Below are 55,815 nucleotides of genomic sequence, written 5' to 3' on the forward strand. Positions count from 1 at the left end.
GCAGCACGGTTTCCGGAAAGATGCGGAAGAAGCCGAGGAACGGCCAGGGAAAGGGAAAGGGCTGCGCCGGCTGCAGGGCGAGGAAGTCCACCTGGATATCGCTGCACGCCTGCAAGGGCGCACATACCGACTGCACCAGCCGATCGAGCTGGCCGGTTTGCGAAAAGTGGACCACCAAAACCTGGCGCATCCTAGGGCCTGCCGATGCTTTTTCGCGAGCCGCGTTGCTGCGACAGATGGCGCCAGGCTAGGCGCGGGACGCAGGCAATGGTCGCCCCCTTGGCAAGTCCCGCAACGACGCATGGCACCATCTGCCGCGCAACCCGGAGGGCCGGGCCGCTGTTTGCGCGAGCCGTCGTTACTCGTCGCTCATTTGGAATCACCAAACCTCTCTCCTCGTGCCTAGCCTCGCGCAAACAGCGGCTCCGGCGCGGCCGTGAAAAAACATCGGCAGGCCCTACCCACTTCCCTGCAAAATGCGTTGGATTATGCCACAGCGAATTCTTCAAACCGTAACCAGAGCCGGCTATCAAAGCCTGTTGGGCCTGCTGTTCGTCTGCTCACCAGCCTGGGCCGGTGACATTCTGGTCAGCCTCGAAGGCAAACAGGCCAATGGCGCCGTGCACCTGGCCCTGGTCTTCGCCGACCGCCCTGCGTGGCAGGAACCGCCGCTGCGCCTGATCCAGGGCGAGGCGCCGGTCTTGCGCCTGCGCAACCTGCCACCCGGGCGCTTCGCCATCCAGCTGTTTCAGGACAGCAACGGCAATGGTCGCCTCGACCTCAGCCCGCGTGGCATACCGCTGGAGCCGGTGGGGTTTTCGAACAACCCCGCTCTGCTCAATGGCAAGCCCAGGCCGCTGGACTGCCTGTTCGTGCATGGAGCGGCGGACAGTCAGCTGACGATTCGTTTGCAGGCGCCGCGAGGCAAGCCTTAGAACCGCTTAGGTCTCGGACTCGATTTCGACGGAAATGGTGGGTAAGCGGAGCGTTATCCACCCGGCCTGATCCTGTAGGAGCCAGCTTGCTGGCGATAGGCAGACAGCGTCCCGCTGATCGCCAGCAAGCTGGCTCCTACAAAAGCATGTGCTGAATAACAGTATCTACAAGGCAGGCACAGAGAAGCGACCTCCCCCTCTCCCCAGCCCTACCCCTTGAACGGGAGAGGGGGCAGAAGCACGGGGTATCTGCTCTATCGCCGCTTGGCTGATGCAAGAAAGATCATTACAAGCCTTGTTACTGGCCGATCTTGGCATCCGCCACACGCCAGATCAGCTCGCTGGTGTCATAGCCGCGCGCCTGGGCCTGCTGCAGCATCTCGGAGCGAGTTTCCAGGGAGATCTGCGCGTCGCGCGTCAACAGCCAGAGGTACTCGCGATTGGGATTGCCGACCAGCGCGGTGCGGTAATCGCTATCCAGGTAGAGCACCCAGTAATCACCTTTGGCCACGCCGGGGAACAGGTTGCTGAACCAGTTATCGAAGCTGACCCACAGTTTGTCCGTCTGCCCGGCCACCTGCGGGGTTGCCTGGCCCTTGGCTTCGATCCACTCGCCGTCGAGGGTGAGGCAGCGGTTGCGCACAGCAACCGCGCCATCGTCCTGCAGCTGGTAGTGCGCCTCGGACTGCGCACAGTTGCGCTGAAAAAACATCGGCAAGCGCGCCTGCTCGTACCAGGTGCCCTGGTAGCGTTGCAGGTCCACCGCGCCGGCAGTCTGCGGCGCCTCGCTGCTGGCACCCGGGCCGGCACAACCGACCAGGCCCAACAGCAAGGCCGGCAGCAGCAGGCGAGACAAAGCGCGCGCGATCACTTCAGGCCCTGGCCGGAAAACATCATGACCTTGTCGCCAGCGTACTGCACGCTGATGAAGACCTTCTCATCGCCCCAGTTGCAACTGGTGATACCGATGGCGCCGGAGCACTCGGTGGGGCTGCCGAGCAGGCTTTCCACTTCGGCCTTGGGCATGCCGGCCTTGAGCTTGGCGTAATTCTCCTGATTGACCTTGCTGCAGGCAGCGAGCAGGACACAGGCGGACAGCACGACGAGGGTACGCAGCGACATGAAGTAACTCCATAAGGGCGAATGACAGGACAAGAGCTTGGCACACACGCGGCTCTTCTGCGGCGGTTGGACGTCAGAAGCGTGAGCCGGGTTCCTGCAGGAAGGCCAGTTCGTCCGGCGTCGATGCGCGGGCGAGGATCGCATTACGATGGGGAAAGCGGCCGAAACGGGCAATCACCTGCTGGTGACGCACGGCATAGTCGAGGTATCCGGCAAACAGCTCGAGCTCGGCGGCCGGTACCTGCTCACGCAGGGCGCGGAAACGTTCGACGGCCAGGTTCTGCGTGGCCAGGTCCTCGGCATGCTCCAGCACCAGATAGATGAATACCTGACGAATCGCCGGCAGCTGCCGCTCCAGGCCTTGCGCCAGCCCCCAACGCACCAGTTGCTGGGCGCGGGCATCGCCGGCAAAGGCCTGGGGCGTCGCACGTTGGATCATCCGTGGCAGCTGGTCGAGCAGCAGGATCAGGGCCAGCCAGCCCTCGGCCTGCTCCGCCCAATCCTGCAGCCCGCCGGCCAACGCCTGGGCACTCAACTCGCCGAAGCGCTCATGCGCCTCGGCATCCTGGCTGGCCTGGTAGCCGAACCACAGCTTGCCGCGCTGGGCCGCCACCGCGCTGGCGGCTTCGGCATCACCGAACCACCAGTCAAGCAGGGGCTGCCAGGCCGCCACGCGTCAGGCCTGGTGGTAGGCCGTGGCGCGCTCGACTTCTTCCTTGGAACCGAGGAAGACCGCCACACGCTGGTGCAGGGACTCCGGCTGGATATCGAGAATGCGCTGGGTGCCGTTGGTGGCGGCGCCGCCAGCCTGCTCGATCAGCATCGACATCGGGTTGGCTTCGTACATCAGACGCAGCTTGCCCGGCTTCTCCGGCTCACGGGCGTCGCGCGGGTACATGAACAGGCCGCCACGGGTGAGGATGCGATGCACGTCGGCCACCATCGAGGCGATCCAGCGCATGTTGTAGTTCTTGCCCAGCGGGCCTTCCTTGCCGGCCAGCAGCTCGGAAACATAGCGCTGCACCGGGGCTTCCCAGTGACGCTGGTTGGACATGTTGATGGCGAACTCGGCGGTGCTTTCCGGCACGCGGATGTTTTCGTGGGTCAGCACGAAACTGCCCATTTCGCGATCCAGGGTGAAGCCCATCACGCCGGCGCCGAGGGTCAGCATCAGCATGGTCTGCGGGCCGTAGATGGCGTAGCCGGCCGCGACCTGCTCGGTACCCGGCTGGAGGAAGGCCTCTTCGCCGAGGTCGCCATTTTCACCATTGCGATCCGGGCAACGCAGTACGGAGAAGATGGTACCGACCGAGACGTTGACGTCGATGTTGCTGGAGCCGTCGAGCGGGTCGAACACAAGCAGGTAGGCGCCTTTCGGGTACTGGCCGGGGATCTGGTAGGCATTGTCCATTTCTTCCGACGCCATGCCGGCCAGGTGGCCGCCCCATTCGTTGGCTTCGAGAAGGATTTCGTTGGAGATCACGTCGAGCTTCTTCTGCACTTCACCCTGCACGTTCTCGGTGCCCATGCTGCCGAGCACGCCACCGAGGGCGCCCTTGGACACGGCGTGGCTGATTTCCTTGCACGCACGTGCGACCACTTCGATGAGGAAACGCAGATCAGCCGGGGTGTTGTGGCTGCGGGTCTGTTCGATCAGATAGCGGCTGAGGGTGACGCGCGACATGGAGGAGCTCCGGAAGGGAAGTCAAAATCGCGCGCAGTTTAACCGTTTGCGGGCGCCAGCGCCTCTGCAGAACCCGACAGCTGATGAGAGGATGGCGACACGGGGACAGTTGAGTAGCACACCGTGACCGCGCCCCACTGTGAGGGCGCGGTCGCAGTGGACGGCTTACAAGTCCCAGGACAGGGAGACGTTGATCCCCTGCTGGTCATCGTCGTCGCTGTTGCGGTAGCTGTAGCTTCCGCGCAGCGACAAGCCTTCGGCCAACTTGTGACTGACACCCAGACTGGCGCGAGTGGTCTTGTCGGTCGGCACATAGCCTTCCAGCGTGTACTCGATACCCGACAGAGCGTTCTGCGACATGCTCACTTCGCTGACGTCATCCTCGTACTCGCGCTCCTGCGCCACTTCGGCGAACAGGCGGGTCTGCGTATTGAGGTCGATGATGCCCTGCAGGCCGACCCCCAGGCGCTTGGAGGTGCGTTCCTGGTCGTCGTAGGTCAGCGCAGTGGAACGCTGGCCATCTTCCGAGTAGCCATCCAGTTCGACACGGGCATAGTCGGCGCTGATGAACGGGCTCAGGTGCCACTGGCTACCCGGCTGGGCAATGTCGTAGCCGAAGCGGCCGCTGAAGGCCCACAGCGAGCCATCGGTGTCGCCTTCCTCGGTGCGGGTGGCAGCCCCAAGCTCGAATTTTCGCTCAAGATTGGCGTAGTCGAGGTGGCCGGCGCTGGCCGCCAACTCGGCCCACCAGCGATTCTCCTGGTACTGGGCAAAGGCGGTGCCGATATAGCTGTTGAGGTCGTAATCGGAGTCAGCATCGCCGGCGTCCAGGCTCTGCTCATAGAAGCCTGCCGCCAAACCGAGGCGCCAAGCCTCGTTGAGACGGTAGCTGCCGCCGAAGTTGAGGTTATAGCCATTGCCATCGGCAGAGCTTTCATAGATGTCGTAGTCGAGACGCTGACCACCAGCATTGACGAACGCACGCCACTGGCCGACCGCCTGCCAGGCTTCCCAGTCGGCCTGCCACTGGGCGCGCAACTGGTCCTGGTGCGAGCGCAGGTTGCCATGCGCCATTTCCGGCAGCAGGCTGATCTCCCAAGGGGCGGAGAGCAACGAGTAGGCATAATCGGAGATCAAGGTTTGCCCGGCGATAGTCGGGTGTACGCTGTCGTTGAACAGCAGCTTGCTCGGATCGGGACTGGTGCCGTTGAGCCCGTAGACCGGGTTCTGGTTGCCGCCGCAGTCGTCAAAGCAGGTGCTCAGCAGGGCCGTGCGGTCAGCCAGCAGTCCGTAGCGCGCCGGGTCGGCCAGGACTTCCGAGAGCATCAGGGGGACGTTAAGGGGAATGACCTCTGCATTGACCTGCGCGAGCTGAGTGACCAACTCGGTATTGAACTCTTGGGCCAGGTCCGAAACGAAACCCTGCAGACCAGAGCCAAAGTAATTCGGCGTCAAGCCCACATCCGGCAGCAACCAGACCATGATGTACTTGCCACCGGCTTGCTGCAGCGCCTCAACGCTATCGACCAAGCGCCCAGCAGAGGCTTGAGCCTGCTCAGGGTTGAGCACCTGAAACTGGAGGAAGTCATTGCCGCCACCGGTCAGGTAGTAAAGAGCATTGGGATCAGCACGGAAGCCGCGCTCAACCAGGTAACCATCACGCGAACGCGAATCCACGATGGAACCGCCCACGCCGGTAATGGAGTCCAAAATCTGATCGGTGCGATAGCCACCCACGGCCCAGTTATCGCCATCCGGCAGGCCCAGCGCCTGGTTCACCGGCGAGGTGGAGCCGCTCATGCTGCCGAGGCCCAGCTTGCCATTCAGAATCTGGGTGGCATTAAGGCCGTACGACTCGCCACTGCCAGGCTGGTAGGTAGGGCCGGTACGGTTGGTGAAACGCTCAGTGGCACCCGCCGGGCCATCGGCGTCGGCGCGCTGCCCGGCATCGGCCAGGCTGTCGCCGAACACCACCATGGTCGAATAGGGGGATGCCTGCAGGGGAAGGGAAGCACTGGCAAGCAGGCAAGCCGCGGCCAGCGGAGTCAGAACGCGCTTCATCGAAATGTCCTTATGATTGTTATTGGACTGGGTGCTACTCGCCGACTCTAGCGTGATTCGTATCGCATTTCATCAAACTCTTGTTTGAACTTAGTGTCGCCCGACGGATCGTCACCGTTACCCGCATGATCGCCGCATCATGCCCCGCTTTGTGGCTTGCGCAGCAGGCTGAAGGCCATTGCGCCGAGCAGCGCCACACCGGCCAGCAGCACCGCCCACAGGCCAATGCGCTTCCAGTCCGCCTGTGACTGTGCCTGTTGCGCAGCCGCCTCGACCGCCGCCGGCACCTGTTGCGGCGCCGTCGCCACGCCCAGGCTGGAAAAACGCTCCGGCTCGTAACCGGGAATCAGCGTACTCATCGGCAAAGCCGCCGACTGCACGGCCGCTTTGCCGATGACGAGCTGATAAGGCGCCGAACCGCGGGCGAGAAACACCACCTGGGTGCTGCGCATCGCCACCTGCAACTGCGGCGCCTGTTTGCCCAGGCCACCACCGCGCTCATCGACCTGCAGGCGCAGTTGCTGCACCGGCGTGCCATACAGCTCGATCTCGTCCTGCCGCACCTCCTTGCCATTCTGCGGCAGGCGATAGAGCAGACCGCGAGCCAGCGGCTGCCACTCCAGCTTGCCATCGCGGCGACTGGACAGGCTTACCGGCGCCAGGGTGTTGGCCTGATCGAGGCTGAACTTGACCCGCTGCAACGGCAGCGACAGCGGCAGCTCCCAGCTGTATTCGCCAGCCTTGCTGCTGCGTGCCGGCAACGGTGCGGACCAGACCAGCGGTGGCGCCGTATCGGCATTGTCGATACTGACCAGCTGCGCGGCCGTCAGGGCCGGCGCCTGCTGCGGAGCCAGCCAGAGCAGGCGCAGATAGCGCGCCTTATACCCCGGCAGCGCGACCTCGCGCTGGTCGATGCGCTCATTGGCGAAGCTCAGGCGGGCGATGCTGCCTTCACCCCAGCTTTCCCAGTGCTGCAGGTCGTCGCTGGCCTCGATGGAAAACCGCTGGAAGCCTTCGCTGTCGGCGCTCCAGTCCAGCAGCAGGCGGTGCAACGGCAGGTCCACGGCACTGGCGTCGAGCAACCAACCGCGCAGGATTTGCTCGGCGGGTGCCGACGCTTCCGGTGCCACTTCGACCAGGGTGCCGCTGGTGCTGCGCTGCACGCGGATGGCCGGCGCGCCCGACGCCGCAGCATCGCCCATCAACGGGAACCATTTGACCGCCACCTGCTGGCGCTGCTCGGCGGCCTGCGCAGCACCGAGGGTCAGGGCATAGGCCAGGGCCTCGCCTTCGCCGTTGAATACGCGCAGGTCACGCAAGTCCGCATGGCGGGCGGCGAAATGCAGGGCCGGCGGCAGCTCCAGGCGATACCAGGGGCCTTCGCCAGCTAGTGTCAGAGGCACGCGGGTAGCGTAGTCCCCAGCCTGCTCACCCGCATTCGCCCAGGGCGCCAGGAGCAGCGCGGCCAGCAGCAACGGACGACACAACCAGACTTTGCTCATGCTTTCACCTGTGTGGATTCACCGTCCGCCTTGCGTGGCGGCAGCGGTGCGAAATAGCCGACGACCAGCAGCAACACGCCGACGCCGATAAAGGACACGATGCGCTCCAGGCCACCGCGGTTGCCCAGCTCGACGAAGAACAGCTTGGCCACCACCACGCCGATCAGCGCGGCCCCCACCAGCCACAGCTCGCGCCGGCCGCGCAGGTGGCCGACGATCATCAGCGGCAGGGCGATCAGGGTCCAGACGATGGACAGGCCGGCCTGCACCAGCATTGAATCGAGCAGCAGATCGAGCTGATAGGGCACGCCGCCCCAGTGATGAGCGGCGCGAAACACCGTGGCGGTGAACAGGGCAAACAGCGAAACACCGGCCAGCAGCTGCGCCACCTGCTCCGTGCGCGCCGCTGCAACGCCCAGCTGCGGCAGCCCGCTACGCAACCACTGATACACCCCGAGCAGGCTGAACAGCAGGCCCAGCTCCAGCGGGTTGAGCAGCGGGATATAAGGCAGCGGCTCGGCGCCACCGTCACTGGCGATATTGGCCAGCCAGAACCAGCCGAGCATCAACGCGGTCAGCGGCGCGGCCGCCCACACCCGATATTCGCGCGTGTAAGCCGCCACCGGCCACGGCCATTGCCGCGGCGCCGCCATCAGCAGGAGGAAGGCGCTCGGCAGCAACGCCCAGCCCAGCCAGCGCCAGGCGTTGTACTGCTCGGACAACAGCATCAGCAGGTAACGCAGCTCCAGCGCCAGTACGCCGAGGATCAACCAGCAACCCAGTACATGGGCGGCACTCAAGGCACCACTCGGCAACAGGCCCGCCAGGCGGCGCAGCGACAGTAGGTGCACGGCGAACAACAGCCCCCAAGCCAGCCAGCCGAACTCCGCCGCTGGGTGATAGTTGCGCTCGCCGACCTGCAGCAGGATCACCGCAGCCACCGGCACCAGCAGCGTGCACAGCAGGGCCAGAGCGCGCCAGCGCAGACGCTCGGCCAGCAGCGCCCACAGCGCCACGCTGCCGGCGATGGCGAACAGCAACAACGTGCCCTGCAGCCCCGGCGCGACAAAGCGCACGATCTCCGCCGCCAGGGCCAGCGCCCACCAGCCCGCACCCCACACCAGCAACAGTTGCGACAAGCGCTGCAGGCTCAGGCTGCCCAGTTCACCGGCCTGCTGGCGCAGCAACACATGACGCAGGCGCCAGGCGCCAATCTGCGCGGCAATGGCCAGTACCAGCGGCGTCCAGAAACCGGCATGGGCCAGCGGACGCAATCCTTCGCTGGGCAGATAGCCGAGCAGCAGCGGGCTGGCCGCGAGGAAGGCAATGCCGCCAACCACCTGCAGCAGCAGGCCGAAGAAGAAACTGACGCGCAGCTGCAGGCGCAGGCTGAGCCAGATGATCAGCAGGCCAGTACCCGCCCACACCGCGCTGGCGCTGTGCCAGGGCAGCACGAACAGCACCGCCAGGTTGATGAACACCAGGCCGACCAGCATCACCAGGGACAACCCGCGCAGCAGGCCGCGATCGCTGCTGACCAACTTGTCGCGTGCCGCAATCAGCATGCCGGCCACCAGCGCCAGGCCGATCAGCGAGCAGACCAGCAGACCGCGCCAGCCGGAGTCGAGTACACCGCCCTGGCCCTGCTCCGCCCCCTGCAGCTTGCTGAGGAAGATCAGGCCACCGAGCAGCTGTACGGCGAAGGCACTGAACAGGAAGGTCCGTGACTGCAGACGCAGGCCGACCCACAAGGTTGCCAGCCCGGCCAGGGCCCAGCTGATCGCGGTGCCCTCGGCGGCGAAACACAGTGGCGCGATCAGATAGAGGAACAGCAACCCGCCCACCGCCAGCAGCGGCAGACCACGGCGCTCCCAGGCCTTGCTGGCATCCAGCGGCGCCTGGCGCAGTTGCCAGAAGCTGAACAGCAGCGCCGCACCGAGCATCAACGCGCCCAATGGCGCACCCTCCAGCACCGTGGCGCTGGGCATGCTGAAGCTGAGCTCACCCAGGAACGCCAGCGCCGCGCCCAGTTGCAGCAGCAGGGCAAAGGCGCGGGCCAACGGCCGGCCTTGGCGCAGGCCGAGCCAGAAGATCCCCGCGCCTTCCACCGCCCAGGCGGCCGATGTCCAGCGTGCATCCAGGCCCAGCGGGATGGCCAGGCTGGCGAAGATCACGCCGAGGGCCAGGCAGGTTTCCACCAGCAACAGCGTCCGCCCCGGCGCGCGGCCACGGAGCACGCGGGCCAGCAGCAGATAGAACAGGCCCAGACCGAGGGCGCTGAAGGCGGCAGCAAACTCGATGTGCTGCACGATCGCGTACTGCAGGCCAAAACCCACCAGCGGCGTGCCGAACAGCACGCTGCCATCCACGTAATCGGCCTTGTCCCGCGCCCAGCGCAGCAGTTCGCCACGTTCCTGCGGCGCCGTCTCGGCCTCGCGCAACTTGCGCCGGGCAAACAGCAGGCCGATGGCCACGTACATCAGGAAGAACAGGATCAGGAACGGCTCGGTGCTCCACAGCAGTTCCGCCGTGTAAGAGCGCAGCCCCCAGGCGAAGCCGATACCAAAGGTGCCGAGGAAACCGACCAGGTTGAGCAGGCGCCAGGCCTTGAACCAGGCGATGGCGAAGATGCCGCTGTTGAGCAGGATGAAGTAGGAAAACAGCGCCACATGGTTGCCGCTGCCGGTGGACGTCAGGATCGGTGCGGCGAAACCGCCCAGCGCCGCGGCCACCGCCAGGCCCAGGGCGTTCTGCGCCACCGCGAGGATCGCCGAAAATACGGTGACCAACACCAGCAGGCCGAGGGCCATCTTCGGATCGAGCAGCGGGTGCAGGCGCATCGCCGCAAAAGTGGTCAGGTACAGCACGGCAACGCCGGTGCCCTGCAGGATCAGGCCATAGCTGCCGACCCGTTCGCGCAGCCACCAGCCCAGCCCGAGCAGGGCGATGGCACTGGCGGCGACGCCGGCATAACGCATCTCGACCGGCACCACCATGCCTTCGGTGGCATAACGCAGAAGGAAGGCCAGGCCGAGAAACAGCAACACCACGCCAACCCGCAGCACGGTATTGCCACCGAACAGCCAGGCCTTGGCCAGACCGATGGCGCGCTCGATGGGCGATGGCTCACGGGGCTTTCGCGGAGCAGGTGGAGCGATGGGCTCTGCAGGGCGCGCCGGCTGGATCGGTGCCGACTGCCAGCTGTCTGGCTGTTCACGGGATAGCGCCGACTCGCTGATCGGCTGCAGCTCCGGCAGCTCGAAGACCAGCTCGCTGTCCGGCTCGACCGGCGCCGGTGCAGACGCCGCCGGCAGCACCAGCTCTGGCACAACGGCAGCCGGTTCGGCAGGCACCGGTTGTTCGGGGGGTTGGCCGCCCTGCTCCAGCTTGAGCAAGCGCTCGTAGAGGGCGGTGGTGCCACGCTCGAAGCGCTCGGCAAAGCCCTTGAGCTCCTGGCGCAACTTGGCGTTCTCGCCTGCCAACTGGTGCAAGCGCAGGGCCTGCCCCAGCCCCAGCCCGATCAGGCCGCCAAGCAAGGCACTGGTAACCGATTCACCGACCAGTGCACCGAGCACCAGGCCGACCAGCATGAAGATCCATTGCATGCATTTGCTTCCCGAGCCGTTGAGGCGAAATCCTTTGCGCGCGGCAGCCAGCGCTGCACGTGCGACCGCGGATGGCCGAGTATATCGGCGCGCTCGCCTGACCATACAGAGACGATTGCCAACTGGGCCACAGGCACACATGCCTGTAGCGCGGGTGAACCCCGGAGACTGGCAACGCGGGTTTCACCCGCCCTACCCGGCGCAATAAGGTAGCTCGAATGAAATCCGGGGGCCGGCGACTTTGCTCCCGGATTTCATCCGTATATGGACTCCTCCCGTTTTGCCAGTGATCTGCCCTGTTTTCGAACCTAGGTACGACTGCTTCCGTATATCCGGCTTCTGATGAGGTGTTGGCCTCGAGCCATGATGATTTCCGCTCATGTGCGCCTGATCGGGCTAACGGCCTTGCGGTGCAGGGGGCCAATGGATGCTGCAGGCTTCACACATGCCGGTGCGACCGGTTCGTCATCAGTTCCTTCACTGTGCAATCGAGTGGATCTTCTACGGTGCTGCTCCAGGTACGGCTCTTTGCTGCTCATCCAGGCTGATACGCTTCACCCTTGCTGAGAATCGCCCAGATGATCCGGGCATTCTTGTTCGCCAAGACAACCGTGGCGATGTTCTTGTTGCGTCGGCACATCAGCGTGTTCAGCGCAGTCGCTGCGCTGATCCGTTTTCTCCTGGCAGTGCTTGAGCACTGAGCGGGCGCCATGGATCAGCAAGGTGCGCAGATAGCTGTCGCCGCGTTTGCTGATCGGCCCCAGGCGCTCCTTGCCGCCACTGGAGTGTTGGCTGGGCACCAACTGTCGGCTGCTGCGAAACTGGCGCGCATCGCCGACGGCACTGACCACCGCCGTGGCGCTGATCGGGCCAAGGCCCTCGACTGCCATCAACCGCTTCACCCGCTCATCCTCGCGCGCCTGACACTGGATCAGTTTCTCCAGGCTCGCCAGTCGCTCGTCATGCCCTTGCCACTCCTCGTTCAAGCCCCTCAGCAGCTCACGCATCGGGCCAGGCAGGCCGTTATCCGGCGTATCGAGCGCTTGGCGCAGCAGCTCGCGGCCAGCGGCGAGGCCTGTACGAGGTTCGACCAGGCCAAACTCGGCCAGCAGCCCACGGACTTCATTGACCAAGGCCGTACGGGAGCGAACCACCCGACTCCTGATCCGGTGCACCGATTGACCGGCTTGTTGCCCAGCACTTTTGACCTCGACATAGCGCATGTTCGGACGGCTTCCGGCCTCGCAAATCGCCTCGGCAGCATTGGCGTCGTTCTTGCCGCTCTTTACATAGGGTTTGACGAACTGCGGGGCGATCAGGCGCACCTCACGCCCCAGCATCCGCAACTCGCGCGCCCAGTAATGGGCACTGCCACACGCCTCCATCACCACCAAGCAAGGTTCCAGCTGGCGGAAGAAATCCAGCATCTGGTGCCGCTTGAGTTGTTTGCGGCATTTCACCTGCTCGTGACTGTCGACCCCATGGACTTGGAAAACCTGCTTTGCCAGGTCAACACCGATTCGGCTAAGTTTCATGGCGACTCCTCCCTTCGTGACTGTTTGTTTTGACAACTTCAGTCTGGCGCCTAGACGCCGTAGGAGGGGGGAGTCCACAGACACAAAAAAGCCCGCGATGCGGGCTTTTTCTTGCGCGGTGGGATCAGATCCCTTCGCGGCGCAGGGCCGACGCGGTGAAGTCGCCCTTGTTCAGCTTGACGTTGAAGTCATACATCGGCTCGTTGTTGTCGAGACCATCGACGAAATAACGGTCACCCTTGAAGTCATAGATGGTTTCCAGGGTGCTGCCGAACATCGGTACGTCGTAGTAGCTGATCGGATGGGCTTCCTGCAGGCCAACCAAGGCGCCGGTCTTGTCGTAGAGGTCGACGGCGAGGATCTGCCAGCTGTCTTCATCCAGGTAGAAGCGACGCTTGGCGTAAGGGTGGCTGTGGCCCTTGCGCAGATCGGCCTCGACCACCCAGACGCGGTGCAGCTCGTAGCGCAGCAGTTCGGGGTTGACGCTCTTGGCCTGGAGAATCTTTTCGTAGGGGATGCCTTTCTGGTGCACGGCATAGCTGTTGTACGGCATCAGCATTTCCTGCTTGCCGACCAGCTTCCACTCGTAGCGATCCGGTGCGCCATTGTAGGCGTCGACCACGTCGGCGGTGGCCATGCCGTTGGTGTCCGGCTGCATGGCCTCATAGGCCAGCATCGGCAGGCGACGTACGCGCCGCTCGCCACGGCTGAAGCGCCAGGCCTTGCGGATCGCCAGCACCTGGTCGAGGGTTTCCTGGACCACCAGCGAAGAGCCGGACAGCTTGCTCGGTGCGGTCACCACGTACTTGTAGAAGAACAGGGTGTTGTCCAGATCGGCTGGGGTGACCCCTTCACGGCCATAGATAAACAGAACGTCGCGGTCGCGCTTGAGCAGGGTGTAGTCACCGTTGGCCAGCACCGCCGCCTGATTGGTGATCATGCGGATCTGGTCACCCCGGTAACGCATGATGTGGTTCCAGATGGCCTCGGTGCCATTCTGCGGGAACGGGAACGGGATGCCGGCAGCGGTGCCTTCGACCCCGTTGCCACCGGAAATCATGCTGGCATTGCTGGCGTTGTAGCGCGTGGCGTCGTAGATGCGCTGGGGCGCGGCGGCGCTGCGATGCGTCGGGTAGATGCTGAGGAAGTAGTCCGGATGCTTTTCCAGCAGCTTTTGGAAGCCCGGGGCCAGCTGGGCCTTGTATTGCGCCTGGTTGTTGGCGTCGACACGATAGAGCGGCTTATCGGCCGCATAAGGATCGGGGTGGTGCATGCCCGGCTGATAGCTGGCCGGCGGAGTGCTCAGACCACCCTCCCAGGATGGGATGGTGCCGGCAGCGTTGCCGGCACGCTCGCCGCCCAACGGCATCAGGTCTTGTCCCAGGCGGGCAGCCTGGGCGGCATCAACGCGCGCCTGGGCAGGCAGCGCGGCGGCTGCCAACAGCAGAATTGCAATGGTTCTCAACACAGCGATCTCCTCGCAGCACGCTACACGCGCTGCTGTTCTTTTTCTAAAGCCAGTGTAGGCCGCACTTGCAGATAGCTATCGGGGTGAGGTGCAACGCCGTCCTGGCGCCGGGTGGACCCGGTCGGTTTTACCCTGCTCCGCAGGGGCTGTTGATTCAGTCTATACGCTGGAACTTGAGATCCCAGACACCATGACCGAGGCGTTCGCCACGGCGTTCGAACTTGGTCACCGGGCGCTCGCTCGGGCGCTCCACGCAGTGCCCATCGGCCGCCAGGTTGCGGTAGCCGGGAGCCACGTTCATTACTTCGAGCATGTGCTCGGCATACTGCTCCCAATCAGTCGCCATGTGCAGCACGCCACCGATCTTCAGTTTCTGCCGCACCAGTTCGGCGAAAGCCGGCTGGACGATGCGGCGCTTGTGATGACGCGATTTGTGCCAAGGGTCTGGAAAGAACAGTAGCAGGCGATCGAGGCTGGCATCGGCTACGCAATCGCGCAGCACTTCCAAAGCATCGCAGCTGTACACGCGAATGTTGCTCAGATTCTGCGTGAGCATGCCGTTGAGCAGCGCGCCAACGCCCGGCTTGTGCACTTCCACGCCGATGAAGTCCTGCTCCGGCGCGGCAGCGGCCATCTCCAGGGTGGCATGGCCCATGCCGAAGCCGATTTCGAAGGTGCGCGGCGCGCTGCGGTCGAATACCTGGTCGAAATCGCGCAGGCCATCTTCCAGTTGCAGGCCGAATTTCGGCCAGCCCAGATCGAGGCCACGTTGCTGGCCTTCGGTCATGCGCCCGGAGCGCATGACGAAACTCTTGATCGCGCGGTGCGGGCGCTCGGCAGCGCCGTCTTCGACCGGCTCGACTACTTCACTCATGGGGTTCTCTTAGCCTGTTTAGGGGGCTTACTTGATCAGGCCATCCAGCGGCGACGACGCGCTGGCATACAGTTTCTTCGGCATGCGCCCGGCCAGGTAGGCCATGCGCCCGGCGATGATCGCGTGCTTCATCGCCTCGCCCATCAGGATCGGGTTCTGCGCGTGGGCGATGGCGCTGTTCATCAGCACCGCCTCGCAACCCAGTTCCATGGCGATGGTGGCGTCGGAAGCGGTGCCCACACCGGCATCCACCAGCACCGGCACCTTGGCCTCTTCGAGGATGATGCGCAGGTTGTAGGGATTGCAGATGCCCAGACCGGTGCCGATCAGGCCGGCCAGCGGCATCACCGCGATGCAGCCCATGTCGGCCAGCTGGCGGGCAATGATCGGGTCGTCACTGGTGTACACCATTACGTCGAAACCTTCCTTGACCAGAACTTCGGCAGCCTTGAGGGTTTCGATCACATTGGGGAACAGGGTCTTCTGGTCGGCCAGCACTTCCAACTTGACCAGCTTGTGGCCGTCGAGCAGTTCGCGGGCCAGACGACAGGTGCGTACCGCCTCAACGGCGTCATAGCAGCCGGCGGTGTTGGGCAGAATGGTGTACTTGTCCGGCGAGATCACATCGAGCAGGTTCGGATCGCCGGGGTTCTGCCCGATATTGGTCCGGCGCACGGCCACGGTGACGATCTCGGCACCCGACGCCTCGATGGCCAGACGGGTTTCTTCGAGGTCCTTGTACTTGCCGGTGCCCACCAGCAGGCGCGACGCATAGGTGCGCCCGGCCAGGGTGAAGGGTTTGTCGATGATGGCGCTCATGGCAACTCCTCGCGGGCGGACTAGCCGCCGCCGATGGCGTGGACAACTTCCAGCTGGTCGCCGTCGCGCAGAACCGTGGTGGCGTGCTGGCTGCGCGGCACGATATCCAGATTGAGCTCGACCGCCACCCGCTTGCCGAGCGCATCCAGGCGTACGAGCAGGTCTGCGACGGTAACGCCGTCCGGCAGCTCGAAGGGTTCGCCGTTCAGTTGGATGTGCATGGCTGGGCAGTCAGAACATGAAAGGGTCGGCATTCTAGCCCGATCACGGGCAGCGACCAAGGTATATGGCCACCATTCATCTGCATGATAGTGGCCCTGAGTCGTAACTGTTCCAGCGCGACTCAGGCCGCGCGCCAGGCCGCCAGCCCCAGACATAGCCAGCCGCCGAGAAAGGCCAACCCGCCCAGCGGCGTGATCATGCCGAGCTTGCCGATGCCGCTGAGGGTCAAGGCATACAGGCTGCCGGAGAACAGCAGGATGCCCAGGGCGAACAGGCTGCCTGCCGCCGTCAGCAGGCGGCCCGGTAGATGCGCGGCGAGCAAGGCCACGCCGAACAGTGCCAGGGCATGCACCAGTTGGTAGTGCACGCCGGTCTGGAACACCGCGAGGTACTCGGCACTCAAGCGCGCCTTGAGCCCGTGGGCGGCAAAAGCGCCCAGGCCAACCCCGGTGAAACCGGCGAAGGCCGCCAGCAACAGAAAGATGCGAAGCATGAATCACTCCCGGACAGAGCCAATGTGGCCGCTATAATGGCCTGCCCCCAGCCTTCGGCCAAGCCAGCTCATGCTCCGTCGCCTATTTCGTCGCCTGTCCAAACTGCTGCTGTGGTTCGTCGTTGGCTCGGCGCTGCTGGTGCTCGCCCTGCGCTGGATCGACCCGCCGGGCACGGCATTGATGGTCGAACGCAAGATCGAGTCCTGGCTGGATGGCAAACCCATCGACCTGCAGCGCAGCTGGCGGGCCTGGCAGGAGCTGCCGGACGACCTGAAGATCGCGGTGATCGCTGCCGAAGACCAGAAGTTCGCCGAGCACTGGGGCTTCGACCTCGCAGCCATTCAGCAAGCCATGGCGCACAACGGCAAAGGTGGCAATCTGCGCGGCGCCAGCACCATCAGCCAGCAGGTGGCGAAGAACCTGTTCCTCTGGTCCGGCCGCAGCTGGCCACGCAAAGCGCTGGAAGCCTGGTTCACCGGCCTGATCGAGCTGTTCTGGCCGAAACAGCGAATTCTCGAGGTGTACCTCAATAGCGTCGAGTGGGGCGACGGCGTGTTCGGCGCGGAAGCCGCGGCGCGCCACCACTTCGGCGTCGGCGCGCCCTACCTGTCGCGCCAGCAGGCCAGCCTGCTGGCCGCCGTACTGCCCAACCCGCGCGCCTGGAACCCCCGTCGACCCGGGCCGCATGTCAGCCGCCGGGCCAACTGGATCCGCAAGCAGAGCTACCAGCTGGGCGGCAGCCACTACCTCAACCAGATCGTCCGACCACTGCCGGATTGGTGGCCACAGTGGTTGCCGCGCCCCTGAGCCGCAGCAGACCCCAGGCGATCAGGGCCTGGCCGGTGAAGTAACAGCTGACGATCACTGCCACCGCATAGGGGAACGGCTGGATGAACTTGTTCACCCCGATCAGCGAATCGGCGATGACGAACAGCATGGCGCCCAGCCACAGCGGCCCCGGCCGTTCCTCGACCCGCGCCGCACTCAATGCCATGGCCAGCAGGCAAGCGAAGTAGAAAGCTACCGGAATCTGCAGCGCGCCAGTTCCGGGCAGCATCCACAGGGTCATGCCGATCGCATAGGCAATCACCGGCAGGCTCCACAACCAACGCCAAGAGCGCCCGCGCCCCAGCAGCAGAAAGCCGCCGACGAAAACCACTTGGTTGACCAAGAAGGCCAGCAGCGCCTGGATAAACAGGCCATCCCGGTTGCCGTAATCGAGAAAAAGTCGCCCAGCGCGGCCGCCACGAAACCCGACCCCAGCCAGCGCCCGGCAGCACCCGGATGAGCCCGCCAGACCAGCCAGGCGAACAACAGCATCGGCAGCGGCTTGAGCAGCCAGCTCAACGGGTAGGGTTGCAACGGGATCAGGGCGATGTACAGATAGCCGAGCAGCAGGGCGAGGAAATACGGCCAGCGAGAAGCGATGGGCATGTCAGGCTCCGGTTTTTGTTATCTGCCGCGATCCTGCACCGCCCCGCCCGCCATCTCCAATCGCGACGCGCCAATCACCCCTGCCGCAGGCGTCAGAAAACCCAGGCAGAAAAAAGCCGCACCTGAGTGCGGCTTTGCGAGCTTTATTAGAACGTGCTCACGAGTTCGTGGACAGGTTTTACGCCTGAATCGAGCCCTTCAGCTTATTCATGGCGTTCTTCTCCAGCTGGCGAATGCGCTCGGCGGAGACGTTGTACTTGGCTGCCAGGTCATGCAGCGTGGACTTCTCCTCGGCAAGCCAGCGCTGGTAGAGAATGTCGCGGCTGCGCTCGTCAAGACCTTCCAGGGCTTCGTGCAGACCGGCAGTGGAACTGTCGCTCCAGTCCGCCTCTTCCAGCTGACGGGCCGGGTCGTAGCGATGGTCTTCCAGGTAATGCGCCGGCGAGTGGAAGGCGCTGTCGTCATCGTCATCGGCGGCCGGGTCGAAAGCCATGTCATGGCCTGACAGGCGGCTTTCCATCTCGCGCACTTCGCGCACCTCGACACCCAGGCTATCGGCCACGGCATGCACTTCATCGTTGCTCAGCCAGGCCAGACGCTTCTTCTGGCTGCGCAGGTTGAAGAACAGCTTGCGCTGCGCCTTGGTGGTGGCGACCTTGACGATGCGCCAGTTGCGCAGGATGAACTCGTGAATCTCGGCCTTGATCCAGTGCACCGCGAAGGACACCAGACGTACGCCCATTTCCGGATTGAAGCGTTTGACCGCCTTCATCAGGCCGACGTTGCCTTCCTGGATCAGGTCGGCCTGGGCCAGGCCGTAACCGGAGTAGCTACGAGCGATATGCACGACGAAGCGCAGGTGCGCCAACACCATCTGCCGGGCAGCCTCGAGATCCTGATGATAGAAGAGGCTGCCGGCCAGCTCGCGCTCCTGCTCGGGGGTCAGCAAGGGAATGCTGTTCACCGCGTGCACGTAGGCCTCCAGGTTTGCACCGGGGACTAGGGCATGGACAGGTTGCAGGGCTGTGGTCATGAAAAACCTCCAACTTTCAAAGCGGCCAGCAGTTTAGCACTGCGACCTACGACTGCAAGGGCCTGGAAAAGTTCCCTTACAGTCTTAAAATTACAATAAAAACAATGAGTTACTATCTTGGCGCGAGCTCGCTCAGGTGTCGAGCGACGGCCAGCCAGGCGCCAATATAGCCCAACAGCACCGCGCCGAGCAGCAGCGATAGCGCGTCATCGGTCGGCACCCCGGCCAGGGCGAAGTCGCTGCCATACAGGCCGGCCAGGCGCACCACCGCGGCATTCAGCCAGTCCAGACCGAAGGCCAGCACGGCCCAGGCCAGCAGGCCGGCGCCAACGCCATACAGCGCGCCCATATAGAGGAAGGGCCGGCGCACATAGCCATCGGTGCCACCGACCAGCTTGATCACCTCGATCTCGCTGCGGCGGTTCTCGATATGCAGACGAATGGTATTGCCGATCACCAGCAGCAGGGCCAGCACCAGCAGCAAGGTCAGGCCGAAGACGAAGTGCTCGCCGAGCTTGAGGATCGCCGACAGGCGCTCGACCCACAGCAGGTCGAGCTGCGCCTGCTCCACTCCGGGCATTTCCGAGAGGTTCTGGCGTAGCGCTTCCAGGGTCGGCTTGTCGACTTCCTTGGGCGTCACCACCACCACGCCGGGCAGCGGATTGTCCGGCAGCTCGCGCAGGGCCTCGCCGAGGCCGGACTGCTGCTGGAAGTCGGCCAGGGCCTGTTCGCGGCTGATCCACTCGGCACTGGCCACATCGCCCATGCCGGCGATCTCGTCGCGCAGCTGCTGGCCGGCGGCATCGCTGGTTTCCAGCTTGAGGTACAGGGAAATCTGCGCGGCACGCTGCCAGGAGCCGCCGAGGCGCTCGACGTTGTCCAGCAACAGCGACAGGCCCATCGGCAGGGACAGGGCGATGGCCATCACCAGGCAAGTGAAGAAGCTGCCGATCGGCTGGCGGGCCAGACGGCGCAGGCTGTCGAGCAGGCTGCTGCGGTGGCTTTCCAACCAGGCGTGCAGCAGGGTTGCGAAATCCGGGCCGTGATCGACCGGTTTGTCGGCCTTGGCCTTGACCGCGCCGACCCGTTCTGCGGCCTTGGGGTTGCGTTGTTCGCTCATCAGCTGGCCTCTCCGTCGCCGATCAGGCGGCCGCGTTGCAGGGTCAGCATGCGGTGGCGCATGCGCGCGATCAGCGACAGGTCGTGGCTGGCGATCAGCACCGTGGTGCCCAGGCGGTTGATGTCTTCGAACACGCCCATGATCTCAGCCGCCAGGCGCGGGTCGAGGTTACCGGTGGGTTCGTCCGCCAGCAGCAGGGCCGGGCGATGCACTACGGCGCGGGCGATGCCGACGCGCTGCTGCTGACCGGTGGACAGGTCGGCCGGCGACTGCTCGGCCTTGTCGCTCAGGCTGACGCGCTCCAGTGCCGCACCGACGCGCTTGCTGATTTCTTCCTTGGACAGGCCGAGGATCTGCAGCGGCAGGGCGACGTTGTTGAATACGCTGCGGTCGAACAGCAGCTGGTGGTTCTGGAACACCACACCGATCTGCCGACGCAGAAAGGGGATCTGCGCATTGGTGATGGTCGACAAGTCCTGTCCGGCCAGCAGCAGCTTGCCAGTAGTTGGCCGCTCCATCGCCAGCAGCAGGCGCAGCAGGGTCGACTTGCCGGCGCCGGAGTGGCCGGTAACGAAGAGGAACTCGCCCCGGCGCACGCGGAAACTCAGTTCGTGCAACCCGACATGGCCATTGGGATACCGCTTGCCGACCTGCTCAAAGCGAATCATGCGCGCTCCTTCTCCGCAAACAGGGCCTGGACGAAGTCCTGCGCGACGAAGGTGCGCAGGTCGTCGATGCCTTCACCGACGCCGATATAGCGGATCGGCAGGCCGAACTGCTTGGCCAGGGCGAAGATCACCCCGCCCTTGGCGGTGCCGTCCAGCTTGGTCAGGGCCAGGCCGGTGAGCGGCACAGTCTGATGGAACTGCTTGGTCTGGTTGATGGCGTTCTGCCCGGTGCCGGCGTCCAGCACCAGCAGCACTTCGTGCGGCGCCGTGTCGTCCAGCTTGCCGATCACCCGACCTACCTTCTTCAGCTCTTCCATCAGATTGTCTTTGGTGTGCAGGCGCCCGGCAGTGTCGGCGATCAGCACGTCGATGCCACGGGCCTTGGCCGCCTGCACCGCGTCGAAGATCACCGAGGCGGAGTCGGCGCCAGTGTGCTGGGCGATCACCGCGATCTGGTTACGCTCGCCCCACACCTGCAGCTGCTCGACCGCAGCGGCGCGGAAGGTGTCGCCGGCGGCGAGCATGACCTTCTTGCCCTCACCCTGCAGCTTCTTGGCCAGTTTGCCGATGGTGGTGGTCTTGCCGACGCCATTCACGCCGACCACCAGGATCACGTAGGGCTGCTTGCTGCTGTCGACCAGCAGCGGCTTCTCCACCGGCGCCAGCAGGCCGGCCAGCTCTTCCTGCAGCGCCTTGTACAGCGCATCGCTGTCAGCCAGTTCCTTGCGTGCTACGCGCTTGGTCAGGCTCTGCACGATGGCGGTGGTCGCTTCGACGCCGACATCGGCCATCAGCAGGCGGGTTTCCAGCTCGTCGAGCAGGTCGTCGTCGATCGCCTTCTTGCCGAGGAACAGGCTGGCCATGCCCTCGCCGAGGCTGGCGCTGGTCTTCGACAGACCTTCCTTGAGCCGGGCGAACCAGCCGCCCTGGTTGTCACCGGGTTTGTTCTGTTCCAGCTGCGGCGCCGGCTCGGGCTCGACCGGCAGAACGACTTCAGCCACCGGTTCATGCACCGCATGGGTGACTTCGGCGCCGGCATTGATACGGAAGCGGGAGAAGGCCGGTTTGGCTGGTTCGCCGGGGGCCGGTGCAGCGGCGGCGGCGGCGGCGGCGACGGCGACGGCGACGGCGACTGGCGTGGAGACTGGTGCAACAGGCGCTGCAGTAGCAACACTCGGCTCAGACACAATACTGGCCGGCACTTCGGTAACCGGCGCGGGGACAGCTTCGACAGGCGCAGGCGCTGCAACGGGCTCAAACCGGGGAATGACGGACGGCAGTTCGACAGGAGCCACTGGCGGCACAGCGGCGACTTCCACCGCTACCGGTGCGGCAACAGGCTCGACGAGCGGCGCGGCCACCGGCGACTCGACGGCAGCGACGGCAACCGGCGCTGCAGTGGCCTCGGCCGGCACCGGCGGAGCGACAGGCTCGACGACAGGCGCAGTCGCTGCATTCGTCACGTCGACGGGCACAGCAGGCGCCGTAGTCTCCGGCGTAGTTGCACTGGGCGCCGCCGGCGTCAGTTCATCCTGCGGCTTCTTGCGCAGCCAGCCGAACAGTGATTTCTTTTCCCCGGCCTCGGCCGGAGCCTTGCCAGCCGGGGCTGGCGACTGCTTGTCGTCGTTGGAACCAAACATGGGTCGTTTGTATCTCAAATGAGCCGCGCAACAGGCTGCAACAGCCGCTGCGCCGCCCCGGAAAAGGATGGGGTATCCTAGCACCTCTTCGCCCGCCGGCGGTACGACCGCCCGGGCTGTCTGACAGGTCCCAAATCAATGAATCGACTCGCCCGCCGCTGCGCCGGCCTGCTATTGACAGTCTTGTGCGCGCCACTGGCCCTGCACGCCGCCGAAAGCCAGCCGACCCACGAATTCAAACTGGCCAACGGCCTCAAGGTCATCGTCCGCGAGGATCACCGCGCCCCCGTGGTGGTCTCCCAGCTCTGGTACAAGGTCGGCTCCAGCTACGAAACGCCCGGCCAGACCGGCCTGTCACACGCCCTCGAACACATGATGTTCAAGGGCAGCCGCAAGCTCGACCCCGGCGAGGCCTCGCGCATCCTGCGTGAGCTCGGCGCCGAGGAAAACGCCTTCACCAGTGACGACTACACCGCCTACTACCAGGTGCTGTCGCGTGATCGCCTGGCCGTGGCCTTCGAGCTGGAGGCCGACCGCCTGGCCAGCCTCAAGCTGCCGGCCGACGAGTTCGCCCGCGAGATCGAGGTGATCAAGGAAGAGCGCCGCCTGCGCACCGACGACAAACCCAGCGCCCTCGCCTACGAGCGTTTCAAGGCCATGGCCTACCCCGCCAGCGGCTACCACACGCCGACCATCGGCTGGATGGCCGACCTCGAACGCATGAGCGTCGAGGAGCTGCGCGCCTGGTACCAGGCCTGGTACGTGCCGAATAACGCCACCCTGGTGGTGGTCGGCGATGTCGGCAAGGACGAGGTGCAACAGCTGGCCGAACACTACTTCGGCGCCATCCCCCAGCGCCCCGTGCCGGCGGCCAAGGCCCCGCGCGAGCTGGCCGAGCCCGGCGAACGCCGCATCAAGCTGCACGTAAAAACCCAGCTGCCGAGCCTGCTCTACGCGTTCAACGTGCCCGGCCTGGCCACCGCCAAGGACGTGCGCGAAGTGCACGCCCTGCGCCTGATCAGCGCCCTGCTCGACGGCGGCTACAGCGGCCGCCTGCCGACCCGCCTGGAGCGCGGCGAGGAGCTGGTCTCCGGCGCGTCGTCCTGGTACGACGCCTTCGCCCGTGGCGACAGCCTGTTCATCCTCAGCGCCACCCCCAACGTGCAGAAGAGCAAGACCCTGGAGCAGGTGGAAGCCGGCCTGTGGCGCCAGCTCGATGACCTCAAGCACAACCCGCCGAGCGCCGAGGAACTGCAGCGGGTACGCGCCCAGGTGATCGCCGGACTGGTCTACGAGCGCGACTCGATCACCAGCCAGGCCACCACCATCGGCGAACTGGAAACCGTCGGCCTGTCCTGGAGCCTGATGGACCAGGATCTTGCCGCCCTGGAAGCGGTGACCGCCGCCGACATCCAGAAGGCCGCGCAAACCTACTTCACCCGCAGCCGCCTGAGCGTGGCCCATGTACTGCCCGAGCAAGCCGCCATTGAAGGAGCCCAGCCATGAGTGAACGCAACGCTATGCGTTATGCCATCGTCGGTCTCGTCACCCTGCTGCTGGTCGGCCTGCTGATCTTCATTGCCAGCCGCACTGCCCAGGCGCCCGCAACGGTTGCCGAAAGCGCCCAGCTGGAATCCCTCGCCCGCCTCGACGGCCAGGCCCTTAGCCGGCGCCAGCTGGAGATCCAGACCTGGCAGACCGCCGAAGGCGCCAAGGTGCTGTTCGTCGAGGCGCGCCAGCTGCCGATGTTCGACCTGCGCCTGACCTTCGCCGCCGGCAGTAGCCAGGACAACGGCGTACCCGGTTTGGCCGCGCTGACCAACGGCATGCTCAACGAGGGCATACCAGGCAAGGACGTCACCGCTATCGCCGAAGGCTTCGAGAGCCTGGGCGCCCAGTTCGGCAACGGCGCCTTCCGCGACATGGCCATCGCCAGCCTGCGCAGCCTGAGCGCAAAAGAGCAGCGCGAGCCGGCGCTCAAACTGTTCGAGCAGGTGATCGGCCAGCCGACCTTCCCCGAGGACTCGCTGGCGCGGATCAAGAACCAGCTGCTGGCCGGCTTCGAGTACCAGAAGCAGAACCCGGGCAAGCTCGCCGGCCTGCAACTGTTCGAGCGCCTGTACGGCAGCCATCCCTACGCCCACCCGAGCGAAGGCACCGAGCAGTCCGTCCCGAGCATCAGCACCGCCCAGCTGCGCGCCTTCCACCAGCAGGCCTACGCCGCCGGCAACGTGGTGATCGCCCTGGTCGGCGACCTTTCCCGCAGCGAAGCCGAGGCCATGGCCGCCGAGGTCTCCGCAGCCCTGCCGAAGGGCCCGGCGCTGGCCAAGATCGCCCAGCCCGAGACGCCCAAGCCCGGCCTCAGCCATATCGAGTTCCCGTCGCAGCAGACCCACCTGATGATCGCCCAGCTGGGCATCGACCGCCGTGAGCCAGACTACGCGGCGCTGACCCTGGGCAACCAGATCCTCGGTGGCGGCGGCTTCGGCACCCGGCTGATGGAGGAAGTGCGCGAGAAGCGCGGGCTGACCTACGGCGTGTATTCCGGCTTCAGCGCCATGCAGGCGCGCGGGCCGTTCATGATCAACCTGCAGACCCGTGCCGAGCTGAGCGCCGGCACCCTCAAGCTGGTGCAGGACTTGCTCAGCGACTACCTGGCCAGCGGCCCGACGCAGAAGGAACTGGACGACGCCAAACGCGAAATGGCCGGCAGCTTCCCGCTGTCCACCGCGAGCAACGCCGATATCGTCGGCCAACTCGGCGCCATGGGTTTCTACGGCCTGCCGCTGACCTACCTGGAAGACTTTATGGCCGAAGTCCAGGCGCTGAGCGTGGAGCAGGTGAAAACCGCCATGGCCAAGCACCTCGACCCGCAGGCCCTGGTGATCGTCACCGCCGGCCCGACCGTGGCGCAGAAAGACCTGCCGCCGCCCACCGACAAACCTGCCGCGCCACCCGCTGGCATTCCGGAGCACTGATGCGCAAGCCCAGCCCCAAACACGAAGACACCGGCAGCGGCCAACTGCGCATCATTGGCGGCGAGTGGCGCAGCCGCCAGTTCAGCTTCCCCATGGCTCACGGCCTGCGTCCGACACCGAACCGGGTGCGCGAAACGCTGTTCAACTGGCTGGCGCCCTATGTCGCCGGCGCCCATGTGCTGGACTGCTTCACCGGCAGCGGCGCGCTGTACCTGGAGGCCCTGTCGCGCGGCGCCAGCAGCGCCCTGGCCCTGGACAGCAATCACAGCGCCATCGCCAGCCTGCGCCAGACCTTGACTACGCTGAAATGCAGCAACGGCCAGCTGCTGCAGACCAACGCCCTGCTGCACCTGGAGAACCAGCCAGCCACGCCCTACGACCTGGTCTTCCTCGACCCACCGTTCGGCCAAAACCTGCTGGAACCGGCCTGCACCCTGCTGGAAGCGAAAGGCTGGCTGGCCAAGGACGCCTGGGTCTACACCGAAAGCGAAGCGGCGCCCTCGACCCTGGCCCTGCCCGGTAACTGGCGCCTGCACCGCGAACAGAAGGCCGGCCAGGTGTATTACGCGCTGTGGCAACGTGGCTGACATGGCGGAAAAGTCCAGCGCAGTGAAGGACTTCATTTACGGCAACCTGCCCTACCTGCTGGTCGCTTCGCTGGCGCTGATACTGCTGCTTGCCGAGAAGGAGATCGCCTTTGGCATCTCCCGCCGAGTCATGGAACCATCGCGAGGCCTGGTGCTGGGCCTGACGGAGCAGCGGATGATCGCCGCGCTGCTTCTCGTGTTTGCGGTCCGCAAGATATGGCTCAACACCCGCCGCTGAGTATTCATTCGCCCGGCCAATGGTGCTTCTGTTTTACCTCGCCACGCTCTAGCCTGACGCTTTAGGCCCGCATAACCGCCGATGAACAACAACTTCCAACCCGCCTGGTGCTTAGGCAACCCGCACCTGCAGACCCTCTGGGGCTCGCTGTGCCGCCACGCGCCGCAACTGCAGCGCCAGCGCGAACGCCTGTGGCTGGATGACGGCGACTTCCTTGACCTCGACTGGCATGGCCCGCACGAAGCCGGTGTACCGCTGGTACTGGTGCTGCACGGCCTGACCGGTTCCTCCAGCTCGCACTATGTGCTCGGCCTGCAACAGCAGCTGGCGGCCCAGGGCTGGGCCAGCGTGGCGCTGAACTGGCGCGGCTGCTCGGGCGAACCGAACCTGCTGCCACGCGGCTACCACTCCGGTGTCAGCGAAGACGTGGCGCGGGTGATTCAGCACCTGCAGGCCCAGCGCCCCCTGGCGCCGCTGTATGCGGTGGGCTATTCGCTGGGCGGCAATGTGCTGCTCAAGTACCTCGGCGAAAGTGGCGAAGACTCTGGCCTGCAGGGCGCCGTGGCGGTTTCCGTGCCCTTTCGCCTGGACCACTGCGCCGAGCGCATCGACCGCGGCTTTTCCAAGGTCTACCAGGCGCACTTCATGCGCGCCCTGGTCGCCTATGTGCGCGACAAGCAGCAGCGTTTCGTCGATGAAGGCCACCACGAGCGCCTGGCCGCGCTGGAGGCCCTGGGCCCGCTGGATGGCATGCGCACCTTCTGGGACTTCGACGGCCGCTTCACCGCCCCACTGCACGGTTACGCCGATGCCGACGACTACTACCGGCGCGCCTCCAGCCGCTACTACCTGGATCGCATCCGCAGCCGCACGCTGATCATCCAGTCCAGCGACGACCCCTTCGTCTTCCCCCACAGCGTGCCACACGCCCACGAGCTGTCGAGCAGCACCCAGCTGGAGCTGCATGCCCGCGGCGGCCATGTCGGCTTTATCGGCGGCTCGCTGCGCCAACCCGATTACTACCTGGAGCGGCGCATTCCCCGCTGGCTGGCCGGCCGCAACCAGACAGGCGCCTGACTCACCCGCTACACCCGCCAGAACGCAGAAGGATGCGTCCCTAGCCGCGGGCCAGCACCTGCTGGAAATAGCGGATGGTTTCCTGCAGTCCCTCCTCGAGGGCAACGCTGGGCTGCCAGTTCAAGCGCTCCCGCGCCAGACTGATATCGGGCTGACGCTGGCGCGGATCATCCTCGGGCAGCGGCATGAACGACAAGCGCGAGGCGGAGCCGCACAGGCCGATGATGGTCTCGGCTATATCGGCAATGCTGTATTCGACCGGATTACCCAGGTTCACCGGGCCGGGGAAATCGGCCGGGCTGTCCATCATCGCGACCACGCCCTCGACCAGGTCGGAAACAAAGCAGAACGAGCGGGTCTGGGCGCCGTCACCGTAAATCGTTATATCTTCACCGCGCAGCGCCTGAACAATGAAGTTACTCACCACCCGACCATCGTGCAGCTGCATACCCGGCCCATAAGTATTGAATATGCGCACCACTTTTATATCCAGTGCGTGCTGCCGGTAATAATCGAAGAATAAAGTTTCCGCACAACGCTTGCCTTCGTCGTAACAACTTCGGATACCGATCGGATTAACCCGCCCCCAATAACTTTCCGTTTGCGGATGACACTCCGGATCGCCATACACTTCCGATGTCGAGGCCTGCAGAATTCTGGCCCCGGTGCGTTTGGCCAGGCCCAGCATGTTTATCGCCCCATGCACACTGGTCTTGGTTGTTTGCACCGGATCGCGCTGATAGTGTATCGGCGAAGCCGGGCAGGCAAAGTTGAAGATGCGATCCACCTCCACATACAGCGGAAAGGTCACGTCATGGCGCATTGCTTCAAATCGGGGATTGGCCAGCAAATCGTGAATATTCTGCCGACTGCCAGTGAAGTAATTGTCCACCGAGAGCACTTCATGGCCGTCCGCCAACAAACGCCGGCACAAATGCGAACCGATGAATCCCGCACCACCTGTCACCAGAACTCGCATATTCATTCCTGAGAAATTTATGTATCCAATCGCCTTCGTGACCACCTGCAAAGGCCGCCTGCATCATATAAAGCAGACATTACCGACGCTTGTTGCACAATCACCAACGGAGATAATTCTGGTGGATTATGGCTGCCCTGACAACACGGGTGATTGGGTCGAAGAAAACTTCCCAAGCGTTAAAGTTATACGCATCAATGATGATCCCGGCTTTTGCCTGCCGCGTGCGCGCAATATAGGCGCTGCTAATTCTTCTGCCGCCTGGCTGTGTTTTATCGATGCCGATATAAAAATAAAAGCGGGCTGGCTGGCCTGGATGCAGGAAAACCTGCAGAGCCATCATTTCTACCGCGCCAGCCGCGAGAACGGCAAACAACTACAGGAAATAGCCGGCACCTTTATCTGCACACGCGAAGACTTCAATGCCATTGGCGGCTATGACGAAGCATTCCGCGGCTGGGGCGGCGAAGACATTGACCTCTACGCCAGACTGTCCCTGCAGAGCCAGGCGAAAGCCGACTATTACCCACACGCGTTTGTTGAGCCGATCAATCACGCCGACGCTGAGCGCACCACCTTTCACGCCATCAAGAACATCCAGATCCAGAGCCTGATCAACAGCTGCTATGTAAAAGCCAAGACCCACCTGTTGCTCAATGGCGTGCGCGATATCCCGTTTGCCACCCGCCAGTCCATGCTGAGCACCATCAGTGAACAGCTGAAACAGCACAAGACGCGGCCCCGGACCTTTGTCATCCGATTGCAAACAGACAACCTCAGCATGCTCGACGGACAACGGCGCAACCTGTCGATCGAGATTGCCAAGCGCCGCCGATACGCCCTGTTCGGCGCCAGGAAAACCTGCGTGCGGATCCTGCCTGCAACGTCGAGGGGCTTTCTGACCGGTCTGTTGGGACGGTTGCGTGACTGAGGTGCGTGCCTGATGAAGATTGCTATTGCCGGTCTCGGTTACGTCGGCCTGTCCAACGCCGTATTGCTCGCCCAGCAGCATGAAGTGGTTGCCCTGGATATCGACGCACGCAAGGTCGCGATGCTCAACCGCCGGGAGTCACCGATTGCCGACGCCGAGCTGGAGCGCTACCTGCGCGACAAACCGCTCAACTTCCGCGCCACCCTGGACAAGCAGGACGCCTATACCGGGGCAGATTACGTGGTCATCGCCACCCCATCGGACTACGACCCGCAGACTGGCTGTTTCAACACCCAGTCCATCGAAACGGTGATCGACGATGTCATGGCCATCAACCCGGACGCGGTCATGGTCATCAAGTCGACGGTGCCGGTGGGCTACACCCTGAAAACCAGCCAGCGCCTGGGCTGCGACCAGCTCATTTTCGCGCCGGAGTTTCTCCGCGAAGGGCGCGCCCTGCATGACACCCTGCACCCGTCACGCATCGTGGTTGGCGAGCGCTCCAGCCGCGCCCAGGTGTTCGCCGACCTGCTGCAACAGGGCGCCATCACCCAGGGCGTGCCGGTTCTGCTGACCGACGCCACGGAAGCCGAGGCCATCAAGCTGTTCGCCAATGCCTACCTGGCCATGCGCGTTTCCTACTTCAACGAGCTGGACACCTATGCCGCCACCCATGGCCTGGATAGCCGGCAGATCATCGAGGGCGTCGGCCTCGATCCACGCATCGGCAACCACTACAACAACCCGTCCTTTGGCTATGGCGGCTACTGCCTGCCGAAGGACACCAAGCAGCTGCTAGCGAACTACCGCGACATCCCGCAGAACCTGATCCACGCGATTGTCGAGTCGAACAGCACGCGCAAGGCGTTCATCACCGAAGACATCCTCAAGCGCCAGCCACGCACCGTCGGCGTATTCCGCCTGATCATGAAAAGTGGCTCGGACAACTTCCGCGACTCCAGCATCCAGTGCGTCATGCAACGCCTGAAGAGCAGAGGCATCGAGATCCTCATCTACGAACCGACGCTGGAGCAGGCCGAGTACGAGGGTTCATTGGTCATCCATGATCTCGAGCAGTTCAAGCGCGAGGCCGACGTCATTCTCAGCAATCGCATGAGCGCGGCCCTGCAGGATATTGCCGAGAAGGTCTATACCCGCGATCTGTTTGGCTGCGACTAGCCGGCTTGCCTGACCGGCAAGCCTCAGCTCCCCAGTACCTGCTCCAGCGGTACATGCAGGCGCTGCAGCAGGGCGGTCACCGCCGGGCGCGCGGCCGGGCTGACGTGGCCGCTTTCCAGCGCCAGCACCTGGTAGATGCCACGCCGCATCAGCTCTTCGCTGAGGTCGCCAGGGTTGCTGCGGATCGAGCAGAGGAAGCGCACCCAGGAGGTGAGGATGATCCAGCTGTTGAAGGTCAGCGCCTCGACCTGCTGGTCATTCATTTCCAGGATGCCGCTTTCGACGAAGCCCTGGTACACCGAGGTGGCGCTGGCCATGGAGCGGCGGGCGAACTCCCGGTAGCGCGCGGCCAGCTCGGGGTCGGTTTCCAGCAGGTGTTCCAGGTCGCGATGGAGGAAGCGGTAGTGCCACATCGCCGCCAGCAGCGCTTCCAGGTAGAAGGTTTTGTCCTCCACCGTCAGCGCGCGCCCGTCGGGGCGGCGCAGGAACATGTCGACGCGGCTTTCGTATTGGGCGAACAGCTCGGCGATGATCGCCTGCTTGTTGCGGAAGTGGTAATACAGGTTGCCCGGCGAAATCCCCAGGTGCGCGGCGAGGTGATTGGTGGTCACGCTGCGCTCACCCTGGGCGTTGAACAGCTCCAGGCTGGCTTCGATGATGCGCTCGCGGGTTTTGTTCTTCGGGGCCATGGCTCGGTTCGACAGGCGGAAAGAAACTAAAAGTACAGGGCTGCGACTCATCTGACGACCGGGCAGCAGACTATTTGACACTTTAGAGCAATTACTCTAGAAATGGCATCTGTCTTTTCACTCCACCTCGTGAGGATGCCGTCATGGTTGCCGATATCGCCTACCTTCAGCAGAGCCAGCAACAGATCAACCAGCTGGAACCCCTGCTGGGCGCCCAGCGCGCCGCCTATCGCAGCAACCCGATGCCCGCCGCCGAGCAGCGCCGGGCCTGGCTCAAGGCCCTGCGTGCGCTGATCCTCAGCGAACAGCAGGCGCTGATCGATGCCGTCTCCACTGATTTCAGCAATCGTGCGGCCAACGAAACCCTGCTGGCCGAGATCATGCCCAGCCTGCACGGCATCGACTACGCCAGCAAACGCCTGGGCAAGTGGATGAAGCCGTCGCGGCGCAGCGTTGGCGTGGCCTTCCAGCCGGCCAGCGCCAAGGTGGTGTATCAGCCGCTGGGCGTGGTCGGCGTGATCGTGCCGTGGAACTACCCGCTGTACTTGGCCTTCGGCCCGCTGATCGGCGCCCTCGCCGCCGGCAACCGGGTGATGATCAAGATGAGCGAGTCGACGCCGGCCACCTCGCAGCTGGTCAAGGACCTGCTGGCCAAGGTGTTCCCCGCCGACCTGGTCAGCGTGGTGCTGGGTGAGGCCGACGTCGGCCAGGCGTTCTCCCGCCTGCCTTTCGACCACCTGGTGTTCACCGGTGCGACCAGCATCGGCAAGCACGTGATGCGCGCCGCCGCCGACAACCTGGTACCGGTGACCCTGGAGCTGGGCGGCAAGTCGCCGGCCATCGTCAGTGCCGACGTACCGTTGGCCGACGCCGCCGAGCGCATCGCCTTCGGCAAGACCATGAACGCCGGGCAGACCTGCGTGGCGCCGGACTACGTGCTGGTACCGCAGGAGCGCGTGGAAGGCTTTATCGCCGCCTACCGCAGCGTGGTGCAGCGCTTCTACCCGACGCTGGCGAACAACCCGGACTACACCGCGATCATCAACGAGCGCCAGCTGAGCCGCCTCAAGGGCTATGTCAGCGATGCCGAAAGCAAGGGCGCGCAGGTAATCCCGCTGCTCGGCGACGACCAGGGCCGGCGCATGAGCCACAGCCTGGTGCTGAATGTCAGCGACGACATGAAGCTGATGCAGGACGAGATCTTCGGCCCGCTGCTGCCGATCGTGTCCTACCAGCGCATCGAGGACGCCTTCGCCTACATCAACGATCGCCCGCGCCCGCTGGCGCTGTACTACTTCGGCTACGACAAGGCCGAGCAGCAACGCGTGCTGCACGAAACCCACTCCGGTGGCGTGTGCCTCAACGACACCCTGCTGCATGTGGCCCAGGACGACATGCCGTTCGGTGGCATCGGCCCCTCCGGCATGGGCCACTACCACGGCCACGAAGGTTTCCTCACCTTCAGCAAGGCCAAGGGCGTGTTCATCAAGCAGCGCTTCAACGCCGCCAAGTTCATCTACCCTCCCTATGGCACCGGCATCCAGAAGCTGATCCACAAACTGTTCGTGCGCTAAGCCAGCGGGGTGAAAACAACAATGAACGACACCGCTCTCGCCGCGCCGCAGCTGTCGCGCCGCGGCCTGCTCAAGATTGGCCTGTTCGGCACGGCCTTCCTCGCCACGGCCGGCGTCAGCGCCACCCTCAGCGGCTGCTCGGCCAGCGTGCCGGCCAGTGGCTTTCAGGTGCTGCGTCTGACCGACATGCCGTTCCTGCGCGCCCTGATCCCGGTGGTGCTGGAGGGCGCGGTGCCCGCCGACGGCATGCCAGCCGCTATCGAAGGCACCTTGCGCAGCATCGACCTGAGTCTCAACTACCTGTCGCCGGAACTGCTCAAGCTGACCGTGCAGCTGTTCGACGTGCAGGCCATGGCGGTTACCCGCGGCCCGCTGACCGGCATCTGGGGCAGCTGGGAAAATGCCAGCGCGGCGGATATCCGCCACTTCCTCGAGCGCTGGCAGAACAGCTCGCTGGAGCTGCTGCGCATGGGCCACGTCTCCCTGCTGCAACTGGTGCAGATGGCCTGGTACTCGCGCCCCGAATCCTGGGGCCATTGCGGCTATCCCGGCCCGCCGCCGTACGCCCTGTAAGCCAGCGCACGCCCTAATAACAAGAGAATCGACATGCCCGTACCTGACATTTTCCGTGAAGGCCTGGCCAAAGGCTGGGTCACCTACGACGGCTCACGCCTGGAAAAAGACCTGCTGCTGGAAGCCGACGTGGCCATCGTCGGCAGCGGCGCGGGCGGCGGCACCACCGCCGAAATCCTCAGCGCCGCCGGGTTCAAGGTGCTGCTGATCGAGGAAGGCCCGCTGAAGACCAGCAGCGACTTCAAGATGCAGGAGGCCGACGCCTACCCGCAGCTGTACCAGGAAGGCATCGGCCGCATGAGCAAGGATGGCGCCATCACCATCATGCAGGGCCGCGCGGTGGGCGGTACTACTCTGGTCAACTGGACCTCCAGCTTCCGCACCCCGGAGCCGACCCTGCAGCACTGGGCCGAGGCGCACAACGTCAAGGGCCATAGCGCAGAAGAGATGGCGCCCTGGTTCGCGCAGATGGAGCAGCGCCTGGGCGTCGCGCCCTGGGCCATGCCGCCGAACGCCAACAACGCGGTGATCAGCGCCGGCTGCGACAAGCTCGGCTACGGCTGGAAGATCATCCCGCGCAACGTGCGCGGCTGCTGGAACCTCGGCTATTGCGGCATGGGCTGCCCGGTCAACGCCAAGCAGTCGATGCTGGTCACCACCATCCCGGCAACCCTGGACAAGGGTGGCAGCCTGCTTTACCTGGCCCGCGCCGAACGCCTGCTGCTGGACGGCGAGCGCGTCGCCGGCCTGGAATGCTTAGGAATGGACGAGCGCAGCGTGGCCCCCAATGGCCGTCGCATCATGGTCAAGGCGCGCCACTATGTACTGGCCGGCGGCGGCATCAACACCCCCGCCCTGCTGCTGCGCTCGCAGGCCCCGGACCCACATGAGCGCGCAGGCAAGCGCACCTTCCTGCATGTGGTGAACTTCTCCGCGGCGCAGTTCGAACAGGTCATCAACCCCTTCTACGGCGCCCCGCAATCAGTGTACTCCGACCACTTCCAGTGGACGGACGGCGCCACCGGGCACATGTCCTACAAGCTCGAAGTGCCACCGCTGCAGCCGGCGCTTACCGCCACCATGCTCGGCCGCTTCGGCGTCGACAACGCCCTGCGCATGGAGCAGCTGCCGCACACCAACGTGATGCTGGCGCTGATGCGCGACGGCTTCCACCCGGACAGCGCCGAAGGCACGGTGGAGCTGCGCGGCGACGGCACGCCGGTGCTCGACTACCGCATGACCGACTATACCTGGGACGGTATTCGCCGGGCCTTCCACAGCATGGCCGAGATCCAGTTCGCCGCCGGCGCCAAGGCCGTGCTGCCGCTGCACGCCGATGCTGACTATGTGAAGAGTCTGGGCGAAGCCAAGGCCCTGATCGACCGCCTCGACCTGGCCCTGTTCCGCACTCGCCTGGGCAGTGCCCACGTGATGGGCGGCTGCGCCATGGGTGAAGACCCGCGCATGGCGGTTACCGACAGCCTGGGCCGGCATCACCAGCTGGAAAACCTGTCGATCCACGACGGTTCGCTGTTCCCCACCAGCATCGGCGCCAACCCGCAGCTGTCGATCTATGGCCTTACCGCCAAGCTCGCCACGCGGCTGGCTGAACGCCTCAAGGCCTGAGACAACGGTCATGAACAAGCTGATCGCCGCCCTGCTGCTGGTCGCCGCCGTCATCCACCTGCTGCCGCTGGCCGGCGTGCTGGGTGGCGAGCGGCTCAACAGCCTGTACGGCCTGACGCTGGACGAGCCCAACCTGCAACTGCTGATGCGCCACCGCGCCGTGCTGTTCGGCCTGCTCGGCGCCCTGCTGGCGGCCGCCGCGTTCCTGCCGGGGCTGCGGTCAGTGGCCCTGGGCGCAGGTCTGATCAGCGTACTGAGCTTTATCCTGCTGGCCTGGGGCGAGCCGGGCTACAACGTAGCCGTACGCCGCGTGCTGCTGGCCGACTGGATCGCTCTGGCCTGCCTGTTGCCGGCACTCGCCCTGCATCTCTGGCAAGGCCGCAGCATCTCCGACTAAACCCGCCGGCTTGGCCCTGGCGACCTGCTGCGCTACCATCCGCGACTCCTACCGCTCCGAACAGGACGATGCGATGAATCGAGTGTTGTACCCGGGCACCTTCGACCCCATCACCAAGGGCCACGGCGACCTGGTTGAGCGAGCCGCACGCCTGTTCGACAGCGTGATCATTGCGGTGGCCGCCAGCCCGAAGAAGAATCCGCTGTTCACCCTGGAACAACGCGTCGAACTGGCCCGCGAAGTGACCAGTCACCTGCCGAATGTCGAGGTCGTGGGGTTTTCCACCCTGCTCGCGCACTTCGCCAAGGAGCAAGGGGCCAATGTGTTCCTGCGCGGCCTGCGCGCCGTATCGGACTTCGAGTACGAGTTCCAGCTGGCCAACATGAACCGTCAGCTGGCGCCGGACGTGGAAAGCATGTTCCTCACCCCCTCGGAAAAATACTCCTTCATCTCCTCGACCCTGGTGCGCGAAATCGCCGCACTCGGTGGCGATATCAGCAAGTTCGTCCACCCCGCGGTGGCCGAGGCCCTGGCTCAGCGCTTCCCGCGCTGAGCCAGCACGGCGCGGAGCGGCCACAGGTCGCTCCGCGCATGGCGTACCTCCCGCCAATCCGGCACAATTCCCCATCAATTGTTAAGCATGTCGCGGCCATGGCCACGGCAGGAGTTGTTCCATGTCCCTGAAGATCACCGACGACTGCATCAACTGCGACGTCTGCGAACCCGAGTGCCCCAACGCCGCCATTTCCCAGGGTGAGGAGATCTACGTGATCGACCCCAACCTGTGCACCGAATGCGTTGGCCACTACGACGAACCGCAATGCCAGCAGGTCTGCCCGGTGGACTGCATCCCCCTCGACGAAGCCCATGTCGAGAGCAAGGACGAGCTGATGCAGAAGTATCTGATCATTACCGGCAAAGCCTGATTGATCGACGTTAAGCTGCTGCGCTCGGCCATACTGCGTTGCAACGCAGTAACTGCCGCAGGCTGGTCAAGCCGGCTCGGAATGCTCATTTACACTAGTAAACTCCGCTTCCTCGCCGACTTTCGCCTTGTCTGACCTTCGCTCGCCACGCTTAACGACGACCAATCGCATGTTTAAGAACCTCTTTATCGCAGCTCTGGTCTCCCTGGTCTGCGCTCTACAAGTCCAGGCCACCACCGCACCGCAACAGGCCGCCGTCGCCACTGCCCACCCAGCTGCCACCGTCGCCGGCCTGGAAACCCTGGCCCTGGGCGGCAATGCCTTCGATGCCGCCGTGGCCATCAGCGCTGCGCTGGCGGTGGTCGAACCCTACGGCTCGGGCCTGGGCGGTGGCGGTTTCTTCCTCCTGCGCCAGGCCGGCGAGCAGCCGACCTATCGCTTCTTGGATGCCCGCGAGCGCGCCCCACTGGCCGCCCACCCCGATCTCTACCGACGCGACGGCCAGGTGCAGCGCGAACTGTCGCTCAACGGCGCGCTGGCCGCCGCCATTCCAGGGCTACCCGCAGCGCTGGTGGTGCTGGCGGAGCGCTACGGCAAGCTGCCTCTGCGCGATTCGCTGGCACCGGCCATCCGCCTGGCCCGCGACGGGGTCGGCATCGACCGAGTCTATCGCGAGCGTGCCGAGTGGCGCCTGCAGGCCCTGCAGGCCGACGCAGAGAGTGCGCGGATCTTTCTTGAGCAGGGGCGAATCCCCGCCGAATTCGGCCTGCTGCGCCAGGCGGACCTGGTGCGAACCCTGGAGCGCCTGGCCCGTGACGGCCATGCCGGCTTCTACGCTGGAGAAACCGCCGAGAAACTGGTCGCCGCGGTCCGCGCTGCCGGCGGCATCTGGAGTGCCCGCGATCTGGCCAAGTACCGGGTCGTCGAGCGCCTGCCACTGCGCTATCCACTGGCTGACGGCCGCGAACTGATCAGCGCGCCACCACCCTCAGCCGGTGGCGTAGCCCTGGCGCAGAGCCTGGCCATGCTGCAGCAGCTGCCATGGCGCAAGGCCGGCGAGATCCAGCGCAGTCATTATGTGGTCGAGGTATTGCGCCGCGCCTATCGCGACCGCAGCCAGCTTGGCGACCCCGACTTCGTGCACAACCCACTGCCCCAGCTGCTGGCTCCCGACTACCTGCAGCGCCTGGCCAAAGGCATCGAGCTGCAGAACGCCACGCCCAGCAGCAGCCTGCCGCCAGCGCCGAGCTGGCGCGAAGGCGACCACACCACCCATTTCAACGTACTGGATCGCGACGGCAATGCGGTGGCCGCCACCCTGTCGATCAACCTGCCATTTGGCGCTGCCTTCACCGTGCCCGGCACCGGCATCCTGCTCAACAACGAGATGGACGACTTTGCCGCCGACCCGCAAGGCAGCAACACCTACGGCCTTAGCGGCAGCCAGGCCAACGTCGTGGCCGCCGGCAAGCGCCCTCTGTCGAGCATGAGCCCGACCTTCATCGAGAGCGCGGACGAACTGGCGGCCTTCGGTACACCAGGCGGCAGCCGCATCCCCAGCATGGTGCTGCTGGCCATCCTCGATTACCTGGACGAGCGCCCGGTGAGCGAGTGGCCGGCCAGCCCACGCTACCACCACCAGTTCCAGCCGGATGTCATCGAGCACGAGCCGGACGCCTTCAGCGCCAGCCAGCTGCGTACCCTGGAAATGCGCGGCTACCAGCTGAAGAAGCTCGAGCGCCGCTACGGCAACCAGCAGGTGCTGCTGTGGCACAAGACCGACGGCCAGGTCGAAGCGGCCAGCGACCCACGCGGCATTGGCCAGGCACAGTTGTGGAAATAAACGCGCAGCCACAAAAAAGCCGGTCGAATGACCGGCTTTTTTCTGCAGCGTGAGAAGGATCAGTCCTTCTTGTAACCGCTTTCGGTGCAACCCAGGCAACGCACGAAAGCCGCCATGCCCGGCTCGACCACCAGCGCCTGGCCAGCTTCGCCGACATTGCCACCAGCCGCGGTGAACGGCAGGCTGACCAGAAACAGGCCGGCACCGATCACGGTGGCGCCGATCAGCAGCGGACGGGCGACGAGCAGGTCACCGGCCATGGCATAGCCTTTGGGTGCTTCGAGGGTGTAGGTCGGGTCACCGCTGGTATTCTGCTGGACCACTTCCGCCTGGGCCGGCAGTGCCAGCAGGCCAGTGGTCAAAGCCAACACAGCGGCGGAGGTGCGAAACAGATTCATGATTGCGGTCCTTCATTATGTAGTTATGCAGAACGATGCTGGTAACTATAACAGCGCTTACGCAAATGTCAGCGTGAACGCCGTCAATCGCCGTGGAATGCGTATTCCGGCTTTTTCGGTTCATAGGGACGGAAAAAGGCCAACAAGGCTTTGATATCCGCCTCGGCATCGCCGGTCGGCTGAAACGGCGCGCCGATCACCACCCGCCGATTACGATAGTCCAGCGCACCGGGAACGATGGGAACGCCAGCACCGCAAGCGATATGGTAGAAGCCCATGCGCCAGCGCTCCACTTTCTTGCGCGTGCCTTCCGGCGACAGCACTAGGATGAACTCGCGGTTGTCGCGAAAGCTCTGGATCGCCTGCTCGACCATGTTCAGGCGCAGATGACGCAGGATCGGGATGCCGCCCCAGGCTTTCAACAGCCCGCTGAAGGGCCAGATAAAGATGCTGTGCTTGCCGAACCAGCGCGCATTCAGGCGCAGGACGAACTTCACGGCGATGAAGATCACGAAATCCCAGTTCGAGGTGTGATGCGCACCAATCACCACGAACTTGTCCAACGCCGGCATCTGCCCTTCGATACGCCAGCCCATCAGCTTCAACACACTACGCCCCAGCCACTCCGCGAACGGATTGGCCGGCAGATAATTGCCGTCCATCATGTTTCCTACTGCTTGTTCTTATTCTGAGTATGGCGCCTGCCAAGAGAGGGGGAGAGCCATCTAGCGCTGGCATTTCGGGCAATAGACGCTGGCCCGCTGACCCAGCTTGACCTCGCGCAACGTGCTGCCGCAGGCCTTGCAGAACTCGCCGCCACGCCCGTAGACGAACAGCTCCTGCTGGAAATAGCCTGGCTGGCCATCGCCACCGACGAAGTCGCGCAGGGTGGTGCCGCCACGCTCGATGGCATGGGCGAGGATGCGTTTGATCTCTTCGGCCAGCTTCACATAGCGCGCCCGGGAAAGCGTCCCGGCCTCGCGGCGCGGGTCGATGCCGGCGGCGAACAGCGCCTCGCTGGCGTAGATATTGCCGACCCCCACCACCACCGCGTTATCCATGATGAACGGCTTGACCGCCATCGAACGGCCGCGTGACAGCTGGTACAGACGTTCGCCATCGAACAGCCCGGTCAGCGGTTCCGGGCCCAGCTTGCGCAGCAGTTCATGGTTGAGCGGGTCGCTGCTCCAGAGCAACGCGCCGAAGCGCCGCGGGTCGGTGTAGCGCAGCGCCAGGCCCGACTCCAGTTCGATATCGACATGCTCGTGCTTGGCCGCCGGCGTGCCCACCGGCACCAGGCGCAGGCTGCCGGACATGCCCAGGTGGCCGATCAGGGTGCCGCTCTCGGCCTGGATCAGCAGGTACTTGGCACGCCGCTCGACGCACTCGATGCGCTGCCCGGACAGGCGCACATCGAGGTCTTCGGGGATCGGCCAGCGCAGCCGACGCTCGCGCACGACCACGCGGCTGACGCGCTGCCCCTCGAGAAAGGGCGCGATACCGCGGCGGGTAGTTTCGACTTCAGGGAGTTCAGGCATGACGAACGACGGATACTGCAGAGAGAGGCAGCCACCTTAGCAGGAAGCTGCCGACGAACGAACCGGCTCAGCAGGCGCCCAGGTCGTGGATGCTTTCCTTGAGGGTCTGGAAGTCGTACTCGGTGAGGCCGACATACTCCAGCACCTGCTGCTGGATACTGTTCCACTCGTGGTCTTCTTCCTGATTGCCCAGCACCCGGTAGCTGCCACAGATATGCTCGGCCATCTTGAGGATGGCCATCAGGGTCTTCAGCTGGGCATCGCGACCGGTGTCGTCCTCGAAGAACGACAGCGCGTTGTGGTGATTGGCAATTGCCTCACACAGGTGCAACGGCAGGTTCCACGACTTGGCGGTGAAGTAGCCCACCACCGCGTGATTGGTGTTGAGCAGGCGATTCTCGGTATCGACCACACGCCGCTCGCTGCTGGCATTGAAGTACGCCTCCTCCAGCACCGTCATGTAATCCGGAAAACGCTTGAGCATCAGCGGAATGCCGCAATTGTGGAACAGGCCGAGGGTATAGGCCTCGTCCGGCGCCTGGTAGCCAATGCGTTTGGCCAGGGTAAGGCAGGTCATCGCCACGTCCTGGGCGGTATCCCAGAAGCGGTTGAGGGTGACGATGGTCTCGTCGCTCATCTCGCCCTTGATCGACTGGGCATTGATCAGGTTGATCACCGAGTTGCAGCCGAGCAGGTTGACCGCCTGCTGGATCGAGGCAATGCGGTTGGCCAGGCCGAAGAACGGCGAGTTGACGATTTTCAGCAGCGCGCCGGACAGACCCGGGTCCTGGCTGATCAACCGGGCGATAGTCTTCAGATCCGGATTGGGCAGGAACTGCTCCATCTGCAGGTCGACCATGATCTGCGGCTGCGGCGGCACGCTGATGCCCTGCAGTACTTGCTGGATCTGTTCGGCGGAAAGGTCTTGGGCCATGAGCGGGCAACTGAAATGAGAAAGTCGCCACAGTTTAGCCAAAGCATTCCCGACTCCACAGCCAACTTTTGTAGGAGTTTTGCTGCCAGGCCGCAAACGGCTGGCGCCAGCGGGTTTTGCCCGAACGGGCGCCGACCAGTGGTCGCACATGCACTCTTTTTCATTGCCCGCGACTGCCATCGCTGCAGCCGCCAGGAACCCTCTGCGGCTATAATTCCGCTCTTTTTCGCGGAGTACCCCCGATGTCCCTGCCCAGCCTGCGCCTCAAAGCCAATGCCGATCGTCGCCTGCGCGCCGGCCATCTGTGGGTCTACAGCAACGAGATTGACGTCGCCGCCACCCCGCTGACCGGCTTCCAGGCCGGTGACCAGGCCATCCTCGAAGCCGCCGGCGGCAAGGCCCTGGGCATCGTCGCGATGAGCCCGAACAACCTGATCTGCGCCCGCCTGCTGTCGCGCGACGTCAAGCACATCCTCGACAAGTCGCTACTGGTGCACCGCCTCAACGTCTGCCTGTCGCTGCGCGATCGCCTGTTCGACCAGCCCTTCTACCGCCTGGTGTACGGCGACTCCGACCTGCTGCCGGGCCTGGTGGTCGACCGTTTCGGCGACTACCTGGTGGTGCAGCTGGCCTCCGCCACCATGGAACACCACAAGCACGACCTGATCGAAGCCCTGGTACAGGTACTCAAGCCGCGCGGCATCCTGTTCAAGAACGACTCCAAGGCGCGCGATGCCGAAGGCCTGCCGCGCTACGTCGACGCCGTATTCGGCCAGGTGCCGGAGTGGGTCGCCCTGGAAGAGAACGGCGTGAAGTTCGAAGCCCCGGTGATTGCCGGACAGAAGACCGGCTGGTTCTACGACCACCGCATGAACCGCGCGCGCCTAGCGCCCTACGTCAAGGGCAAGCGCGTGCTCGACCTGTTCAGCTACATCGGTGGCTGGGGCGTGCAGGCGGCGGCGTTCGGCGCCAGCGAAGTGTTCTGCGTGGACGCCTCGGCCTTCGCCCTCGACGGCGTCGAGCGCAATGCCGCGCTGAACGGCGTGGCCGAGAAGCTCACCTGTGTCGAAGGTGACGTGTTCGAGGCGCTCAAGGAACTGAAAGCCGCCGAAGAGCGCTTCGACGTGGTCATCTGCGACCCGCCCGCCTTCATCAAGCGCAAGAAAGACATCAAGAACGGCGAGGCCGCCTACCGCCGCCTCAACGAAACTGCCATGCGCCTGCTCGGCAAGGACGGCATCCTGGTCAGCGCCAGCTGCTCCATGCACCTGGAAGAGGACCACCTGCAAAACATCCTGCTGACCAGCGCCCGCCACCTGGACCGCAATATCCAGCTGCTCGAACGCGGCAGCCAGGGCCCGGATCACCCGGTACACCCGGCCATCGCCGAAACCCGCTACATCAAGAGCCTGACCTGCCGCCTGCTGCCCAACAGCTGATCGCGACACGCCCCACTACCCGCCCGACCGTCAGCCTTTCCCCGGCAGGCACGGGCGGCGTAGAATCGGTTCATCTCTCGCCAACCATCCCCGGCGGGCCAGTGAGCCCAGGCCCTGCAAGCGGCGACCCCGCTTCGCCAGACGGCCCCTCCGAACGCACGGCCACCTGCCGTTTGCATCCGGTTCAGCGCACGCTCACCCTACGAAGATAACCCTGACCAGCCCCAGGAACCGTCATGCCTGACTATCGCTCGAAGACCTCCACCCACGGCCGCAACATGGCCGGCGCCCGCGCCCTGTGGCGCGCCACCGGGATGAAGGACGAAGACTTCAAGAAACCGATCATCGCCATCGCCAACTCCTTCACCCAGTTCGTGCCCGGCCACGTGCACCTGAAGGACCTCGGCCAACTGGTCGCCCGCGAGATCGAGAAGGCCGGCGGCGTGGCTAAAGAGTTCAACACCATCGCGGTCGACGATGGCATCGCCATGGGTCACGACGGCATGCTCTATTCGCTGCCGAGCCGCGAGATCATCGCCGACGCCGTGGAATACATGGTCAACGCCCACTGCGCCGACGCCATCGTCTGCATCTCCAACTGCGACAAGATCACCCCCGGCATGCTGATGGCGGCCCTGCGCCTGAACATCCCGGTGATCTTCGTCTCCGGCGGGCCGATGGAAGCCGGCAAGACCAAGCTGGCCAGCCACGGCCTGGACCTGGTCGATGCCATGGTCATCGCCGCCGACTCCACTGCCTCCGACGAGAAGGTCGCCGAGTACGAGCGCAGCGCCTGCCCGACCTGCGGCAGCTGCTCCGGCATGTTCACCGCCAACTCGATGAACTGCCTGACCGAAGCCCTGGGCCTGGCCCTGCCGGGCAACGGTTCGACCCTGGCCACCCACAGCGACCGCGAGCAGCTGTTCCTGCAGGCCGGCCGCACCATCGTCGAGCTGTGCAAGCGCTACTACGGCGACAACGACGAGTCGGTACTGCCGCGCAACATCGCCAACTTCAAGGCGTTCGAGAACGCCATGATGCTGGACATCGCCATGGGCGGCTCGACCAACACCATCCTGCACCTGCTGGCCGCCGCCCAGGAGGCCGAGATCGATTTCGACCTGCGCGATATCGACCGCCTGTCCCGCGTCGTACCGCAGCTGTGCAAGGTGGCGCCGAACATCCAGAAGTACCACATGGAAGACGTACACCGCGCTGGCGGCATCTTCTCCATCCTCGGCTCGCTGGCCCGTGGCGGCCTGCTGCACACCGACCTGCCGACCGTGCACAGCAAATCCATGGCCGAAGCCATCGCTAAATGGGACATCACCCAGACCGACGATGAAGCCGTGCACCACTTCTTCAAAGCAGGCCCGGCAGGCATCCCGACGCAGACCGCGTTCAGCCAGTCGACCCGTTGGGACACCCTGGATGACGACCGTGAAAACGGCTGCATCCGCAGCTTCGAGCACGCCTATTCGAAAGAAGGCGGCCTGGCCGTGCTGTACGGCAACATCGCCCTCGACGGCTGCGTGGTAAAAACCGCCGGCGTGGATGAATCCATCCATGTATTCGAAGGCAGCGCGAAGATCTACGAGAGCCAGGACAGCGCCGTGCGCGGCATCCTCGCCGACGAAGTGAAGGAAGGCGATATCGTCATCATCCGCTACGAAGGCCCGAAAGGCGGCCCGGGCATGCAGGAAATGCTCTACCCGACTTCCTACCTGAAATCCAAGGGCCTGGGCAAAGCCTGCGCCCTGCTCACCGACGGCCGCTTCTCCGGCGGCACCTCGGGCCTGTCGATCGGCCACGCCTCGCCGGAAGCAGCAGCTGGTGGCGCCATCGGTCTGGTGCGCGAAGGCGACAAGATCCTGATCAACATCCACGAGCGCACCATCAACCTGCTGGTCAGCGACGAGGAAATCTCCCATCGCCGCCACGAGCAGGACAAGAAGGGCTGGAAGCCGGTGGAACAGCGTCCGCGCAAAGTCACCACCGCACTCAAGGCCTACGCCCTGCTCGCCACCAGCGCCGACAAGGGCGCGGTGCGCGACAAGGCGCTGCTGGAAAAGCTGGTGCAGTAAGCCGCGTCCGGCACGACGAAAAAGCCCGGCAACCGCCGGGCTTTTTCTTTGCTACACCCTGTTCTTGGCTAACCACTGTAGGAGCCAGCTTGCTGGCGATCGCTTTGTACCGGGCACGGATCGCCAGCCAAGCTGGCTCCTACAAGAACACGCAGGAACCTCTATGAAGATCGGCCTGATCTCCGACACCCACGGCCTGCTGCGCCCCGAGGCCCTGGCGGCTTTGCAGGGCTGCGAGCAGCTGATCCATGCCGGCGATATCGGCAAGCCGGAGATTCTCGAGGCCCTGCGCGAACTGGCGCCGCTGACCGTGGTGCGCGGCAACAACGATAAGGACGATGCCTGGGCCGCCGCCATTCCCGGCAGCGCCGTGCTGCGCAGCGCTGGTGTGGGCATCTACGTCAGCCATGAGCTGGCCGATGTGCCGGAGCCATTGCCCGCCGATATCCAGGTGGTGGTCACCGGACACTCGCACAAGCCGCTGATCGCGGAGCGCGACGGCGTGCTCTATATCAATCCGGGCAGTGCCGGGCCACGGCGCTTCAAGCTGCCGATCAGCGTCGGCCTGCTGCATCTCGACGCTGGCGCGGTGCGCGGCGAGCTGATCGAACTGGGCTGATCAGCTCACGCCCATATAGCGGTCGGCGCGGTGATTGATCGCCAGCACCATGTTCAGCGCCACCGCGCCAAGCACCGAGAGGGCGACCTTGTCCGGCGCCACGACGAAGATCGAGGCCAGTACGATGGCCGCATCGACGCCCATCTGCACCGCGCCGGCGCGCAGGCCGAAGCGTTCCTGGAGGAACAGCGCGAGGATGTTCACCCCGCCCAGGCTGGCGCGGTGGCGAAACAGCATCAGCAGGCCCAGGCCCATGGCGAAACCACCGAAGACGGCGGCGTAGAGCTGGTTCAGCTCGGCGAACACCACCCAGCGCGGCGTCAGCTCGGCGAGCAGCGACACCAGCGCCACGGCGCAGGCGGTGCGCAGGGTGAACTGCCAGCCCATGCGCCACAGCGCCAGGGCATAGAACGGCAGGTTGAGCAGGAAGAACACCAGGCCGAACGGCCAGCCGGCCAGGTACTTGAGCAGAAAGGCCAGGCCCACCGTGCCGCCGGTGAGCAGCCCGGCATGGCTGTAGAAAGCGATGCCCAGGGCGACCATGGCGGTGCCGAACAGCAGCGCCAGGGCATCTTCCCAGAGCGGATGGCGGACGAAGATCTCGGCGACCTGTTCGGTGTCCGCGTGATCCGGAATGTGCTCAGTCATGGGGTAACCTCGGCGCCCAGCGTACCGGCACCAGCATAGGACGGCGCCCCCGCTGGGGGGCGACGCAAATCAGTAAACGGGTGGAGTCAGCGGCGCTGCCAGGTCTCGAAGCAGTGCGCCGGCGCCGGCTCGACGGCCGCCTGCGGCTCGCGCTCGATGCAGTCCCAGGCAGCTTCGTCGTAGGACGGGAACCAGGCATCGCCGTCCGGCTGCAGCGCCACGCGGGTCAGGTACAGGCGCTCGGCCTGCGCCAGGCCCTGTTCGTAGAGCTGCGCGCCGCCAATCAGCATGAGTTCGTCGACACCTTGTTCGCGCGCCCACTGATCGGCGCGGACAATGGCAGCGTCCAGCGACGCGAAGACTTCTGCACCTTCCAGCACCAGCCCGGCTTGGCGGCTGACCACCAGGTTGAGCCGGCCGGGCAGCGGGCGACCCAGCGAGTCCCAGGTCTTGCGGCCCATGATGATCGGCTTGCCAAGGGTCTTGGCCTTGAAGTGTTTGAGGTCCGCCGGCAGGTGCCAGGGCAGTTGGTTGTCGCGGCCGATCACGCGGTTGTCGGCGAGGGCGGCGATCAGGCAAAGGGGCAGGGTCGTTTTCATCCGCGCAGGATAACGGCTCGCCCGGCCCGAATGAAGCGCCGCCTCACGCCGGACCACCCGGCCGCTTGCTTACCAGCCGGTTGCGCCCCTGTTCCTTGGCCAGGTACAGCGCCACATCGGCCAGGCGCAGGGCATCTTCCAGGCTCTGGTGCGGTTGCGGCAGCAGATAGGCCAGGCCGATGCTGATGGTCACCACCCCTGCCGCCTCCGACTGCGCATGGGGCAGGCCCAGCGCCTCGATCTCGCTGCGGATACCTTCGAGGATCGACATGACCTGCGTTTCCTCGATGCCGTACCAGAGGCCGACGAACTCCTCGCCGCCGTAGCGCGCCGTCATCTCCAGCGGGCGCCGCGCCTGCTGGCCGATCACCTGGGCCACCGCACGCAACGCCTCGTCGCCAGCGGCGTGGCCATAGTGATCGTTGTAACGTTTGAAGTAGTCGACATCCATCATCACCAGGGCCAGCGACTGCCGCTCACGCTGGGCCTGGCGCCAGCTGCGTTCGGCCCGCTCGCTGAAGGCGCGGCGATTGAGCAGGCCGGTGAGGAAATCCTTCTCCGCCAGGTCCTGCAGCAGGCCCTGGGCGAGGAAGTTCTGCCGGCTGGCGTATTCGAGGAAGTAGCAGCCGAAGCAGCCGATCAGGTTGGCGCTGGCGAGAAATACCACGTTGTACAGCAGCTGCTCGGCGGGCAGGCCGCTAAGCACCTCCACCAGCAGATAGGCGCAGAAGGTCAGCCAGCCGCATAGCGCGGCGGTGACGAAACGCAACCCAGTAAGGAAGTAGAAGAACACCGTGACCAGGATGATGCCCTCGTAGGGCAGCGGGAAGTCATGGGCGCGAGCGATCCAGATGATCCCGGCCACACCCAGTCCGCCGGCCAGCGCCGCAACGGCGCCGATCATCTGCAGATAGGGACGCAAGTGCCGCTGGTAGGTGGCCAACCAGGCAAGCAGCAGCGTCGGCACAATCACGCCGAGGCGTATGGCCAGGGTCCGGTTGCGCACGCTCTCGGGCAGGCTGACGGCATCTACCACCACGAACAGCAGCATCATCAGCATTGCCACCAGCAGCGACCCGCGCATGCGCACCAGAAACGCGGTGATGTGGTAGCGGCCGAAGGCCTGCTCCAACTCATCGTCAAAACTGAGCAAGCGGAAACCGGCGCGGTGCTGGCGCAGGTAGGGAGAATCCTGGTTGACCAAGTCCAGGTTGGGCAACTTCATGGGCGCATGCTCTTCTAGTTCTTTTGCCCTCAGCCTAGTCTGCCCGCCGCGCATGCCACAAGCCCGGCTTGCCCAGCTGTGGCGCGCAGGGGTTATCCTTCAGTTTCGACTCGTCAACGGAATGCTGCGTGACACACACCCCACTCAAGCGCCTGCAACGCCTCTGGCTGTGCGAAACCCTGCGCCTGCGCGAAGAGCATGCCGGCCCGCTGGAGGACGGCGAAGCCAACCGCCTGGCCCGCCAGAGCGGCAGCGACCTGGCCAGCCGCATCGAGGCCCGCGCGCTGTTCCTCGCCCAGCGTGACGGTCAGTTGCAGGCCCAGCAGCACTGGCTGCAAGGCGCGCGTCTGGCCCTCGGCCTGCTGCTGGTACTGGCCTTGCTCAGCGGGGCCGGCCTGGCCCTGGCCGCACTGGGCGATGGCAGCCGCCCGGTGAATGTGTTCTGGGCTCTGGGCAGCCTGCTCGGCCTGCACCTGCTTCTGCTGCTCGGCTGGGCCCTCGGCCTGCTGCTGGCCGGCGACCACAGCGCCGGCCTCGGCCGCCTGTGGCTGTGGCTCAGCGAAAAACTGGCGCGCGATGCCAGCGCCGCCCAGCTCGGCCCGGCCCTGGTGTTGCTGCTGCAACGCCGCCGGCTCAACCGCTGGCTGCTCGGCCTGCTGGTACACGGCCTGTGGCTGGTGGCGCTGCTCAGTGCCGGGCTGATGCTGCTGATCCTGCTCAGCACCCGCCGCTATGGCTTCGTCTGGGAAACCACCCTGCTCGGCAGCGATACCTTCGTCGCCCTGACCCAGCTTCTCGGCAGCCTGCCCGCGCTGCTCGGTTTCCCCGTGCCGGATGCCGAAACCATCCGTGCCAGTGGCGACAACGCCCTGACCAGTGAAGCCGCGCGGCATGCCTGGGCCGGCTGGCTGCTCGGCGTGCTGCTGGTGTTTGGCATTCTGCCGCGCGCGGTGCTCCTGCTGCTGTGCCTGTGGCGTTGGCAACACGGCAGCGCGCGCCTCGCGCTCGACCTCAACCTACCCGGCTACCGCCTGCTCGGCGAACGCCTGCAACCGACCAGCGAACGCCTCGGCGTGCTGGATGCCGCGCCAGCGCAGCTGACTGAGGCCCACGCTGGCAGCACGCGCCTGGACAGCAGCGGCGCTGTGCTGGTGGCCATCGAGCTGGACCCGCAACGCCCCTGGCCGCCGGCCCTGCCCAAGAGCCTCGCCGATGCCGGCGTGCTGGACAGCCGCGAGCAGCGCCAGCAGCTGCTCGACCAGCTCGGCCGCTTCCCGCCGGCACGCCTGGCCATCGCCCTCGACCCGCGCCGCTCGCCGGACCGCGGCACCCTGGCGCTGCTCGGCGAGCTGGCACGCACGGCCGCCGCCACGCGCATCTGGCTGCTGCAGCCGCCTCCTGGCGAAGCCCTCGACAGCCAGCGCCTGGGTGACTGGCATAGCGCGCTGCAGCGCCTGAACTTGCCGTTTGCCGACAGCGCACCGCTGGCCTGGCTGGAGAGCGGCCATGACTGATCCCGTAGCCCGGATGCAATCCGGGAAGCAGGCAGCTCCGCCCCGGATTGCATCCGGGCTACGGCCTGACGGCCCCCTCTCCCCAACCCTCTCCCATAAATGGGCGAGGGGGCAGTCCATGCAGGCTGCGACAGGCTCGAGTCACCCCTCTCCCGTTTACGGGAGAGGGGCCGGGGGAGAGGGCCGTACATGACCAAGCCACTCAAACTGGCCGTGGTCGGCCACACCAATGTCGGCAAGACCTCGCTGCTGCGCACCCTGACCCGCGACGTCGGCTTCGGCGAGGTCTCCCATCGCCCCAGCACCACCCGCCATGTCGAAGGTGCGCGCCTGTCGGTGGCCGGCGAAGCGCTGCTGGAGCTGTACGACACCCCCGGACTGGAAGACGCCATCGCCCTGCTCGACTACCTGGAACGCCTGCAGCGCCCCGGTGAGCGCCTGGATGGCCCGGCACGGCTGACGCGCTTTCTCGACAGCAGCGAGGCGCGCCAGCGCTTCGAGCAGGAGGCCAAGGTGCTGCGCCAGCTGCTGGCCTGCGATGCCGGGCTGTACGTGATCGACGTTCGCGAGCCGGTGCTGGCCAAGTACAAGGACGAGCTGGCCGTATTGGCCGGCGCCGGCAAGCCGCTGCTACCGGTGCTCAACTTCAGCGCCAGCACCCAGCAGCGCGAGCCGCAGTGGCGCGAAGCGCTGGCCCGCCTCGGCCTGCATGCGCTGGTGTGTTTCGACACGGTGGCACCGCCGCTGGATGGCGAACAGCGCCTGTACGAGAGCCTGGCCCTGCTGCTGGAACGCTCGCGCCCGCAACTGCAGCGGCTGATCGACGACCATGCGGCGCAAGCCGCCGCCCGCCACCAGGCTGGCGCGCGGCTGATCGCTGAACTGCTGCTGGATTGCGCCGCCTGCCGGCGCAGCGTGGCCCATCAGACGACTATCGAGCAGGGCGAGATCGGCGCCCTGCACCAGGCCATCCGCCAGCGCGAGCAGGCCTGCGTCGACGCGCTGCTGCGCCTGTATGCCTTCCGCACCGAGGATGCCCGTGCCGGCGACCTGCCGTTGCTGGACGGGCGCTGGGGCGACGACCTGTTCAACCCGGAGACCCTGCGCCAGCTCGGCGTGAATATTGGTGGCGGCATGGCCGCCGGTGCAGCCGCCGGCGCCGGCATCGACCTGCTGGTCGGCGGCCTTACCCTCGGCGCCGCGGCGCTGCTTGGCGCACTGGCCGGCGGCGGCCTGCAGACCGCGCGCAACTATGGCAAACGCCTGCTCGGCAAACTCAAGGGCCAGCGCGAACTGACGGTGGATGACGGCGTGCTGCGCCTGCTCGCCCTGCGCCAGCGCCAGCTGCTGGCCGCTCTGGATGCCCGCGGCCATGCGGCAACCACGGCGATCCAGCTGGCCCCGCCGCAGGACAAGAGCTGGCGCGAAGGCCAGTTGCCCGAGGCCCTGCGCAAGGCCCGCGCGCATCCCGAATGGTCGTCGCTGAATCCCGGCGCGCGCCTGGAGCAGGCCGAACGCCAGGCGCAGGTCACGCAGCTGGCGGCAGAGCTGACGTAGCCCGTCGCGACGCCTTAAACGGCGACTGGCGCAGCGATATGTGGGTGGGCCTGGTAGTTCTGCAGCTCGAAGTCCTCGAACTTGAAGGCGAAGATATCCTTCACCGCCGGGTTGAGCTTCATCACCGGCAACGGCAGCGGCTCGCGGCTCAGCTGCAGGTCGGTCTGCTCGATGTGGTTGGCATACAGGTGGCAGTCGCCGCCGGTCCAGACGAAGTCGCCAGGCTGCAGGTCGCAGACCTGGGCGATCATCATCGTCAGCAGGGCGTAGCTGGCGATATTGAATGGCACGCCGAGGAAGATATCCGCCGAGCGCTGGTACAGCTGGCAGCTCAGCTTGCCGTCGGCCACATAGAACTGGAACAGCGCGTGGCACGGCGGCAGGGCCATCTGCTCGACCAGCGCCGGGTTCCAGGCCGAGACGATCAGGCGGCGCGAGTCCGGGTTCGTCTTGATCATCTCGATCAGCTTGCTGATCTGGTCGATCGACTCACCATTCGGCGCCGGCCAGCTGCGCCACTGGTAGCCATAGACCGGGCCGAGGTCGCCGTTCTCGTCGGCCCACTCGTCCCAGATGCGCACGCCGTTGTCCTTCAGGTACTGGATGTTGGTGTCGCCCTGGAGGAACCACAGCAGCTCGTGAATGATCGATTTCAGGTGGCACTTCTTGGTGGTCACCAGCGGGAAGCCATCGGCCAGGTTGAAGCGCATCTGGTGGGCGAAGAGGCTGTAGGTGCCGGTGCCGGTGCGGTCACTCTTGAAGGTGCCGGTCTCGCGCACCAGGCGCATCAGGTCGAGGTACTGTTTCATTGCGCGGCTCCCAGGGCGGCTTGGCGCTTGTAGGCGTAGGCGATCAGACCGAGGCCGCCGAGGATCATCGGCAGGCAGAGGATCTGGCCCATGGTCAGCCAGCCACCGGCCAGGTAGCCGAGCTGGACATCCGGCACGCGGACGAACTCGACGATAAAGCGGAAGATGCCGTAGCACACGGCGAACATACCGGACACGGCCATGGTCGGGCGCGGCTTGCGCGAGTAGAACCAGAGGATGGCGAACAGCGCGAGGCCTTCGAGGGCGAACTGGTACAGCTGCGAAGGGTGACGCGCCAGCTGCTGCGGGTCGGTGGGGAAGACCATCGCCCAGGGCAGGTCGGTGGCCTTGCCCCACAGCTCGGCGTTGATGAAGTTGCCGATGCGCCCGGCACCCAGGCCGATCGGCACCAGCGGGGCGATGAAGTCCATCAGCTGGAAGAAGCTTTTGTCATTGCGCCGGCCGAACCACCAGGTGGCCAGCATCACGCCGAGCAGGCCGCCGTGGAAGGACATGCCACCCTCCCACACGCGGAGGATCTTCAGCGGCTCGGCGATATAGGCGGCGAAGTCGTAGAACAGCACATAGCCCAGGCGCCCGCCGAGGATCACACCCATGGCCACCCAGAACACTAGGTCGGAGAGTTTCTCCTTGCTCCAGCTCGCGTCGAAACCGGCCAGCCGGCGCGAGGCCAGCAGCCAGGCGCCACCGATGCCTATCAGGTACATCAGGCCGTACCAGTGGATCTTGATCAGGCCCAGGTCGAGGGCAACCGGGTCTATCTGCGGGTAAGGCAGCATTCAAAACTCCTTAGATCAGGAAATTCACGCCCACGCATAACAGCAGCAGGGCGAACAGACGCTTGAGCAGGCGCGGCGACAGTTTATGCGCCAGGCGCGCGCCGAAGCGGGCGAAAAACATGCTGGTGATGGCGATACCGGCCATGGCCGGCAGGTAGACGAAACCCAGGCTCCACTGTGGCAAGCCCGGCTCGCTCCAGCCGATCAGCATGAAGCTCAACGCACTGGCCGCCGCAATGGGCAGACCGCAGGCCGACGAGGTGGCCACCGCCTGCTGCATCGGCACGCTGCGCCAGGTGAGGAACGGCACGGTCAGCGAACCGCCGCCGATGCCGAAAATCGCCGAAGCCCAGCCGATCACCCCGCCGGCAGCCGTCAATCCAGCCTTGCCTGGGACCGTGCGACTGGCCTTGGGTTTCAACTCCAGGCCCATCTGGATAGCGATGACGATGGCGAATACGCCGATGATCTTCTGCAGCAGCGGGCCCTGGATGGCCGCTGCGGTCAGCGCGCCAAAGCCAGCACCGAGGAGGATGCCGAGGGTCATCCAGGTGAACACCGGCCACAGCACTGCGCCCTTGCGCTGGTGCTCCAGCACCGAATTGATCGAAGTGAAGATGATGGTAGCCAGCGAGGTGCCGACGGCCAGGTGGGTCAGCACGCTCGGGTCGATGCCCTGAGCGGTGAAACTGAATACCAGCACCGGCACGATGATGATGCCGCCACCGACGCCGAACAGCCCGGCCAGCACGCCGGCCGCCGCGCCCAGCAGCATATAGAGCAGGAATTCCATCAATACCCCCGAAAACCAAGCGGCATGGTAACGGATGCGCCCCGCCCCCTCCAGCCGAGGCGATGGATGCCCGCCGCTACACTGATAGACTCCGGGCACAAGGAGAAGCCCATGTGCCTGATCGTTTTCGCCTGGCGCCCCGGCCACGCCCAGCCACTGGTGCTGGCGGCCAACCGCGACGAATTCTACAACCGTGCGAGCCTGGCCCTCGGCGAGTGGCCAGATGCGCCCGGCCTGTACGCCGGGCGCGACCTGCAGGCCGGTGGCACCTGGCTGGGGGTGAGCGCCGATGGTCGCTTCGCCGCCCTGACCAATATCCGCGACCCGCGCCAGGCCAAGGGCCCGCGCTCGCGCGGGGAGCTGCCGGTGGACTTCCTGCGCGGCACGCTGGACGCCGAGCACTACCTGGCCGAGCTGAGCGAGCGCCTGGAGCAGTACAGCGGCTTCAACCTGCTACTGGGCAACCGCGACGCGCTGTACTACTTCAACTCCGAGGAAGGCCAGACGCGGCGTCTGCAAGCCGGCCTCTACGGCCTGTCCAATGCCGAGCTGGATACGCCCTGGCCAAAGGTCGTGCGTGCCAGCGCCGGCCTCGCCGGCTGCCTGGATGATCCGCAACCGCAGCGCCTGCTGGAATTGCTCAGCGATCCACGCCAGCCGCCGCGGGTGCTGCTGCCGGATACGGGTATTGGCGTGGACTGGGAGCTGCTGCTGTCGAGCATCTTTATCGTCGGCCCCGGCTACGGCACCTGTGCCAGCAGCGCGCTGCTACTCAACGCCGACGGCAGTCTGCGCCTGGTGGAGCGGCGCTTCGATAGCGCCGGCCAGGCCTGCGGCGATGCCGAGGTATGCCTACCGGCCTAGGCCGGCTGCAATCCCCAGCTGCCCTGGTAGCGCTCAGCCGACGGCGCCTCGCCGCGTGGCCCGGCACGACTGACGCTGAACTCGCCGCACAGGGCGCCGAGATTGCTCGCCAGGCTTTCCAGCAGCTGGCTGTCTTCCGCCACTTCGGCAGCACCAAGGGCAGTGCTGCCGGCAATCGCCCGCGCGCTATCGATCAGCCGCGCCACCTCGTCGACAGCCGCCAGCTGTTCGCGGGTGGACAGGCCGATCGACTTGATCGCCTCGATCGAGCAATGCACCCGATCCAGCAGCCGCACCGTCTGTTCGGTGTGCTCGACGCAGCGGGCCACCTCCTGATGGCTGTGCTGCATGGCCGCCACCGAACGCTCGGCCCCCGCCTGCAGCGACTCGATCATGCCCTGGATCTCACCAGTGGCTTGCTGGGTACGTTGAGCCAGCTGGCGCACCTCATCGGCCACCACGGCAAAGCCGCGCCCATGCTCACCGGCACGCGCCGCCTCGATGGCCGCGTTCAGCGCGAGCAGGTTGGTCTGCTCGGCGACCGCACGGATCACTTCCAGCACCCGGCCGATCTGCTGGGTATCGGCGGCCAGGGCGAGAATCACCGCGCCGCTGCTTTCCATGTCCTGGGCCAGGGCACGGATGCCGGCCTGGGTCTCGGCAATTGCCTTGACCCCCGCGCAGGCATCGCCGTCGGCCTGGCGCGCCGTGGCCGCCGCGTCCTCGGCTCCGGCCGAGACACGCCCCACAGCCACGGACAACTGCTCGATGGCCCCGCCCATCTGCTGCGACACCGTGAGCAGGGTCTCCGCCCCCTGGCTCAGCTGCGCGGTGGAATGGCTCAGGTGGCTGCTGGTGCCATGCAGCTCATCGCCGGCTGTCACCACCCGGCTGACCAAGCGATCGAGCAGCTCGAGAAAGCGGTTGAAGCGCTGCGCCAGGGGATCGGCCGAGGCGCTGCGGTAAGCCAGGTCGATGGCCTGACCATCGCGCAGCAGGTGTACCGAGGTGCGCTGCAGATCCTCGCCGGCCGCGGCCTGGCGCGCCCCGTGCAGTGCCAGCACCAGCAGCACCAAGGTCTCGGCCACCACGTAGGCGGCATGAATGAAGATCACCGGCCAGCCGCTATCCGCCGCCACCAGGCGAATCAGCTCGCCCTGCTGCTGGGCCACGAAGAAACCCAGGTGGTGGGCGGCGATCACCGCGGCGGCCAGGAGTATCGGCAGCCAATCCCGGTAATAGAGCAGGAAGGCGAGCAGGACGAAGATGCCGAAGTGCATTTCGATCAGGCCATGGCTCTGCTGGATGTGCAGCGCCGACAGCACCATGAAGGCCACGCCCATCAGGCAGCGGTACAGGCGCGAGCCGCCGACCAGGAAGTACAGCACGCTCATGCTCAGCAACGTGCCGCCAGCGACGATCAGGGCCATGACCCAGGTCGCATGCCAGAAGGCCAGGCCGAACGCATACAGGGTCAGGCCCGCCAGTACGGCGAGCATCAGGCGATCGGCCTGCTGATAGAAACTGGTGTGCATGGCATCCCTCCCGTGTAGACATCCCTATGACGGCAAAATAGTGGCCATCAGAGTAGTAGCAGCTGCAGGGTGGCTCGCCAGGAATCTGGTCCGTCAGTCAGCGCCGATCGTCGGACAAATTGGCCGAACGACTAGCGCTCCGTCTCGGGCGGCCAGTCGCAGAAACAGCCCACCGCCAGGTTGCTGTCGGCGCGCACCGGACGACCGGCGCTGAGGGCCTCGAGGATCGGTTCGATAAAGCTGTTGCTCGAGGTGCATTGCGCCCCTTCGCTGTAGGGACCGAAATAGGCCAGCCGGCCCTGCTGGTCCCAGATCGCCACCGCCGGGCTGGCCGGCAACTGCTCGCTGCCAGCCAGGGCCGCGAGCGACTGCAAGGCGCGCAGGTCCTCCGGCAGCTGACCCTGGCTGCCGGCCTTCTGCAGCACATAGAACTGCACCCCGCGCGGCACATAGGTCTGCAGCAGCTCGGCGAGGTGCTGCTGGTTGCCGACATTGCACGGGCAGGCCGGGCCCCAGAAATGCACCACGCGGATCGCCCCGGGCCCGGCCAGTTCGGCCGGCAGACGCAGGGCCGCGCCGGAGAACAGCTCGGTGCGCTCATCGAACGGGCGGATATAACGCGCCTCGAACCACCAGAACGCGGCCA

Annotated in this window: 54 protein-coding genes and 1 pseudogene (2 of these 55 running past the window's edge); 22 read left to right on the forward strand and 33 right to left on the reverse strand. The window is 65.2% G+C overall.

Going from position 1 to position 55,815, the window contains the following annotated elements; translation table 11 throughout:
* Positions 1–190, reverse strand: partial view of a dialkylrecorsinol condensing enzyme gene (locus LRS11_RS03585; protein WP_260495551.1) — the 5' portion only. The gene continues 728 nt to the left of window position 1, outside the view; 190 of the gene's 918 nt are visible here — the first part of the coding sequence; the start codon lies at positions 188–190; its stop codon lies off the left edge, out of view.
* A gap of 349 nt (positions 191–539) precedes the next feature.
* Here LRS11_RS03585 and LRS11_RS03590 point away from each other — a divergent pair, with 349 nt between their 5' ends.
* Positions 540–935, forward strand: coding sequence for a DUF2141 domain-containing protein (locus LRS11_RS03590; RefSeq protein WP_260495552.1), 396 nt, complete (start codon positions 540–542; stop codon positions 933–935).
* A 298-nt stretch (positions 936–1,233) separates the two neighbouring features.
* On the opposite strand, the gene LRS11_RS03595 is transcribed toward LRS11_RS03590, so the two are convergent.
* From LRS11_RS03595 to LRS11_RS03655, 13 genes and pseudogenes are all read right to left on the reverse strand, one after another.
* Complete coding sequence (locus LRS11_RS03595) at positions 1,234–1,806, reverse strand: lipocalin family protein (RefSeq protein WP_409519776.1); 573 nt, start codon at positions 1,804–1,806, stop codon at positions 1,234–1,236.
* Positions 1,803–2,057, reverse strand: coding sequence for an outer membrane protein assembly factor BamE (bamE, locus tag LRS11_RS03600; protein ID WP_260495553.1), 255 nt, complete (start codon positions 2,055–2,057; stop codon positions 1,803–1,805). The genes LRS11_RS03595 and bamE overlap by 4 nt, the downstream gene beginning before the upstream one ends.
* A gap of 73 nt (positions 2,058–2,130) precedes the next feature.
* The gene (locus LRS11_RS03605; protein WP_260495554.1) at positions 2,131–2,730 is read right to left on the reverse strand and encodes a DUF924 family protein; all 600 of its coding nucleotides are present in this window, start codon (positions 2,728–2,730) and stop codon (positions 2,131–2,133) included.
* A 3-nt stretch (positions 2,731–2,733) separates the two neighbouring features.
* On the reverse strand, positions 2,734–3,741 hold the full coding sequence (locus LRS11_RS03610) for a class 1 fructose-bisphosphatase (RefSeq protein WP_260495555.1): 1,008 nt from the start codon (positions 3,739–3,741) through the stop codon (positions 2,734–2,736).
* A gap of 165 nt (positions 3,742–3,906) precedes the next feature.
* Entirely contained in the window at positions 3,907–5,802 is a 1,896-nt protein-coding gene (gene estP / locus LRS11_RS03615) for an esterase EstP (RefSeq protein WP_260495556.1), read from the reverse strand.
* Between the two features lie 137 nt (positions 5,803–5,939).
* On the reverse strand, positions 5,940–7,304 hold the full coding sequence (locus tag LRS11_RS03620) for a DUF3999 domain-containing protein (RefSeq protein WP_260495557.1): 1,365 nt from the start codon (positions 7,302–7,304) through the stop codon (positions 5,940–5,942).
* The gene (locus LRS11_RS03625; RefSeq protein ID WP_260495558.1) at positions 7,301–10,909 is read right to left on the reverse strand and encodes a DUF2339 domain-containing protein; all 3,609 of its coding nucleotides are present in this window, start codon (positions 10,907–10,909) and stop codon (positions 7,301–7,303) included. The genes LRS11_RS03620 and LRS11_RS03625 overlap by 4 nt, the downstream gene beginning before the upstream one ends.
* 535 nt (positions 10,910–11,444) lie before the next feature.
* Positions 11,445–12,444: pseudogene (locus LRS11_RS03630) on the reverse strand (IS110 family transposase).
* Between the two features lie 124 nt (positions 12,445–12,568).
* The gene (locus LRS11_RS03635) at positions 12,569–13,912 is read right to left on the reverse strand and encodes a DUF1329 domain-containing protein (RefSeq protein ID WP_260495559.1); all 1,344 of its coding nucleotides are present in this window, start codon (positions 13,910–13,912) and stop codon (positions 12,569–12,571) included.
* A gap of 154 nt (positions 13,913–14,066) precedes the next feature.
* Entirely contained in the window at positions 14,067–14,786 is a 720-nt protein-coding gene (trmB, locus tag LRS11_RS03640; RefSeq protein WP_260495560.1) for a tRNA (guanosine(46)-N7)-methyltransferase TrmB, read from the reverse strand.
* A gap of 27 nt (positions 14,787–14,813) precedes the next feature.
* Positions 14,814–15,605 (reverse strand): thiazole synthase, encoded by a 792-nt coding sequence (locus LRS11_RS03645; protein WP_260495561.1) that lies wholly within the window; start codon positions 15,603–15,605, stop codon positions 14,814–14,816.
* Between the two features lie 20 nt (positions 15,606–15,625).
* The gene (gene thiS, locus LRS11_RS03650) at positions 15,626–15,826 is read right to left on the reverse strand and encodes a sulfur carrier protein ThiS (RefSeq protein WP_260495562.1); all 201 of its coding nucleotides are present in this window, start codon (positions 15,824–15,826) and stop codon (positions 15,626–15,628) included.
* A gap of 122 nt (positions 15,827–15,948) precedes the next feature.
* Positions 15,949–16,320 (reverse strand): DUF423 domain-containing protein, encoded by a 372-nt coding sequence (locus LRS11_RS03655; protein ID WP_260495563.1) that lies wholly within the window; start codon positions 16,318–16,320, stop codon positions 15,949–15,951.
* 70 nt (positions 16,321–16,390) lie between these two features.
* Between LRS11_RS03655 and mtgA the strand changes: the two genes are divergently transcribed.
* A complete protein-coding gene (mtgA, locus tag LRS11_RS03660) occupies positions 16,391–17,128 on the forward strand; it encodes a monofunctional biosynthetic peptidoglycan transglycosylase (RefSeq protein WP_260495564.1) in 738 nt (245 codons plus the stop codon).
* On the opposite strand, the gene LRS11_RS03665 is transcribed toward mtgA, so the two are convergent.
* From LRS11_RS03665 to ftsY, 5 genes are all read right to left on the reverse strand, one after another.
* The gene (locus LRS11_RS03665) at positions 17,070–17,738 is read right to left on the reverse strand and encodes a lysoplasmalogenase (RefSeq protein ID WP_312027004.1); all 669 of its coding nucleotides are present in this window, start codon (positions 17,736–17,738) and stop codon (positions 17,070–17,072) included. The genes mtgA and LRS11_RS03665 overlap by 59 nt on opposite strands.
* 195 nt (positions 17,739–17,933) lie before the next feature.
* The gene (gene rpoH / locus LRS11_RS03670; protein ID WP_182832894.1) at positions 17,934–18,788 is read right to left on the reverse strand and encodes an RNA polymerase sigma factor RpoH; all 855 of its coding nucleotides are present in this window, start codon (positions 18,786–18,788) and stop codon (positions 17,934–17,936) included.
* Positions 18,789–18,900: 112 nt separating this feature from the next.
* Positions 18,901–19,908: a permease-like cell division protein FtsX gene (gene ftsX / locus LRS11_RS03675; protein WP_260495565.1), complete on the reverse strand. Its 1,008-nt coding sequence runs from the start codon at positions 19,906–19,908 to the stop codon at positions 18,901–18,903.
* Positions 19,908–20,576 carry a cell division ATP-binding protein FtsE gene (ftsE, locus tag LRS11_RS03680; RefSeq protein ID WP_160076924.1) on the reverse strand — a complete coding sequence of 223 codons (669 nt, stop codon included), beginning with the start codon at positions 20,574–20,576 and terminating at the stop codon, positions 19,908–19,910. The genes ftsX and ftsE overlap by 1 nt, the downstream gene beginning before the upstream one ends.
* Positions 20,573–22,216, reverse strand: coding sequence for a signal recognition particle-docking protein FtsY (ftsY, locus tag LRS11_RS03685; protein ID WP_260495566.1), 1,644 nt, complete (start codon positions 22,214–22,216; stop codon positions 20,573–20,575). Before ftsY ends, ftsE begins: the two co-directional genes overlap by 4 nt.
* 138 nt (positions 22,217–22,354) lie before the next feature.
* Between ftsY and LRS11_RS03690 the strand changes: the two genes are divergently transcribed.
* The 5 genes from LRS11_RS03690 to LRS11_RS03710 all read left to right on the forward strand — a co-directional run bounded on the left by LRS11_RS03690 (position 22,355) and on the right by LRS11_RS03710 (position 27,096).
* The gene (locus LRS11_RS03690) at positions 22,355–23,722 is read left to right on the forward strand and encodes a pitrilysin family protein (RefSeq protein ID WP_260495567.1); all 1,368 of its coding nucleotides are present in this window, start codon (positions 22,355–22,357) and stop codon (positions 23,720–23,722) included.
* Positions 23,719–25,194, forward strand: coding sequence for a M16 family metallopeptidase (locus LRS11_RS03695; RefSeq protein WP_260495568.1), 1,476 nt, complete (start codon positions 23,719–23,721; stop codon positions 25,192–25,194). Before LRS11_RS03690 ends, LRS11_RS03695 begins: the two co-directional genes overlap by 4 nt.
* Entirely contained in the window at positions 25,194–25,781 is a 588-nt protein-coding gene (gene rsmD / locus LRS11_RS03700) for a 16S rRNA (guanine(966)-N(2))-methyltransferase RsmD (RefSeq protein ID WP_260495569.1), read from the forward strand. Before LRS11_RS03695 ends, rsmD begins: the two co-directional genes overlap by 1 nt.
* A 1-nt stretch (position 25,782) precedes the next feature.
* On the forward strand, positions 25,783–26,019 hold the full coding sequence (locus LRS11_RS03705) for a hypothetical protein (RefSeq protein WP_260495570.1): 237 nt from the start codon (positions 25,783–25,785) through the stop codon (positions 26,017–26,019).
* 81 nt (positions 26,020–26,100) lie between these two features.
* Entirely contained in the window at positions 26,101–27,096 is a 996-nt protein-coding gene (locus tag LRS11_RS03710) for a hydrolase (RefSeq protein WP_260495571.1), read from the forward strand.
* Between the two features lie 40 nt (positions 27,097–27,136).
* Here the strand turns inward: LRS11_RS03710 and LRS11_RS03715 are convergent, their stop codons facing one another.
* Positions 27,137–28,075, reverse strand: a complete 939-nt coding sequence (locus LRS11_RS03715; RefSeq protein WP_260495572.1) for a UDP-glucuronic acid decarboxylase family protein — start codon at positions 28,073–28,075, stop codon at positions 27,137–27,139.
* Between the two features lie 19 nt (positions 28,076–28,094).
* On the opposite strand from LRS11_RS03715, the gene LRS11_RS03720 reads away from it, so the two are divergent.
* Positions 28,095–29,006: a glycosyltransferase family 2 protein gene (locus LRS11_RS03720; protein WP_260495573.1), complete on the forward strand. Its 912-nt coding sequence runs from the start codon at positions 28,095–28,097 to the stop codon at positions 29,004–29,006.
* 12 nt (positions 29,007–29,018) lie between these two features.
* Complete coding sequence (locus tag LRS11_RS03725) at positions 29,019–30,185, forward strand: nucleotide sugar dehydrogenase (RefSeq protein ID WP_260495574.1); 1,167 nt, start codon at positions 29,019–29,021, stop codon at positions 30,183–30,185.
* Between the two features lie 23 nt (positions 30,186–30,208).
* On the opposite strand, the gene LRS11_RS03730 is transcribed toward LRS11_RS03725, so the two are convergent.
* Positions 30,209–30,874, reverse strand: a complete 666-nt coding sequence (locus tag LRS11_RS03730; RefSeq protein ID WP_260495575.1) for a TetR/AcrR family transcriptional regulator — start codon at positions 30,872–30,874, stop codon at positions 30,209–30,211.
* A gap of 143 nt (positions 30,875–31,017) precedes the next feature.
* Here LRS11_RS03730 and LRS11_RS03735 point away from each other — a divergent pair, with 143 nt between their 5' ends.
* From LRS11_RS03735 to ggt, 7 genes are all read left to right on the forward strand, one after another.
* Positions 31,018–32,448, forward strand: a complete 1,431-nt coding sequence (locus LRS11_RS03735; protein ID WP_260495576.1) for a coniferyl aldehyde dehydrogenase — start codon at positions 31,018–31,020, stop codon at positions 32,446–32,448.
* Positions 32,449–32,469: 21 nt separating this feature from the next.
* A complete protein-coding gene (locus LRS11_RS03740) occupies positions 32,470–33,021 on the forward strand; it encodes a twin-arginine translocation pathway signal protein (RefSeq protein ID WP_260495577.1) in 552 nt (183 codons plus the stop codon).
* 33 nt (positions 33,022–33,054) lie between these two features.
* On the forward strand, positions 33,055–34,647 hold the full coding sequence (locus LRS11_RS03745; RefSeq protein WP_260495578.1) for a GMC family oxidoreductase: 1,593 nt from the start codon (positions 33,055–33,057) through the stop codon (positions 34,645–34,647).
* Between the two features lie 10 nt (positions 34,648–34,657).
* Positions 34,658–35,044 carry a phosphopantetheine adenylyltransferase gene (locus LRS11_RS03750; protein WP_260495579.1) on the forward strand — a complete coding sequence of 129 codons (387 nt, stop codon included), beginning with the start codon at positions 34,658–34,660 and terminating at the stop codon, positions 35,042–35,044.
* Between the two features lie 73 nt (positions 35,045–35,117).
* A complete protein-coding gene (coaD, locus tag LRS11_RS03755; protein ID WP_260495580.1) occupies positions 35,118–35,597 on the forward strand; it encodes a pantetheine-phosphate adenylyltransferase in 480 nt (159 codons plus the stop codon).
* 121 nt (positions 35,598–35,718) lie between these two features.
* Positions 35,719–35,970 (forward strand): YfhL family 4Fe-4S dicluster ferredoxin, encoded by a 252-nt coding sequence (locus LRS11_RS03760; protein WP_173211276.1) that lies wholly within the window; start codon positions 35,719–35,721, stop codon positions 35,968–35,970.
* 169 nt (positions 35,971–36,139) lie between these two features.
* Complete coding sequence (ggt, locus tag LRS11_RS03765) at positions 36,140–37,813, forward strand: gamma-glutamyltransferase (protein WP_260495581.1); 1,674 nt, start codon at positions 36,140–36,142, stop codon at positions 37,811–37,813.
* A gap of 59 nt (positions 37,814–37,872) precedes the next feature.
* Here ggt and LRS11_RS03770 read toward each other — a convergent pair whose 3' ends face one another.
* From LRS11_RS03770 to LRS11_RS03785, 4 genes are all read right to left on the reverse strand, one after another.
* Positions 37,873–38,211, reverse strand: a complete 339-nt coding sequence (locus LRS11_RS03770; RefSeq protein WP_260495582.1) for a multidrug transporter — start codon at positions 38,209–38,211, stop codon at positions 37,873–37,875.
* An 83-nt stretch (positions 38,212–38,294) separates the two neighbouring features.
* The gene (locus LRS11_RS03775) at positions 38,295–38,873 is read right to left on the reverse strand and encodes a lysophospholipid acyltransferase family protein (RefSeq protein WP_260496854.1); all 579 of its coding nucleotides are present in this window, start codon (positions 38,871–38,873) and stop codon (positions 38,295–38,297) included.
* Positions 38,874–38,936: 63 nt separating this feature from the next.
* Positions 38,937–39,749: a bifunctional DNA-formamidopyrimidine glycosylase/DNA-(apurinic or apyrimidinic site) lyase gene (mutM, locus tag LRS11_RS03780; RefSeq protein WP_260495583.1), complete on the reverse strand. Its 813-nt coding sequence runs from the start codon at positions 39,747–39,749 to the stop codon at positions 38,937–38,939.
* Between the two features lie 67 nt (positions 39,750–39,816).
* Positions 39,817–40,629, reverse strand: coding sequence for an HDOD domain-containing protein (locus LRS11_RS03785; RefSeq protein WP_182833140.1), 813 nt, complete (start codon positions 40,627–40,629; stop codon positions 39,817–39,819).
* Between the two features lie 296 nt (positions 40,630–40,925).
* Here LRS11_RS03785 and LRS11_RS03790 point away from each other — a divergent pair, with 296 nt between their 5' ends.
* The 3 genes from LRS11_RS03790 (at position 40,926) to LRS11_RS03800 (ending at position 44,825) form a co-directional block, all read left to right on the forward strand.
* Positions 40,926–42,122, forward strand: coding sequence for a class I SAM-dependent rRNA methyltransferase (locus LRS11_RS03790; protein WP_260495584.1), 1,197 nt, complete (start codon positions 40,926–40,928; stop codon positions 42,120–42,122).
* Between the two features lie 236 nt (positions 42,123–42,358).
* The gene (gene ilvD, locus LRS11_RS03795; RefSeq protein WP_260495585.1) at positions 42,359–44,206 is read left to right on the forward strand and encodes a dihydroxy-acid dehydratase; all 1,848 of its coding nucleotides are present in this window, start codon (positions 42,359–42,361) and stop codon (positions 44,204–44,206) included.
* A 163-nt stretch (positions 44,207–44,369) separates the two neighbouring features.
* Complete coding sequence (locus LRS11_RS03800; RefSeq protein WP_260495586.1) at positions 44,370–44,825, forward strand: metallophosphoesterase family protein; 456 nt, start codon at positions 44,370–44,372, stop codon at positions 44,823–44,825.
* Here LRS11_RS03800 and LRS11_RS03805 read toward each other — a convergent pair whose 3' ends face one another.
* From LRS11_RS03805 to LRS11_RS03815, 3 genes are all read right to left on the reverse strand, one after another.
* Positions 44,826–45,473, reverse strand: a complete 648-nt coding sequence (locus tag LRS11_RS03805) for a YitT family protein (protein WP_260495587.1) — start codon at positions 45,471–45,473, stop codon at positions 44,826–44,828. It abuts the gene before it with no gap.
* A gap of 86 nt (positions 45,474–45,559) precedes the next feature.
* Positions 45,560–46,072 carry a dihydrofolate reductase gene (locus tag LRS11_RS03810; protein WP_260495588.1) on the reverse strand — a complete coding sequence of 171 codons (513 nt, stop codon included), beginning with the start codon at positions 46,070–46,072 and terminating at the stop codon, positions 45,560–45,562.
* Between the two features lie 43 nt (positions 46,073–46,115).
* Positions 46,116–47,297, reverse strand: coding sequence for a sensor domain-containing diguanylate cyclase (locus LRS11_RS03815; protein WP_260495589.1), 1,182 nt, complete (start codon positions 47,295–47,297; stop codon positions 46,116–46,118).
* Positions 47,298–47,425: 128 nt separating this feature from the next.
* Here LRS11_RS03815 and LRS11_RS03820 point away from each other — a divergent pair, with 128 nt between their 5' ends.
* Positions 47,426–48,811: a DUF2868 domain-containing protein gene (locus LRS11_RS03820; protein WP_260495590.1), complete on the forward strand. Its 1,386-nt coding sequence runs from the start codon at positions 47,426–47,428 to the stop codon at positions 48,809–48,811.
* A gap of 189 nt (positions 48,812–49,000) precedes the next feature.
* Entirely contained in the window at positions 49,001–50,368 is a 1,368-nt protein-coding gene (locus LRS11_RS03825) for a GTPase/DUF3482 domain-containing protein (protein ID WP_260495591.1), read from the forward strand.
* A gap of 14 nt (positions 50,369–50,382) precedes the next feature.
* Here the strand turns inward: LRS11_RS03825 and LRS11_RS03830 are convergent, their stop codons facing one another.
* Genes LRS11_RS03830 through LRS11_RS03840 form a run of 3 tightly spaced genes read right to left on the reverse strand, consistent with a single transcriptional unit; the run spans position 50,383 to position 52,770 of the window.
* Positions 50,383–51,177 carry a thymidylate synthase gene (locus LRS11_RS03830; RefSeq protein WP_260495592.1) on the reverse strand — a complete coding sequence of 265 codons (795 nt, stop codon included), beginning with the start codon at positions 51,175–51,177 and terminating at the stop codon, positions 50,383–50,385.
* Positions 51,174–51,977, reverse strand: a complete 804-nt coding sequence (gene lgt, locus LRS11_RS03835; RefSeq protein WP_260495593.1) for a prolipoprotein diacylglyceryl transferase — start codon at positions 51,975–51,977, stop codon at positions 51,174–51,176. Before lgt ends, LRS11_RS03830 begins: the two co-directional genes overlap by 4 nt.
* Before the next feature lie 10 nt (positions 51,978–51,987).
* Complete coding sequence (locus tag LRS11_RS03840; RefSeq protein ID WP_260495594.1) at positions 51,988–52,770, reverse strand: sulfite exporter TauE/SafE family protein; 783 nt, start codon at positions 52,768–52,770, stop codon at positions 51,988–51,990.
* Positions 52,771–52,881: 111 nt separating this feature from the next.
* On the opposite strand from LRS11_RS03840, the gene LRS11_RS03845 reads away from it, so the two are divergent.
* Positions 52,882–53,634 (forward strand): NRDE family protein, encoded by a 753-nt coding sequence (locus LRS11_RS03845; protein ID WP_260495595.1) that lies wholly within the window; start codon positions 52,882–52,884, stop codon positions 53,632–53,634.
* On the opposite strand, the gene LRS11_RS22330 is transcribed toward LRS11_RS03845, so the two are convergent.
* Positions 53,631–55,169, reverse strand: coding sequence for a methyl-accepting chemotaxis protein (locus tag LRS11_RS22330; protein WP_312026993.1), 1,539 nt, complete (start codon positions 55,167–55,169; stop codon positions 53,631–53,633). The two genes, LRS11_RS03845 and LRS11_RS22330, sit on opposite strands and share 4 nt — an antisense overlap.
* 131 nt (positions 55,170–55,300) lie before the next feature.
* Positions 55,301–55,815: the 3' portion of a DUF6436 domain-containing protein gene (locus LRS11_RS03855; protein ID WP_260495596.1), read on the reverse strand. It continues 67 nt past the right edge of the window; the window shows 515 of its 582 coding nt (coding positions 68–582); the start codon falls outside the window, past its right edge; it ends in the stop codon at positions 55,301–55,303.

It is taken from the genome of Pseudomonas sp. J452, assembly GCF_024666525.1.
Lineage (GTDB): Bacteria > Pseudomonadota > Gammaproteobacteria > Pseudomonadales > Pseudomonadaceae > Aquipseudomonas.

What these genes read in the sequence shown, in the direction of transcription:
- bamE (WP_260495553.1), bottom strand. Translation starts at nt 2,057, where the DNA reads ATGTCGCTGCGTACCCTCGTCGTGCTGTCCGCCTGTGTCCTGCTCGCT.
- LRS11_RS03610 (WP_260495555.1), bottom strand. Translation starts at nt 3,741, where the DNA reads ATGTCGCGCGTCACCCTCAGCCGCTATCTGATCGAACAGACCCGCAGC.
- estP (WP_260495556.1), bottom strand. Translation starts at nt 5,802, where the DNA reads ATGAAGCGCGTTCTGACTCCGCTGGCCGCGGCTTGCCTGCTTGCCAGT.
- LRS11_RS03620 (WP_260495557.1), bottom strand. Translation starts at nt 7,304, where the DNA reads ATGAGCAAAGTCTGGTTGTGTCGTCCGTTGCTGCTGGCCGCGCTGCTC.
- LRS11_RS03625 (WP_260495558.1), bottom strand. Translation starts at nt 10,909, where the DNA reads ATGCAATGGATCTTCATGCTGGTCGGCCTGGTGCTCGGTGCACTGGTC.
- trmB (WP_260495560.1), bottom strand. Translation starts at nt 14,786, where the DNA reads ATGAGTGAAGTAGTCGAGCCGGTCGAAGACGGCGCTGCCGAGCGCCCG.
- LRS11_RS03645 (WP_260495561.1), bottom strand. Translation starts at nt 15,605, where the DNA reads ATGAGCGCCATCATCGACAAACCCTTCACCCTGGCCGGGCGCACCTAT.
- thiS (WP_260495562.1), bottom strand. Translation starts at nt 15,826, where the DNA reads ATGCACATCCAACTGAACGGCGAACCCTTCGAGCTGCCGGACGGCGTT.
- LRS11_RS03655 (WP_260495563.1), bottom strand. Translation starts at nt 16,320, where the DNA reads ATGCTTCGCATCTTTCTGTTGCTGGCGGCCTTCGCCGGTTTCACCGGG.
- mtgA (WP_260495564.1), top strand. Translation starts at nt 16,391, where the DNA reads ATGCTCCGTCGCCTATTTCGTCGCCTGTCCAAACTGCTGCTGTGGTTC.
- rpoH (WP_182832894.1), bottom strand. Translation starts at nt 18,788, where the DNA reads ATGACCACAGCCCTGCAACCTGTCCATGCCCTAGTCCCCGGTGCAAAC.
- ftsX (WP_260495565.1), bottom strand. Translation starts at nt 19,908, where the DNA reads ATGAGCGAACAACGCAACCCCAAGGCCGCAGAACGGGTCGGCGCGGTC.
- ftsE (WP_160076924.1), bottom strand. Translation starts at nt 20,576, where the DNA reads ATGATTCGCTTTGAGCAGGTCGGCAAGCGGTATCCCAATGGCCATGTC.
- ftsY (WP_260495566.1), bottom strand. Translation starts at nt 22,216, where the DNA reads ATGTTTGGTTCCAACGACGACAAGCAGTCGCCAGCCCCGGCTGGCAAG.
- LRS11_RS03690 (WP_260495567.1), top strand. Translation starts at nt 22,355, where the DNA reads ATGAATCGACTCGCCCGCCGCTGCGCCGGCCTGCTATTGACAGTCTTG.
- LRS11_RS03695 (WP_260495568.1), top strand. Translation starts at nt 23,719, where the DNA reads ATGAGTGAACGCAACGCTATGCGTTATGCCATCGTCGGTCTCGTCACC.
- rsmD (WP_260495569.1), top strand. Translation starts at nt 25,194, where the DNA reads ATGCGCAAGCCCAGCCCCAAACACGAAGACACCGGCAGCGGCCAACTG.
- LRS11_RS03705 (WP_260495570.1), top strand. Translation starts at nt 25,783, where the DNA reads ATGGCGGAAAAGTCCAGCGCAGTGAAGGACTTCATTTACGGCAACCTG.
- LRS11_RS03710 (WP_260495571.1), top strand. Translation starts at nt 26,101, where the DNA reads ATGAACAACAACTTCCAACCCGCCTGGTGCTTAGGCAACCCGCACCTG.
- LRS11_RS03715 (WP_260495572.1), bottom strand. Translation starts at nt 28,075, where the DNA reads ATGCGAGTTCTGGTGACAGGTGGTGCGGGATTCATCGGTTCGCATTTG.
- LRS11_RS03720 (WP_260495573.1), top strand. Translation starts at nt 28,095, where the DNA reads ATGTATCCAATCGCCTTCGTGACCACCTGCAAAGGCCGCCTGCATCAT.
- LRS11_RS03725 (WP_260495574.1), top strand. Translation starts at nt 29,019, where the DNA reads ATGAAGATTGCTATTGCCGGTCTCGGTTACGTCGGCCTGTCCAACGCC.
- LRS11_RS03730 (WP_260495575.1), bottom strand. Translation starts at nt 30,874, where the DNA reads ATGGCCCCGAAGAACAAAACCCGCGAGCGCATCATCGAAGCCAGCCTG.
- LRS11_RS03735 (WP_260495576.1), top strand. Translation starts at nt 31,018, where the DNA reads ATGGTTGCCGATATCGCCTACCTTCAGCAGAGCCAGCAACAGATCAAC.
- LRS11_RS03740 (WP_260495577.1), top strand. Translation starts at nt 32,470, where the DNA reads ATGAACGACACCGCTCTCGCCGCGCCGCAGCTGTCGCGCCGCGGCCTG.
- LRS11_RS03745 (WP_260495578.1), top strand. Translation starts at nt 33,055, where the DNA reads ATGCCCGTACCTGACATTTTCCGTGAAGGCCTGGCCAAAGGCTGGGTC.
- LRS11_RS03750 (WP_260495579.1), top strand. Translation starts at nt 34,658, where the DNA reads ATGAACAAGCTGATCGCCGCCCTGCTGCTGGTCGCCGCCGTCATCCAC.
- coaD (WP_260495580.1), top strand. Translation starts at nt 35,118, where the DNA reads ATGAATCGAGTGTTGTACCCGGGCACCTTCGACCCCATCACCAAGGGC.
- LRS11_RS03760 (WP_173211276.1), top strand. Translation starts at nt 35,719, where the DNA reads ATGTCCCTGAAGATCACCGACGACTGCATCAACTGCGACGTCTGCGAA.
- ggt (WP_260495581.1), top strand. Translation starts at nt 36,140, where the DNA reads ATGTTTAAGAACCTCTTTATCGCAGCTCTGGTCTCCCTGGTCTGCGCT.
- LRS11_RS03770 (WP_260495582.1), bottom strand. Translation starts at nt 38,211, where the DNA reads ATGAATCTGTTTCGCACCTCCGCCGCTGTGTTGGCTTTGACCACTGGC.
- LRS11_RS03775 (WP_260496854.1), bottom strand. Translation starts at nt 38,873, where the DNA reads ATGGACGGCAATTATCTGCCGGCCAATCCGTTCGCGGAGTGGCTGGGG.
- mutM (WP_260495583.1), bottom strand. Translation starts at nt 39,749, where the DNA reads ATGCCTGAACTCCCTGAAGTCGAAACTACCCGCCGCGGTATCGCGCCC.
- LRS11_RS03790 (WP_260495584.1), top strand. Translation starts at nt 40,926, where the DNA reads ATGTCCCTGCCCAGCCTGCGCCTCAAAGCCAATGCCGATCGTCGCCTG.
- ilvD (WP_260495585.1), top strand. Translation starts at nt 42,359, where the DNA reads ATGCCTGACTATCGCTCGAAGACCTCCACCCACGGCCGCAACATGGCC.
- LRS11_RS03800 (WP_260495586.1), top strand. Translation starts at nt 44,370, where the DNA reads ATGAAGATCGGCCTGATCTCCGACACCCACGGCCTGCTGCGCCCCGAG.
- LRS11_RS03805 (WP_260495587.1), bottom strand. Translation starts at nt 45,473, where the DNA reads ATGACTGAGCACATTCCGGATCACGCGGACACCGAACAGGTCGCCGAG.
- LRS11_RS03810 (WP_260495588.1), bottom strand. Translation starts at nt 46,072, where the DNA reads ATGAAAACGACCCTGCCCCTTTGCCTGATCGCCGCCCTCGCCGACAAC.
- LRS11_RS03815 (WP_260495589.1), bottom strand. Translation starts at nt 47,297, where the DNA reads ATGAAGTTGCCCAACCTGGACTTGGTCAACCAGGATTCTCCCTACCTG.
- LRS11_RS03825 (WP_260495591.1), top strand. Translation starts at nt 49,001, where the DNA reads ATGACCAAGCCACTCAAACTGGCCGTGGTCGGCCACACCAATGTCGGC.
- LRS11_RS03830 (WP_260495592.1), bottom strand. Translation starts at nt 51,177, where the DNA reads ATGAAACAGTACCTCGACCTGATGCGCCTGGTGCGCGAGACCGGCACC.
- lgt (WP_260495593.1), bottom strand. Translation starts at nt 51,977, where the DNA reads ATGCTGCCTTACCCGCAGATAGACCCGGTTGCCCTCGACCTGGGCCTG.
- LRS11_RS03840 (WP_260495594.1), bottom strand. Translation starts at nt 52,770, where the DNA reads ATGGAATTCCTGCTCTATATGCTGCTGGGCGCGGCGGCCGGCGTGCTG.
- LRS11_RS03845 (WP_260495595.1), top strand. Translation starts at nt 52,882, where the DNA reads ATGTGCCTGATCGTTTTCGCCTGGCGCCCCGGCCACGCCCAGCCACTG.
- LRS11_RS22330 (WP_312026993.1), bottom strand. Translation starts at nt 55,169, where the DNA reads ATGCACACCAGTTTCTATCAGCAGGCCGATCGCCTGATGCTCGCCGTA.